Origin of the sequence: Pseudorhizobium tarimense (genome assembly GCF_022968135.1) — a bacterium.
GTDB lineage: Bacteria > Pseudomonadota > Alphaproteobacteria > Rhizobiales > Rhizobiaceae > Neorhizobium > Neorhizobium tarimense.
Genome location: NZ_JALJRA010000015.1, coordinates 53,608 through 110,832, shown reverse-complemented (window position 1 = coordinate 110,832; position 57,225 = coordinate 53,608). Strand labels below are relative to the sequence as shown.

Annotated in this window: 55 protein-coding genes, 1 tRNA gene and 1 pseudogene (2 of these 57 cut by a window edge); 42 read left to right on the top strand and 15 right to left on the bottom strand. The window is 61.5% G+C overall.

Translation table 11 applies throughout. The features are described from left to right. Positions 1-117, bottom strand: the 5' end (the start) of a protein-coding gene (locus tag MUU54_RS18285) for a hypothetical protein (protein ID WP_247245450.1). The gene continues 168 nt to the left of window position 1, outside the view; 117 of the gene's 285 nt are visible here — the first part of the coding sequence; the start codon lies at positions 115-117; its stop codon lies beyond the left edge, outside the window. 153 nt (positions 118-270) lie between these two features. Here MUU54_RS18285 and MUU54_RS18280 point away from each other — a divergent pair. Together MUU54_RS18280 and MUU54_RS18275 are read left to right on the top strand one after the other, a co-directional pair. Beyond that, a tRNA-Asn gene (locus MUU54_RS18280) sits at positions 271-345 on the top strand. Positions 346-922: 577 nt separating this feature from the next. Further along, a complete protein-coding gene (locus MUU54_RS18275) occupies positions 923-2,032 on the top strand; it encodes a sensor histidine kinase (protein ID WP_247245449.1) in 1,110 nt (369 codons plus the stop codon). A gap of 247 nt (positions 2,033-2,279) precedes the next feature. Here the strand turns inward: MUU54_RS18275 and MUU54_RS18270 are convergent. Continuing rightward, positions 2,280-2,435 (bottom strand): annotated as a pseudogene (locus MUU54_RS18270) (integrase); the annotation flags it as partial. A 176-nt stretch (positions 2,436-2,611) separates the two neighbouring features. Between MUU54_RS18270 and MUU54_RS18265 the strand changes: the two are divergent. The 9 genes from MUU54_RS18265 to MUU54_RS18225 all read left to right on the top strand — a co-directional run bounded on the left by MUU54_RS18265 (position 2,612) and on the right by MUU54_RS18225 (position 8,805). Continuing rightward, positions 2,612-3,085, top strand: a complete 474-nt coding sequence (locus MUU54_RS18265) for a hypothetical protein (protein WP_247245448.1) — start codon at positions 2,612-2,614, stop codon at positions 3,083-3,085. 160 nt (positions 3,086-3,245) lie between these two features. After that, entirely contained in the window at positions 3,246-3,506 is a 261-nt protein-coding gene (locus tag MUU54_RS18260; protein WP_247245447.1) for a hypothetical protein, read from the top strand. A gap of 123 nt (positions 3,507-3,629) precedes the next feature. Next, positions 3,630-4,022, top strand: coding sequence for a DUF1236 domain-containing protein (locus tag MUU54_RS18255; RefSeq protein WP_247245446.1), 393 nt, complete (start codon positions 3,630-3,632; stop codon positions 4,020-4,022). A gap of 132 nt (positions 4,023-4,154) precedes the next feature. After that, entirely contained in the window at positions 4,155-4,424 is a 270-nt protein-coding gene (locus tag MUU54_RS18250; protein WP_247245445.1) for a hypothetical protein, read from the top strand. Positions 4,425-5,032: 608 nt separating this feature from the next. Beyond that, positions 5,033-6,070 (top strand): cysteine synthase A, encoded by a 1,038-nt coding sequence (locus MUU54_RS18245; protein ID WP_247245444.1) that lies wholly within the window; start codon positions 5,033-5,035, stop codon positions 6,068-6,070. Positions 6,071-6,072: 2 nt separating this feature from the next. Further along, a complete protein-coding gene (locus tag MUU54_RS18240; protein ID WP_247245443.1) occupies positions 6,073-6,810 on the top strand; it encodes an alanyl-tRNA editing protein in 738 nt (245 codons plus the stop codon). A gap of 21 nt (positions 6,811-6,831) precedes the next feature. Next, positions 6,832-7,692 (top strand): 3-mercaptopyruvate sulfurtransferase, encoded by an 861-nt coding sequence (sseA, locus tag MUU54_RS18235; protein ID WP_247245442.1) that lies wholly within the window; start codon positions 6,832-6,834, stop codon positions 7,690-7,692. Positions 7,693-7,696: 4 nt separating this feature from the next. After that, positions 7,697-8,254, top strand: coding sequence for a GNAT family N-acetyltransferase (locus tag MUU54_RS18230; protein WP_312038845.1), 558 nt, complete (start codon positions 7,697-7,699; stop codon positions 8,252-8,254). Positions 8,255-8,325: 71 nt separating this feature from the next. Next, complete coding sequence (locus tag MUU54_RS18225) at positions 8,326-8,805, top strand: DUF1203 domain-containing protein (protein WP_247245440.1); 480 nt, start codon at positions 8,326-8,328, stop codon at positions 8,803-8,805. Between the two features lie 47 nt (positions 8,806-8,852). On the opposite strand, the gene MUU54_RS18220 is transcribed toward MUU54_RS18225, so the two are convergent. Beyond that, positions 8,853-9,527 (bottom strand): PadR family transcriptional regulator, encoded by a 675-nt coding sequence (locus tag MUU54_RS18220; protein WP_247245439.1) that lies wholly within the window; start codon positions 9,525-9,527, stop codon positions 8,853-8,855. A gap of 148 nt (positions 9,528-9,675) precedes the next feature. Next, positions 9,676-10,794 (bottom strand): alanine dehydrogenase, encoded by a 1,119-nt coding sequence (ald, locus tag MUU54_RS18215; protein WP_247245438.1) that lies wholly within the window; start codon positions 10,792-10,794, stop codon positions 9,676-9,678. Between the two features lie 155 nt (positions 10,795-10,949). Between ald and MUU54_RS18210 the strand changes: the two genes are divergently transcribed. From MUU54_RS18210 to MUU54_RS18200, 3 genes are all read left to right on the top strand, one after another. Continuing rightward, a complete protein-coding gene (locus MUU54_RS18210; protein WP_247245437.1) occupies positions 10,950-11,411 on the top strand; it encodes an Lrp/AsnC family transcriptional regulator in 462 nt (153 codons plus the stop codon). Between the two features lie 112 nt (positions 11,412-11,523). Then, positions 11,524-11,862: a PilZ domain-containing protein gene (locus MUU54_RS18205; protein WP_247245436.1), complete on the top strand. Its 339-nt coding sequence runs from the start codon at positions 11,524-11,526 to the stop codon at positions 11,860-11,862. Between the two features lie 96 nt (positions 11,863-11,958). Next, entirely contained in the window at positions 11,959-13,944 is a 1,986-nt protein-coding gene (locus MUU54_RS18200; RefSeq protein ID WP_247245435.1) for a bifunctional 2',3'-cyclic-nucleotide 2'-phosphodiesterase/3'-nucleotidase, read from the top strand. 34 nt (positions 13,945-13,978) lie between these two features. Here the strand turns inward: MUU54_RS18200 and MUU54_RS18195 are convergent, their stop codons facing one another. Together MUU54_RS18195 and MUU54_RS18190 are read right to left on the bottom strand one after the other, a co-directional pair. Continuing rightward, positions 13,979-14,536: a DUF2087 domain-containing protein gene (locus tag MUU54_RS18195; RefSeq protein WP_247245434.1), complete on the bottom strand. Its 558-nt coding sequence runs from the start codon at positions 14,534-14,536 to the stop codon at positions 13,979-13,981. A 188-nt stretch (positions 14,537-14,724) separates the two neighbouring features. Further along, on the bottom strand, positions 14,725-15,687 hold the full coding sequence (locus tag MUU54_RS18190; protein WP_247245433.1) for a LysR family transcriptional regulator: 963 nt from the start codon (positions 15,685-15,687) through the stop codon (positions 14,725-14,727). Positions 15,688-15,829: 142 nt separating this feature from the next. Here MUU54_RS18190 and MUU54_RS18185 point away from each other — a divergent pair, with 142 nt between their 5' ends. Beyond that, the gene (locus MUU54_RS18185) at positions 15,830-16,441 is read left to right on the top strand and encodes an FMN-dependent NADH-azoreductase (protein WP_247245432.1); all 612 of its coding nucleotides are present in this window, start codon (positions 15,830-15,832) and stop codon (positions 16,439-16,441) included. A gap of 65 nt (positions 16,442-16,506) precedes the next feature. Here MUU54_RS18185 and amt read toward each other — a convergent pair whose 3' ends face one another. The 3 genes from amt to ilvA form a co-directional block, all read right to left on the bottom strand. After that, positions 16,507-19,635 (bottom strand): ammonium transporter, encoded by a 3,129-nt coding sequence (amt, locus tag MUU54_RS18180; protein ID WP_247245431.1) that lies wholly within the window; start codon positions 19,633-19,635, stop codon positions 16,507-16,509. 198 nt (positions 19,636-19,833) lie between these two features. Further along, a complete protein-coding gene (locus MUU54_RS18175) occupies positions 19,834-20,157 on the bottom strand; it encodes an HlyU family transcriptional regulator (RefSeq protein WP_247245430.1) in 324 nt (107 codons plus the stop codon). Between the two features lie 84 nt (positions 20,158-20,241). Beyond that, positions 20,242-21,507 (bottom strand): threonine ammonia-lyase, encoded by a 1,266-nt coding sequence (ilvA, locus tag MUU54_RS18170; protein ID WP_247245429.1) that lies wholly within the window; start codon positions 21,505-21,507, stop codon positions 20,242-20,244. Positions 21,508-21,594: 87 nt separating this feature from the next. Between ilvA and MUU54_RS18165 the strand changes: the two genes are divergently transcribed. The 11 genes from MUU54_RS18165 (at position 21,595) to MUU54_RS18115 (ending at position 33,572) form a co-directional block, all read left to right on the top strand. Continuing rightward, a complete protein-coding gene (locus tag MUU54_RS18165) occupies positions 21,595-23,049 on the top strand; it encodes a TrkH family potassium uptake protein (RefSeq protein ID WP_247245428.1) in 1,455 nt (484 codons plus the stop codon). Positions 23,050-23,228: 179 nt separating this feature from the next. Then, entirely contained in the window at positions 23,229-24,578 is a 1,350-nt protein-coding gene (locus MUU54_RS18160; RefSeq protein WP_247245427.1) for an amidase, read from the top strand. An 88-nt stretch (positions 24,579-24,666) separates the two neighbouring features. After that, the gene (locus MUU54_RS18155) at positions 24,667-24,936 is read left to right on the top strand and encodes a D-glutamate cyclase family protein (protein ID WP_247245426.1); all 270 of its coding nucleotides are present in this window, start codon (positions 24,667-24,669) and stop codon (positions 24,934-24,936) included. Between the two features lie 434 nt (positions 24,937-25,370). Then, positions 25,371-26,390: a LacI family DNA-binding transcriptional regulator gene (locus MUU54_RS18150; RefSeq protein WP_247245476.1), complete on the top strand. Its 1,020-nt coding sequence runs from the start codon at positions 25,371-25,373 to the stop codon at positions 26,388-26,390. Further along, the gene (locus tag MUU54_RS18145) at positions 26,387-27,409 is read left to right on the top strand and encodes an ABC transporter substrate-binding protein (RefSeq protein WP_247245425.1); all 1,023 of its coding nucleotides are present in this window, start codon (positions 26,387-26,389) and stop codon (positions 27,407-27,409) included. Before MUU54_RS18150 ends, MUU54_RS18145 begins: the two co-directional genes overlap by 4 nt. Positions 27,410-27,523: 114 nt before the next feature. Continuing rightward, on the top strand, positions 27,524-28,351 hold the full coding sequence (locus MUU54_RS18140) for an ABC transporter permease (protein ID WP_247245424.1): 828 nt from the start codon (positions 27,524-27,526) through the stop codon (positions 28,349-28,351). Next, the gene (locus MUU54_RS18135) at positions 28,348-29,127 is read left to right on the top strand and encodes an ABC transporter permease (RefSeq protein WP_247245423.1); all 780 of its coding nucleotides are present in this window, start codon (positions 28,348-28,350) and stop codon (positions 29,125-29,127) included. The genes MUU54_RS18140 and MUU54_RS18135 overlap by 4 nt, the downstream gene beginning before the upstream one ends. Further along, on the top strand, positions 29,120-30,148 hold the full coding sequence (locus tag MUU54_RS18130) for an ABC transporter ATP-binding protein (protein WP_247245422.1): 1,029 nt from the start codon (positions 29,120-29,122) through the stop codon (positions 30,146-30,148). The genes MUU54_RS18135 and MUU54_RS18130 overlap by 8 nt, the downstream gene beginning before the upstream one ends. A gap of 4 nt (positions 30,149-30,152) precedes the next feature. After that, positions 30,153-31,076 carry a nucleoside hydrolase gene (locus MUU54_RS18125; RefSeq protein ID WP_247245421.1) on the top strand — a complete coding sequence of 308 codons (924 nt, stop codon included), beginning with the start codon at positions 30,153-30,155 and terminating at the stop codon, positions 31,074-31,076. Then, complete coding sequence (locus MUU54_RS18120) at positions 31,073-32,851, top strand: adenine deaminase (RefSeq protein WP_247245420.1); 1,779 nt, start codon at positions 31,073-31,075, stop codon at positions 32,849-32,851. Before MUU54_RS18125 ends, MUU54_RS18120 begins: the two co-directional genes overlap by 4 nt. A 19-nt stretch (positions 32,852-32,870) precedes the next feature. Next, positions 32,871-33,572: a phosphoribosyltransferase gene (locus MUU54_RS18115; protein WP_247245419.1), complete on the top strand. Its 702-nt coding sequence runs from the start codon at positions 32,871-32,873 to the stop codon at positions 33,570-33,572. Between the two features lie 239 nt (positions 33,573-33,811). Here MUU54_RS18115 and hutC read toward each other — a convergent pair whose 3' ends face one another. Next, complete coding sequence (gene hutC, locus MUU54_RS18110) at positions 33,812-34,531, bottom strand: histidine utilization transcriptional repressor HutC (RefSeq protein WP_247245475.1); 720 nt, start codon at positions 34,529-34,531, stop codon at positions 33,812-33,814. 94 nt (positions 34,532-34,625) lie between these two features. Then, a complete protein-coding gene (locus tag MUU54_RS18105) occupies positions 34,626-35,972 on the bottom strand; it encodes a formimidoylglutamate deiminase (RefSeq protein WP_247245418.1) in 1,347 nt (448 codons plus the stop codon). Between the two features lie 151 nt (positions 35,973-36,123). Between MUU54_RS18105 and hutI the strand changes: the two genes are divergently transcribed. The 12 genes from hutI to MUU54_RS18045 all read left to right on the top strand — a co-directional run bounded on the left by hutI (position 36,124) and on the right by MUU54_RS18045 (position 47,044). Continuing rightward, a complete protein-coding gene (gene hutI / locus MUU54_RS18100) occupies positions 36,124-37,347 on the top strand; it encodes an imidazolonepropionase (RefSeq protein ID WP_247245417.1) in 1,224 nt (407 codons plus the stop codon). Beyond that, positions 37,344-38,885 carry a histidine ammonia-lyase gene (gene hutH, locus MUU54_RS18095; RefSeq protein WP_247245416.1) on the top strand — a complete coding sequence of 514 codons (1,542 nt, stop codon included), beginning with the start codon at positions 37,344-37,346 and terminating at the stop codon, positions 38,883-38,885. Before hutI ends, hutH begins: the two co-directional genes overlap by 4 nt. Further along, positions 38,882-39,694 carry an N-formylglutamate deformylase gene (gene hutG, locus MUU54_RS18090; RefSeq protein ID WP_247245415.1) on the top strand — a complete coding sequence of 271 codons (813 nt, stop codon included), beginning with the start codon at positions 38,882-38,884 and terminating at the stop codon, positions 39,692-39,694. Before hutH ends, hutG begins: the two co-directional genes overlap by 4 nt. Beyond that, positions 39,694-41,379, top strand: coding sequence for a urocanate hydratase (gene hutU, locus MUU54_RS18085; protein WP_247245414.1), 1,686 nt, complete (start codon positions 39,694-39,696; stop codon positions 41,377-41,379). Before hutG ends, hutU begins: the two co-directional genes overlap by 1 nt. 3 nt (positions 41,380-41,382) lie before the next feature. Further along, positions 41,383-41,997 (top strand): HutD/Ves family protein, encoded by a 615-nt coding sequence (locus MUU54_RS18080; protein ID WP_247245413.1) that lies wholly within the window; start codon positions 41,383-41,385, stop codon positions 41,995-41,997. 52 nt (positions 41,998-42,049) lie between these two features. Then, entirely contained in the window at positions 42,050-42,994 is a 945-nt protein-coding gene (locus MUU54_RS18075) for an ABC transporter substrate-binding protein (protein WP_247245412.1), read from the top strand. A gap of 53 nt (positions 42,995-43,047) precedes the next feature. After that, complete coding sequence (locus MUU54_RS18070) at positions 43,048-43,821, top strand: ABC transporter permease (protein ID WP_247245411.1); 774 nt, start codon at positions 43,048-43,050, stop codon at positions 43,819-43,821. Beyond that, complete coding sequence (locus MUU54_RS18065) at positions 43,818-44,600, top strand: ABC transporter ATP-binding protein (RefSeq protein WP_247245410.1); 783 nt, start codon at positions 43,818-43,820, stop codon at positions 44,598-44,600. Before MUU54_RS18070 ends, MUU54_RS18065 begins: the two co-directional genes overlap by 4 nt. A 533-nt stretch (positions 44,601-45,133) precedes the next feature. Continuing rightward, a complete protein-coding gene (locus MUU54_RS18060; protein ID WP_247245409.1) occupies positions 45,134-45,406 on the top strand; it encodes a hypothetical protein in 273 nt (90 codons plus the stop codon). A 117-nt stretch (positions 45,407-45,523) separates the two neighbouring features. Beyond that, positions 45,524-46,021 (top strand): sensor histidine kinase, encoded by a 498-nt coding sequence (locus MUU54_RS18055; protein WP_247245474.1) that lies wholly within the window; start codon positions 45,524-45,526, stop codon positions 46,019-46,021. Between the two features lie 124 nt (positions 46,022-46,145). After that, positions 46,146-46,385, top strand: a complete 240-nt coding sequence (locus tag MUU54_RS18050) for a hypothetical protein (RefSeq protein WP_247245408.1) — start codon at positions 46,146-46,148, stop codon at positions 46,383-46,385. Positions 46,386-46,507: 122 nt separating this feature from the next. Next, positions 46,508-47,044: a DUF4142 domain-containing protein gene (locus MUU54_RS18045; RefSeq protein ID WP_247245407.1), complete on the top strand. Its 537-nt coding sequence runs from the start codon at positions 46,508-46,510 to the stop codon at positions 47,042-47,044. Here MUU54_RS18045 and MUU54_RS18040 read toward each other — a convergent pair. Together MUU54_RS18040 and wrbA are read right to left on the bottom strand one after the other, a co-directional pair. Then, a complete protein-coding gene (locus MUU54_RS18040) occupies positions 47,008-47,532 on the bottom strand; it encodes a hypothetical protein (protein ID WP_247245406.1) in 525 nt (174 codons plus the stop codon). The two genes, MUU54_RS18045 and MUU54_RS18040, sit on opposite strands and share 37 nt — an antisense overlap. A gap of 508 nt (positions 47,533-48,040) precedes the next feature. After that, positions 48,041-48,640, bottom strand: coding sequence for an NAD(P)H:quinone oxidoreductase type IV (gene wrbA, locus MUU54_RS18035; RefSeq protein WP_247245405.1), 600 nt, complete (start codon positions 48,638-48,640; stop codon positions 48,041-48,043). Positions 48,641-48,879: 239 nt separating this feature from the next. On the opposite strand from wrbA, the gene MUU54_RS18030 reads away from it, so the two are divergent. The 4 genes from MUU54_RS18030 to MUU54_RS18015 all read left to right on the top strand — a co-directional run bounded on the left by MUU54_RS18030 (position 48,880) and on the right by MUU54_RS18015 (position 55,635). Continuing rightward, on the top strand, positions 48,880-49,665 hold the full coding sequence (locus MUU54_RS18030) for a competence/damage-inducible protein A (protein ID WP_247245404.1): 786 nt from the start codon (positions 48,880-48,882) through the stop codon (positions 49,663-49,665). Positions 49,666-49,764: 99 nt separating this feature from the next. Then, complete coding sequence (locus MUU54_RS18025) at positions 49,765-50,601, top strand: putative universal stress family protein (protein ID WP_247245403.1); 837 nt, start codon at positions 49,765-49,767, stop codon at positions 50,599-50,601. A gap of 85 nt (positions 50,602-50,686) precedes the next feature. Further along, positions 50,687-51,184, top strand: a complete 498-nt coding sequence (gene gpt, locus MUU54_RS18020) for a xanthine phosphoribosyltransferase (RefSeq protein ID WP_247245402.1) — start codon at positions 50,687-50,689, stop codon at positions 51,182-51,184. 635 nt (positions 51,185-51,819) lie between these two features. Then, positions 51,820-55,635, top strand: a complete 3,816-nt coding sequence (locus MUU54_RS18015; protein ID WP_247245401.1) for a vitamin B12-dependent ribonucleotide reductase — start codon at positions 51,820-51,822, stop codon at positions 55,633-55,635. Positions 55,636-56,198: 563 nt separating this feature from the next. Here MUU54_RS18015 and MUU54_RS18010 read toward each other — a convergent pair. Together MUU54_RS18010 and MUU54_RS18005 are read right to left on the bottom strand one after the other, a co-directional pair. Then, positions 56,199-57,056, bottom strand: a complete 858-nt coding sequence (locus tag MUU54_RS18010; RefSeq protein WP_247245400.1) for a hypothetical protein — start codon at positions 57,054-57,056, stop codon at positions 56,199-56,201. After that, positions 57,053-57,225: the end of an alpha/beta hydrolase gene (locus tag MUU54_RS18005; protein ID WP_247245399.1), read on the bottom strand. The gene runs 460 nt beyond the window's last position; the window shows 173 of its 633 coding nt (coding positions 461-633); the start codon falls outside the window, past its right edge; its stop codon occupies positions 57,053-57,055. Before MUU54_RS18005 ends, MUU54_RS18010 begins: the two co-directional genes overlap by 4 nt.

The following is a 57,225-nucleotide window of genomic DNA, read 5'->3' as shown; positions in this document are numbered from 1 at the left end:
ACCGCCGATCCCGATCCGGCCGGCGCGCGAACGCGGCATCGGGATCTGCCACGAACCGAGCGCCAACCGGCCGCTGTCGGGGTCCATACCGAAGCGTACCTTCTTTCGTTCCTTCATTAATGCCTGAAGCCTCATAACCTCTGCCATAACGGCTGCAGATGGGGCGAGAACTGTGGCAAAACAAGCAAGCCGCATTTTTTTCGAAAAAGCCCTTGGCAAACGGGCAAAGCATTTGTATTACCCCGCTCACCGCCGCCACATAGCGGTTGTTCCCTGGTAGCTCAGCGGTAGAGCATTCGACTGTTAATCGACAGGTCGCCGGTTCGAATCCGGCCCGGGGAGCCAAATTCTTCCAAAGCCGCGATTTTCTCGCGGCTTTTTTATTCGCAAAATCAGTCACGCTTGCTGGTGCTCTTATCTTGTCGACACTAAGGCGGTTGATGAAGCCCTGCAGATCCCCCAGCACCTCGGGATGTCACGCAATCAGCTTTGCCAATCATGCGCCATCGCTTTGATTAGTACCTGAGTAGGCTTGATCGAAACAGGCCTGCGCCACCGTCGTTGAATGTGTTCACTGGCGGACGCACGCCCGATCACTGTAAGGTCATCTGGAATGGGGCCGAAAGCCGCCATTTCAACAACGATCTGCATGTGACTGACATAGGGTGGTAAGCCGTCTGTCCGCTGCTGGGCAACCACCGTATAATGCGGACATTAGCACGCTTGCCGCGGCAATTGAAAATCATCCGGCGAATGACGTTCGGGCCACTCCTTCACAGGCGCATAGAATGAAGTCTACTGGTGGTTCATGTGCCGGTTTAAAGACGAGGTTGATGCACTACCACATATGTCCTAACAATGGTTGGCACCCGCCCATGGATGGCTGTAGCGGTCGATACCTGTCAAAAGTGAAAGCACCGCCTTGAACGTTGAACCGAGTATCATTCCCGAAGACGAGCCGCAGCGCGTTGCTGCGGTAAAGCGTTACGACATACTCGACACGCCGGCGGACGGATCGTTCGACCGGATCACTGCCATCGCCGCCCGCCGTTTCAAGGTGCCGATCTCCATCATCAGCATTGTGGATCACGACCGCATCTGGTTCAAGTCGCACCACGGCGTACCGGTGGAGCAGATCGGACGCGATCCGGGGCTGTGCGCCTCCGCCATTCTGTCTGCGGACCCCTACATCCTTACCGACGCCAAGGTCGATCCCCGCTCCCTCGCGAACCCACTGGTTGCGGGGGAGTTCGGGCTCCGGTTCTATGCAGGTGTTCCGCTACGGACCAGCGATGGCTACAATCTTGGTACGCTGTGCATCATCGACAAGGAAGTTCGTCCAATAACTGAGGGCCAGATTGATGAGCTCAGAGACCTTGCCTCGGTGGTGATGGACCAAATGGAACTGCGCTTATCCGCACGGCAGGCGGTCGCCAAAGCGGAAATCATGGCTCGTGAGATCGACCACCGCGTCAAGAACAGCCTTCAGTTCGTTTCGGCTATGCTGAACATGCAGGGTCGTCTGCCCGATCTTCCGCCTGCCGCCTCGGAGCAGTTGCAGATGGCGGCAAATCGTGTGGGGGCGGTTGCCCGGGTTCACCAGAACTTCTACACCGAAGCTGCCGACGAGATATCCTGCGTGGGTTTCCTGCGTCGGTTGTGCGGCGATCTCTCCCACATCCTCGACAAGCTCGTGAAGGTGGATGGCGATGAAGGGAACGTTCCCACGGAAAGCATCCAGCCAATTGGTCTAATTGTGAATGAGCTTGTCACCAACGCTGCTAAGCACGGCGCGACAGAGATCAACGTTGCCTACGAGTTCAGGGGTGGCGCTCACCAACTCAGCGTCAGGGACGACGGCAACGGCTTGCCCGTTGGTTTCGATCTGGACCGCAACTCAGGCGGTCTTGGAATGAAGGTGGTCAAGGCTCTCGCGAACCAACTCAGCGGACATGTTTCTGCCGCTCCCAACCCTGGTGATAGGGGTTGCTGCTTCACAGTGGTGTTCTGCGACCAGCGATTCTTAAACTGACGTCCTGTGCTTGCTCCTATAGCCGACTGCTTGCCTGCGAGAGCTTGATCGTACCTGCATCCGACTCCGATTAAGTCCATGATCGGTGCCACTTGATGGCGGTTTTGGAGTCACGGAGGAAACTGAGCTAACGTTCGAGATGAGGTCGGGAGCATACCTTCATGGGCGCTTCCAGGAATGTCCGCAAAGAAGGCGCGAAGCGGAAGCCATCTGATCGCCTGAAATCCGCTGACAAACGCTGTCATACTAGAGTGGTCGTGATCGCCGGCTTCCGCCGTAGACCAATGGCTGCCAGCCACTCGTCAACCAGCCGAGCATATTGGCGAGTGCCGAGGTGGTCGGCGTGATCGATCCGACCAGGAAAGGCAAAGTCATCGAGCGGCCCTCCCCTCCGCTCAAGCCATGCACCCCTAGTTTGCCAGCTCAGGCGATGCGATAACCGCCGTCAACCGGCAGCGTCACGCCGGTCACGAATCTAGACATCCATGTCTTGAACCGAAAGCACCTGTTCGCCGAGGGCGCTGGAACCAGACCCCATTTCGCGTGGTTGGGGCAGCAACCGACATGGAGGTGTCCCCAATGAAGATCATGCTCACGACCGCAGCCATTCTCGCCCTCAGCGCAACTACGCCGTTTGCCCAAAACCAGCCGGCGCAGCAAAGCCAGGGGCAGGCCCAGTCGCAACAAGATGGGGGAAACTTCCCATCTGTGCAGCCGCCACCGCCGCCGAGCCTCGACAATCAGCAGCAGCAGGTGAGCGGCTCGCAACGCCCAGGTGGCGACCGTATGATGGGCCACCACCGCGGTTGGCATGGCGGCCGTACGGCAAGCATCTCGGTCGAGGCCGCAGGAGCGAAGGTCAAAGTCCGCTGCGGCGCCGACCAGTCGAGCGACGAGTGTGTCGAGATGGTCGGGCGACTGCTCGACCAGGTACAGCAATCGGCGAACGAGGGCGACCGCAGCGACCGCGACCGGTACAGCCGCCGCGATTCCAGGTGGGATGACCGTGACCGCGATCGGTACGGTGACCGCGACCGGCGCTGGAGGGAGTAGGTTTACGGGTCGCCGGGGGGATCATGCGATCTGCAACTGTCCTGGCGACCGTTCTTCCGCTTAGCCCGCGAGCAGCATAGTCTCGTCCTCGCACACATGGCTTGTCCTGAAACCTTGATCTTCTTCCAGGTTTGGGATGGGCTCGCACGGGAGCTGCGAAATGAAGACCTTCGCATCTTTTTCAATTGCCTTGATGCTGTCAGCCTGCACCACTGCTTCCGGCGGGCCGGAGCCGGTACCCGGCAGCCTCACCTATGGGGGGCAGCCGGCGACGCGACTGACGAAGGCGCCCGTCGGCAGCACCGTCACCCACCGCTTCCGCGACCAGTTCTCACAGCTCTATGGCGAGCGCTACATCATCCAGCCAGACCGGTCGCTCAAGCTCGTCAGCCGTGAGCGGATTGAATATCCGGACGACTGAAGGTGGCACCTGCGGCATCTCGCTGAACCGGTTCTTCTCGGTGCAGCGCTCGACGGCTGCACGGAACGAAGTTCAAGCACCCGCGTTCATTGGCGCATTGGCTCACACGAAGAGGAGATCGCCATGAAGAAACTGGTTCTGATTGCTGCCGCCGCAGGCCTTGCCGCGACCGGCGCCATCGCGCAGGAAGGCACTGTCAGCGGCGCTGCAGGCGGCGCTGTTACGGGCGCCATCGTCGGCGGCCCGATCGGCGCTGCAGTCGGCGGCATTGTTGGTGCCGCCGCAGGCACGGCGATCGATCCGCCGCCGGAACGCGTCGTGACCTATGTCCGCCAGCAGCCTGTGCCCGCACAGCCGGTGATGGTCCAGCAGGAAGTCGTCGTTGGCCAGCCGCTGCCGCAGACGGTCGTGCTGACGCCGGTCCCCGAGACCCCGGCCTACGCCTATGCCTATGTCAACGAGCGCCGCGTGATCGTCGATCCGCAGACCTACACGGTCGTGCAGGTTCTCGACTAACACCAGCGCCTAAGCCCCCAGCTGAAGCCCCTGCCCTCGTGCAGGGGCTTTTTGTTTGGGGTCTGCGTCGGGGACCGGAACCTTTCGGGACGCCCCGGCGTCAGGCGGAAGACAACATCAAGGAGGACATCCATGCATACCTATCAGCGCTATTCACCTCACGCCACCCGGCCGGGCGCCATCGTCGTCAGGCTCTACCGCTCCGGCGGCGAGATCCGCGGCTATATCCGCGAGGTTGCGGAGCCGCAGACGGACGACACTATCTTTCCAGGCGAGGAGATGGAGCCGGAGGTTGCCTTCCGTATGGCCGACAACAAGAACCGCGACACGAACCAGCCTGTCTTCGTAGAGCTCACCGAGGGCGTGACGTGGGATCCGGCCTGGGGCGAGATCGCCAAATGAACTGCTACATCTTTAGCAACATCTGACGGAACGACTTTGTCTGTCGGGGTTACGTAGCCCCCCCAATACAAATGCCGGATGATCTGGCACCCAGGGAGGAAATACAACAATGATTACGAAGCTTCTTACCGTCTCTGCTTTCACCCTTGCTCTTGCCACGGGCGCGATGGCTCAGACAAGACGCCAGCGACTCCTCCGGAGCGGCGGGCGACACGGGCACGAGCACTTCAAACGACTCCGGTTCCACCGCAGGTAGTGCTGACGCAAGCACGTCGGAAGGTGCTTCGAGCGCTAACGATTCCAACACAGCCGGCAACTCACTTGACGACGACGATTGCACCGATGCAAGCTCCGAACAGACTGCTTCGACCAGCAGCAATACTACACCTGAGATCGCATGCGCTGACCAAGGCAGGGCAACTTCCACATCAGGCCGATCCTAATGACCGGCGCCGGTCCTAGTGACCGGCCTTTGTCGACACATTGTTTCAAGTCGCGACAGAAAAATCTCCAGCAAGGCGTCAGAGGAGAAACGACATTTCTTGTCTGCCGCAGCTTGCCGGCGGAAAAGAGCGGATTTACATCTGGCCCAACAGAAGGCTTCTTTCATGACCCTGCATCACTCCGTCCTCGACGCCATCGGCAACACCCCGCTCATCCGCCTTAAGGCCGCGTCGGAGGCGACAGGTTGCGAAATCCTTGGCAAGGCGGAATTTCTCAACCCAGGCCAGTCGGTTAAGGATCGGGCAGCGCTCTTCATCATCCGCGATGCGGAACGCAAGGGCCAGTTGAAGCCGGGCGGCATCATCGTCGAGGGGACGGCCGGAAACACCGGCATTGGGCTCACGCTGGTTGCCAAGGCTCTCGGCTATCGCACCGTCATCGTCATCCCGGAGACCCAGAGCCAGGAAAAGAAGGATGCGCTGAAGCTGCTCGGTGCCGAGCTTGTCGAAGTACCGGCTGTCCCCTACCGCAACCCGAACAACTACGTGAAGGTCTCCGGGCGGCTGGCGGAGGAACTGGCGAAGACGGAGCCTGCCGGCGCGATCTGGGCGAACCAGTTCGACAATGTCGCCAACCGCGACGCCCATGTGGACACGACGGCGGTCGAGATCCTTGAGCAGACCGGTGGCAAGGTCGACGGCTTCATCTGCGCCGTCGGCTCCGGCGGCACACTGGCGGGCGTCGCCAAGGGGCTGCGGGCAAAGAAGCCCGGCATGAAGATTGGCCTTGCCGATCCAGAGGGCGCTGCACTTTATGAATATTACGCCCATGGCGAATTGAAGTCCGAAGGCTCCTCCATCACCGAAGGCATCGGCCAGGGCCGCATCACCGCCAATCTCGAAGGCTTCACCCCCGACCACGCCTACCGGATCAGCGACGCAGAAGCACTGCCGATCATCTTCGACCTGGTCGAGCACGAGGGCCTGTGCCTCGGCGGCTCTTCCGGCATCAACATTGCCGGGGCCATCCGTCTGGCCAAAGATCTCGGCCCGGGGCACACCATCGTCACCATCCTCTGCGACTACGGCAACCGTTATCAGTCGAAGCTGTTCAACCCTGAGTTCCTGCGCTCGAAGGACCTGCCCGTGCCGCAATGGCTGACGACGATGACGGACATCAGAATTCCCTTCGAGACTGCCTGACCATGCCCACCCATGCCCTTTTCCGCGAGGACTTCTACTTGCAGAGCACGGATGCGACGGTCACCTCGGTCCACGAGGACGGCGGCATTGAACTGGATCGGACCTGCTTCTACGCAACCTCCGGAGGCCAGCCAGGCGACATGGGTCACCTGGAGCGTACCGATGGCAGCGTGATCCGCCTCGGCCAAACGAGGAATGGCGCGACCAAGGACATCATCTTGCACATGCCGCTCGGCGGCGAACCGCAGCCGGTAGTTGGCGAGACGATTCGGCTGCAAATCGACTGGGAGCGCCGGCACCGGCTGATGCGCATGCACACCGCCTGTCATCTGCTGTCGGTGGTCTGCACCTTTCCGATCACCGGCGCAGCCGTCGGCGAAGATGAATCGCGCGTCGATTTTGACATGAGCGAGACGATCGACAAGCATGAGGTGACGGCGATGCTGATGGCGCTGGTGGAAGCCGACCACCCGGTCTACCTCCAGTGGATCACCGACGAGGAGCTGGCGGCCAATCCCGGCATCGTCAAATCGAAGAACGTACGTCCGCCGGTCGGCCTCGGACGGGTCAGCCTCGTCTGCATCGGCGAGAACTCCAGCGTTGACAGTCAGCCCTGCGGCGGCACACATGTGGCACGCACTGGTGAGATCGGTGTGATCCACATCGCCAAGATCGAGAAGAAGGGCAAGGAGAACCGGCGGTTCCGCATCCGGTTCGGCGATGCCCCCGCCGATATCTGAACCCTGACCAGGAGGCATTCCATGAGCCAGTCCAGCCGTTTCGTCGTTTCCTCTGAATGGCTCGAGCGGGAACTGGGCGCGCCGGACCTTCGCATCGTCGACGCCTCCTTCTACCTTCCTGCGCAAAAACGGGACGCCGACGCCGAATACGCCGCCGGCCACATTCCGGGCGCCGTCCGTTTCGACCACGATGTGGTTGCGGATCATTCGACCGAGCTTCCTCACATGGTGCCCTCGCCCGAGGTGTTCGCCGAAGCCGTCGGCCGGATGGGAATCAGAGAAAAGGACCGCATCGTCATCTATGACGGGCCCGGCATATTTTCTGCACCGCGCGGCTGGTGGTTGTTCCGCACGATGGGCGCACAGAACGTCTTCGTGCTCGATGGCGGGCTGGACGGCTGGAAGGCAGAGGGTCGTCCGCTCGAGACCGAGATCCCCTCACCTGCACCGGCAGAATTCACGCCCTCATTCAAACCGGAGAAGGTCGTCGATATCGAGGCGATGAAGGCGATCGTCGATGGGCGAACCAGTCAGGTTGCGGACGCCCGCAGCGCGGCCCGCTTCACCGCTGCCGAGCCGGAGCCGCGCCAGGGCCTGCGGTGCGGACACATGCCGGGCGCGCGGAACCTGCCCTCGTCGATCTTCTCGGCCGATGGCAAACTGAAGCCGGTACCGGAGTTGCGCACCCTTCTTCAGGATGCCGGACTGGATCTCGATCGCCCGGTGGTCACAAGCTGCGGCTCCGGCGTCACGGCGGCGATCATCGCGCTTGCGCTGGAGTCGGTGGGACACGAGGACAACGCTCTCTATGACGGATCCTGGACGGAGTGGGGCGCACGCAGCGACACGCCCGTGGTCACCGGTCCCGCGACGGACGATTGAGTCGATGCCGAAGAAGCCGCAAGCTCTGAGAGCGCATGTCACGCAGCTTGAGATGACCGCGCCTCCGAAAGTGTCCCTGCCCGTTCCTGTGAACCTGCAGACGGCGGTGATCCGCGCGCCGGAAATCCCCCTGCACTTCTATCGTTACCTCTACCGGCAGGTCGGCAAGCGCTGGCACTGGTACAACCGCCTGAGGCTGAGCGATGCGCAGCTGTCGCAGTTCATCCACCATCCGCGCGTATCGGTCACCGTACTTTATGTGAACGGCGCTCCGGCAGGGTTCTTCGAGCTGTCGAAGGAAAGCGATACGCTGACCGAGCTCTCCTATTTCGGACTCTTCGAGCACGCGATCGGTCTGGGCATCGGCAAGTGGTTCCTGCTCCAGGCGCTCTATGCCGCCTGGCAGGACATGCCGGAAAAGGTCACGGTCACGACGAACACGCTCGATCATCCCCGTGCGCTCCAGCTTTACCAGATGATGGGCTTCTCTCCGGTCTCCACCAGCGAGGCGATCGTCCAGCCGATGACTGACCAGGAGCTTTTTCGCGCCCTCGACGGTTGACGCAGGTTTCGGGTGGCGTGCATTGCTGACAGAGTGATTCATTCGGCAGACACAACGATGGAGTCTGCCAGATGAACACGCCAATCTTCAGCGCCATTCCGACTGACCACGCCAAGACTCTGTGGTCCGGCTCGCCGGATGCCTATGACCGTCTCCCGGAGCGGATGATCTCGCCTGGCGGCGGAATGCCCTGCCGCCACTGCCTTCGACACATCGAGAAGGGCGAGGAACTGCTCGTCCTGGCCTATCGCCCCTTCCCGGCATTGCAGCCTTACGCCGAGACCGGGCCGATCTTCCTGCATGCCAAGCCCTGCAGCCGCTACAATGATCGGGCGGAGATACCTCCGATCCTGTCGAGCCCCGACTACATCGTCCGCGGCTATGGCATCGATGATCGGATCGTCTATGGCAGCGGCGCGGTAACGCCGACCGAGAGACTGGTCGAGCGAGCCGAGGAACTGCTGGCGCAAGCGAGCATCAGCTATCTGCATGTGCGGTCGGCGCGAAACAATTGCTACCAGTGCCGCATCGAGCGGTCGGAACAGGGCTGACAAACACTGGTGCGCCGGATTGCGCATCAGCGTTCGCACATCGTTGATCAGCCTTCGGAAGCTGTGCTCCGGGGGCTGACCGCGTCAAGGTCGTCGGCAACCTTCAGAAGCAGCTTGACGATCTCGCCGCTCTTCGTCTCGTCAGTCTCCAGCTTGCTGGCGATAGTTTCGCGCAGGTTCAACAGGGCAGCGTCGACACTGCGGGGAAGGTGGGGGCCTGCCTCGCGGACGCGCTCATGGCGCTCCTGCTTCTGCTTGATCCGGTCGGCAATCTGCGCCAGACGATTGAGGATACCCGTAGCAAAGCTGCGGTTTTCCTCCAGGTGGCTGCGGCCCTCGTCTGTGATGATATAGCGCTTCTTGTTGCCGTCCTGCTCCGAGACGACGTAACCCGCCTCCTCCAGATAGGTCAGCGTCGGGTAGACCACGCCGGGGCTCGGCGCATAGAAGCCATAGGTCATGTCCTCGATGTGCTTGATGATTTCGTAGCCATGACGCGGCTCCTTCTCGATCAGCGCGAGCACCAGCAGCCTCAGATCGCCTTGCATCAAGAAACGGCCGATGCGGCCGTCGCCTTCATCGCCAAATCCCCGGCCACCGCCAGAACCGCCGCGGCCTCCGCGCCCGAATGAGCCACCGCGCATTGCGAAGAGCTCGTTAAACCCGCCGCGTCCTCTGCCTTCCCGGCAAGAGGACCAATTACCGTATCCATGTCCAGACATTCTTGTCTCCTTCGAATCTAAAACGATATATCGAAGATAGCACGAATCCTGGCCGCTTCAAGATATATCTAAACCATATCTTTCCTTCGCGTGATAAAAAGAAGCCGGGCCAGCCGGCCCGGCTCACGCTGTCAACGATTTAACGGCTTCAGGCGACGTTCAGCGCGCTCTCCGGCGCCACGGCGTCATGGCCAAGCGCCTCGGCAACCGCGTGGTTCGTCAGTCGGCCCTTATGCACGTTCAGCCCGTTGCGCAGGTGCTTGTCCTCGGCGATAGCACGCAGACCCCGATCGGCGAGCGCCAGACCATAATGCAGCGTCGCGTTGTTCAGCGCCTGGGCCGAGGTCACCGGGACGGCGCCCGGCATGTTGGCGACGCAGTAGTGCACGATGCCGTCCACTTCATAGGTCGGTTCGGAATGTGTGGTCGCATGGGAAGTCTCGAAGCAGCCGCCCTGGTCAATGGCGACGTCCACCATCACGGCACCCTGCTTCATGCCCGACAGCATCTCGCGGGTCACAAGCTTTGGTGCCGCCGCGCCAGGGATCAGAACGGCGCCAATTACGAGATCCGCGGCGAAGACTTCTTCTTCCACGGCATCGATGGTCGAGTAACGGGTATGGACGCGGCCGTTGAAGAGATCGTCCAGCTGGCGCAGACGCGGCAGCGAGCGGTCGATGATGGTCACGTCGGCGCCGAGTCCGACAGCCATCTTGGCGGCATGGAGGCCGACGACGCCGCCGCCGATCACCGCCACCTTTGCCGGCAGAACACCCGGAACGCCCCCGAGCAGGATCCCGCGACCGCCGTTGGCTTTCTGCAGCGCCGTCGCGCCTGCCTGGATGGCGAGGCGTCCGGCCACCTCCGACATCGGCGCCAGCAGCGGAAGCCCGCCCCGCTCGTCGGTTACCGTCTCATAGGCAACGGCCGTGACACCGGAGCCCAGCAAGCCCTTTGTCTGTTCCGGATCGGGCGCCAGGTGAAGATAGGTATAAAGGATCTGGCCCTCGCGCAGCTGCACCCATTCCTGGGGCTGAGGCTCCTTGACCTTTACCAGCATGTCGGCCTTTTCGAAAATCTCCTTGGCTGTCGCGACCACACGCGCACCTGCCGCGCGATAGGTGTCGTCGTCCGCACCGATTCCGGCTCCGGCCTTCGTCTCGATCAGCACCTCGTGGCCATGTGCCACATATTCGCGCACCGCAGCCGGCGTCAGCCCCACACGGTATTCATGGTTTTTGATTTCCTTCGGACATCCGACACGCATTGAAGCGTTCCTCTCATGTGATGGCATTGCGCCTGTTGTTCCCGATGACAGAAAACCAGAGAGGAACGGCAATGTCCTTGCAAAGATGGGTTGGCGGACAAGAGGTTTTCGTCGATGCTTGCGCCGCAGAGCTAGAAAACGGGAGGACCTTGCACATGAACCAGCCGGACGGGATCGATCTGGCGATGCTGCGCGTCCTCCAGCAGGAGGGGCGCATCTCCAACGCCGAGCTGGCCCAGCGGGTCGGGCTGTCGCAATCCGCCTGCTCGCGCCGGCTTGCGGCACTGGAGGCCGACGGCACGATCAGCGGTTATCACGCGCGCCTGTCGAACAAGGCGCTCGACTACAAGATGATGGTCATCGTCCACATTTCGCTGTCCGGCCAGTTCGCCAAGACACTCACTGAGTTCGAGGCGGCGGTAAAGCGCTGCCCGAACGTGCTCGTCTGCTACCTGATGTCGGGCGAATACGATTACATCCTGCGGGTGGCGGCGAAGGATCTTGAGGACTACGAGCGCATACACCGGGACTGGCTCTCGGCCCTGCCTCACGTGGTCAAGATCAATTCAAGCTTTGCTCTGCGCGAAATCATCGACCGGCCGAATGTCGGCCTCTGAAACGCTTTGCGTCCCAGAGCGAGAAAAGCGTTGAATTTTAGTGAAGCCTGCAACGGCCCCTCAACGGAACTACGATATCCTCCAATTCGTGAGACCATTGCGAGGAAGGTCAATGCCATCGAGCAACCTCAACATGAAGGTTCGCGCGGCGCCGCGCAGAAAGACGCGGGTTGCGGGCAAGGTCAGCTATTACGGACAGGCGGTCGAAGGACGGATCGTCGACTTGTCGACCACCGGCTTAGCCCTTGATCTCGTCGGACCCTTTAGAGCCGCAGTCGGTAGCCCGGTGAAAATCGAAAGCGAGGATCTCGGCGTGCTGGACGGTACCGTCAAATGGTCTCACGGCGGGCGCCTCGGCATTGGGCTCCGGCCCAACAGCAACGCCGCCGCACAAGTCGCCGCCTATTTCCGCTTCTTCCACAGGGACGTGAAGCCGGTTCTGACGCGATAGAGGCCAGCGGACAGCTTCTTGTTCAGCGGTCATTTTCCCGATGTACTTCCGTGCGATTGCGCCTAATCTCGGCAAATCGACCATACGGTGTTCTCCATGTCGTCCCACCTCCTCCATCCGATCACTCGCCGCTCGCTGATGGGTGGTGTTGCCGCCACGTCGGCGCTCGTGATGCTGCATCCTTTTGCGGCACGCGCGCAGGCGAACCAGGCGCATCTGCGGATCATGGAAACCACCGATATTCACGTCCACGTCTTCCCTTACGACTATTACGGCGACAAGCCGAACGACACGATGGGCCTTGCGCGCACCGCCTCGATCGTCGACTCGATCCGCGCGGAAGCCGGCAACTCCATGCTGATCGACAACGGCGACTTCCTGCAGGGCAACCCGATGGGCGACTACATCGCCTATGAACGCGGCATGAAGGAAGGCGACCAGCATCCGGTCGTCAAGGCGATGAACGTGCTGGGCTACGATGCCGGAACGCTCGGCAACCACGAGTTTAACTACGGCCTCGACTTCATGTTCAAGGTGCTTTCGGGCGCCGGCTTCCCTTACGTCTGCGCCAACCTCACCAAGGGTCAACTCGCCTCCGACCCGAAGCAGGACGAGCTCTTCTTCAAGCCTTACGTGATCCTCGAAAAGCAGATCCGCGACGGCTCCGGTGCCAAGAGCCCTGTCAAGGTCGGTTTTATCGGCTTCGTGCCGCCGCAGATCATGCTGTGGGACGCCAAGCATCTTGAGAGCAAGGCGCAGACCCGCGACATCGTTGACGCCGCCAAAGCTTGGGTGCCAGCGATGAAGGAAGAAGGTGCCGACATCATCGTAGCACTGTCGCATTCCGGCATCGATGGATCAGGCATGACCGAGCGAATGGAGAACGCTTCGCTCTATCTCGCCGGCGTTGACGGCATCGACGCCGTCTTCACCGGCCACCAGCACCTTGTCTTCCCCGGCCCCAAGGATTTCGAAGGCATTGCCGGCGCGGATGCGGTGAAGGGAACGCTGATGGGCAAGCCCGCCGTCATGGCCGGCTTCTGGGGATCGCACATGGGCCTCATCGACCTGCTGCTCGAAAAGGATGGCAACAGCTGGAAGATCGTCGACTTCACCACGGAGGCGCGGCCGATCTATCATCGTGACGCAGACCGCAAAGTGGTTGCGGACGTTGAGGACAAGCCGGAAGTGCTGGCCGCTGCAAAGGAAGACCACGAGGCGACACTCGCCTATGTCCGCCGCCCGGTCGGCAAGAGCTCGGCACCGCTCTATTCCTATTTCGCTCTCGTCGCTGACGACCCGTCGGTGCAGATCGTCTCCAACGCGCAGACCTGGTACATCAAGAACATGCTGAAGGACGGCGAGTACAAGGGCTACCCGGTCCTTTCGGCCGCAGCTCCTTTCAAGGCCGGCGGACGCGGCGGTCCGGACTACTACACCGATGTTCCTGCGGGTGACATCGCGATCAAGAACGTCGCCGATCTCTACCTCTATCCGAACACCGTGCAGGCCGTGCTGATCACCGGCGAGCAGGTGAAGAACTGGCTGGAAATGTCAGCCGGCATGTTCAATCAGGTCGAACCCGGTGCCAAGGATGCGCCGCTGATCAATGCCGGCTTCCCGTCCTACAACTTCGACGTCATCGATGGCGTCACTTACCAGATCGACCTGTCGCAACCCGCGCGCTTCGACAAGGACGGACAGCTCGTCAATGCCGACGCCAACCGCATCGTCGACCTGCAGTTCCAGGGCAAGCCGATCGACGCGACGCAGAAGTTTGTCGTCGTCACCAACAACTATCGCGCCGGCGGTGGCGGAAAGTTCCCGGAGATCGCCAGCGACAAGGTGATCTTCGTGGCGCCTGACACCAACCGCGACGTGGTAGTCCGCTACATCGTCGATCAGGGCACGATCAACCCGTCGGCGGACGCCAACTGGTCGTTCAAGCCGATGGACGACACCACAGCGATCTTCGAGACTGGTCCGAAGGGTCGCCAGTTCGCCTCCGAGGTCAAAGGCGCCAAGATAGAAGACGCCGGCGACGGCGCAGAGGGTTTCGCCAAGTACCGGCTGGTGCTCTAGTCGCCGACCGTCAAGAACATGCCGAAGGCCGCCATCAGGCGGCCTTTTGCTTTGGCGACGTCAGCGCCTCGGTCAGCAGCTTCAACTCCGGCGGCGGCGCCTTCTCGACCCTCTGGTAGTCGCTGCCATCCCTGTTGCGGCGCATGAGACCGACATCGACGAGGTCGCGGCGCAAAAGCGCAGCATCCCCGAACAGGTGCAGTGCGTTCAGGCGCTCGCTGATCTCGCGCTCGGTAAACCTCAGCCGCGGCGGGATCTTCGTCCACAGGAACCACAGGCAGAGCTCCTGCTGCGATCGCTTGCCCGGCCACCGAATGATCTGTCCGTCGGTGTCAAAAACACGCAGCGTCTTTGACACCCGTGCAGCGTCAGCCTGTTGCTCCAGCTTCACCTCACGCCGCGTAACAGAGATTTCAGCCGCGTCGGCGGACGAGCGAAAGTGCTGGTAGTTGCGGAAGCCTGCGGCGCGGCTGAGAAGGTTCAGCATCTCGACATGGGTCGGCGCGTGGTCGAGCCGGCCCATCTGTTCACGCAGCGATTTGGCAAAGGCTGAAACGTCGGCCACGGCCATCGGATAGATGGTTCTAGTCATCTCTTATCCTCGACGTGCCGGTCCGTCTGGAGTATCGCTGGTCGCCGTCTTGTCGAAGTGGCACGGGATAAGGGCGGATGATCGTAAAATCGCAGGTTTAGCTTCCCTTGCGGGACGGCGACGCCTCGGTGAACTGCTGACCGTGACGCTTTCTAGCGCCAGCGGCGGAGGCCGTCAATCGAGGCGCCTCACTCTGCCGCCGCCACCCATGGCCTGCGGTTATCCAGAATGCTGGCGAACTGGTCCACCTTCGGGCAGTTGGACAACCGTTTTCTGAAAGCCTCGATCAGCCAGGTGCCCGCGGGACCTGCGGGGTTGGACATCTTGCGCAGGGCGTAGATCGGGTACTCGCCCTGCTCGTACGCGTCGAGCTTCAACGCAACGAGGCGCCCACTCTGCAGGTCCTCGCGCACAAGGGCGGCCGGAAGCCCGCCCCAGCCAAGTCCGCCACGGATCAGCTGGTGCTTGGTTGCAATGTCGCTTACCCGCCATGTCTTGTATGACAGCACGTTGAAGTCCCGCCCGTTGGTCAGCCCAGAGGCATCCGTCACGACGAGCTGCGTCTCCTCGCGCACATCCGGCAGCGTCAGCGGCCGATCAATCCGTGCAAGCGGATGATCTGCCGCGGCGACCGGAACCATGAACGAATGGCCGATCTTTTCGGCGTGGATCGTGTCGTCCGGCTTAAGTAGCGCGCCGCCAAGACCGATGCCTGCGCGGCCACTGGCGACCATGTCCATCACCATGCCGAGTTCGCCGACGTTGAGGTTCAGGGCAACCGTCGAAAACCGCTTCCCGAACTCCCGCAGTTCCTCAACCACGACATCCGCCGGCACCATGACGCTGATTGCCAGCGACAGCTCAGGCTCCAGCCCCTGTTTCATGCTCTTCGCCCGCGAGCGCATGACCTGCAGGTCGGCCACGATCCGCCGCGCATCGGGAAGCATGGCCCTTCCCGCCTCCGTCAGCTTCGGCTGTCGCACGCCGGTACGCTCGAAGAGCGGAACCTCCAGCTGGGCTTCGAGATTAGCGATGGTGTAGCTGATTACCGACTGCGCCCGCTTGAGCGAACGGGCCGCTGCCGAAAAACTGCCGGACTCGGCGACGGCGAGGAAGACCTGCAACTGGTCGAGCGTCGGGTTTGCGTCCATCAGAGTATCCATAATGTCGATAGATCCTGTCGATATTATCAGTCTTAAATTGATGGATGTCGAGTTCTATCTCTTGGCTCAAGCGAGCCGACTCGCCTGACGACCTCCCAAGTCGACCACCGAACAAGCCAGGAAAACTGCCATGTCCATTCTTCTCGTTACCTCCAGTCCACGCGAAGATTCCCTCTCGACCAAGGTCGCCACCTCCTTCGTCGAAAAGCTGAAGAGCCGTAGGCCTGATGCTGCGGTCGTGCATCGCGACCTCGGCAACAAGCCGATCGCTCATCTCGACACCGTGACGACGTCGGCGATCCGCAAGGCCGCCGCTGATCGCAATGCCGAGGAAGCTGCGGCGGCAGCCGAGTCGGACGAGCTGGTGGGTGAGCTTCTCGCCGCCGACACGGTGGTGCTCGCCACCGGACTGATCAACTTCAACATTTACTCAACGCTGAAGTCGTGGATCGACAATGTCGCCCGCGCCGGCATGACATTCCGCTACACCGCCGAAGGCCCCGAAGGTCTGGCGACCGGCAAGAAGGTCTATATCGTCCTCTCCGCCGCCGGGATCTATTCGGAAGGTCCGGCCATGGGCATGAACCACGCCATTCCTTACCTGAAGACGGTCCTCGCCTTCATGGGCATGACGGATGTCGAAGTCGTCTATGTGGAAGGCACGGCCTTCGGTCCGGAAGCCTTCGACAAGGCACTGGCACAGGCGGATGCCCGCATCTCGGAGCTGGCAAAAGCCGCCTGACCGAAAGGGTTACCGGTCGCAGAAGAGCCGCGGGTCATTCCCGCGGCTTTTTCTTTGGCCAGTCTTCAGGCGCGTCGCCGCGGCGAGCTCGCTGCCCCATCGGCTATTCTTATCGGACGCGGTGAGCGGTGCATGTGCACAAGCTGAACCGCGATGGCATTGTCCACCCCGCGCTGAAGTTCGGTGAGCGGTTTCGGCCGCCCCAGCAGGTATCCTTGCAACTCGTCACATCCCGCCTGAGCCAGGAACAGCGCCTCCTCGATCGTCTCGACCCCTTCTGCGACGATTTTCATCCCAAGCCCGGCGCCGAGCTCGATGATGCTGCGCACGATGACCGGTGCGTTGTCGGTGGTCGCAAGGTTGCTGACGAAGCTTCTGTCGATCTTGATCGTGTCGAACGGGTAGCGGCTAAGATAGCTGAGGGAAGAATAACCCGTGCCGAAGTCATCCAGCGCGATCCCGAAGCCCATGTGCTTGATCTCGTCGAGGATGGAGACAGCCCGCTGATCGTTCTCGATCAGAACGCTTTCGGTGATCTCCAGCTCCAGCCGCGCTGGATTTGCGCCGGTACGGACCAGCACATCATGCAGGTTCGGCAGGAAGTCCGCGTGGCGGAACTGTAGCGGGCTGACATTGACGCTGATGCTGCAGCCAGGGACGCTGTCGAGCAGACGGCAGGCCTCCGCCAGCACCCATTCTCCCAAACGGATGATCTGCCCCGACGCCTCCGCAACGGGAATGAAATCGCCTGGACTTACCATCCCCTTCTTCGGGTGGTTCCAGCGCACGAGCGCTTCGTAGCTCGTGATCGCTGCCGTCGCCGGCTCAACACGCGGCTGGAGATAAAGCTGGAACTCTCCCCGCTCCAGTCCCGCCGCCAGGTCGAGCTCAAGGGCACGCCGCTTTTCGATCAACTCGTTCATCCCGGCCTGAAAGACGACGTACGTGTTGCGGCCGGACTCTTTGGCATGCTGGAGCGCAATGTCCGCGCAGCCGATCAGCATCTCCGGTTCCGGTGCGTGGTCGGGGCAGAGGGCACCGCCGAGGCTGACGCTTGCCGTGACGCGATCGTGGCTGCCGAGAGGCATCAGCTGGCGCATGAGCCCGAGGATCGAGGTCGCGAAAACCCGCAGCTCCTCTTCCGTCCGCACACCGCGCAGCACGAGTGCAAACTCGTCCCCGCCCAGCCTTGCGACGAGATCTTCGGCTTCCGCAGCCTTTGCCAAGCGTCGGGCGACTTCCGCAATGACGGCATCGCCTCCCTGGTGACCATAGACGTCGTTGATCTCCTTGAACCGGTCAATATCGACGAGCAGGAGGGCGAATGGCTCCCCCTGCATCGCTAGTTCGGCCATCTGCGAAATCTGCTCGGCAAACAGGGCCCGGTTCGGTAGTCCCGTGTGTGGATCGTGCAGCGCAAGATGACGGATACGCTGTTCCGCCATCTTGCGCTCGCGAAGATCGACGATGCAGCCGATGCGGGCTTTCTCACCACGATAGACGATGTCACGGCCCCGGGCTTCCACCGGGATCTCCTCCCCGTTCGCCATCCTCAAGACGATCTCGTGGCTGACGTTGTCGTTCATCTGAGTCATGTCGCGGATCTTGGAGAGTGGGCCATCCTTCAAGAACTCGAAAACCGGGCGGCCGATCAGTTCATTGAGCGGGGCACCGACAAGCTGGGCGAGCTGCTGGTTGCCATCGACCAGAATGCCGTGACGATGAATGAGAATCGCCTCGAAGGTTGCATTCGCGAGCGCTGCCACTCGCTCTGCCTCCTCGTCGTCGCGGCGCAGATGCAGCACTTCCTGGCGGCTGCGCTCCTCGGCCTCCATTGTCTCGATCAGCCGGTTGAAGAGCCCCGACAGCCGCTCCGCCTCGTCGCCGGCGACCACCGGCAGCCGCTTGCCGAGATCGGCCGTGCCGTTGACGAGTTCGGCCAGTGCGTCCTCCACATGCCCCACCCCCAGCCGCGTCGCATGCTCCGCCACGTTGAGGCCGTCCTCCTCCTCCCGCCCCGAAACGCGGATCGCAATGGTGCGGTCGATGAGCCAGAAGAAGGCGTATCCGAGGCCGAACGCCCAGTAGAAGTTGATGCCGATGCCAACCAGCTGGATATGCAGCTGGGCGAGACGGCCGCCTGCGGGAAGATCCGCCACCGGAGCGAAGAGCGCCACCGCAAGCGTTCCCGCGGCGCCTGCAAAGGCGTGCACGCCGATCGCGCCGACCGCATCGTCGATGCGCAGCTTCTGCTCCAGGAAAGCATTGCCGAAGATGGCAACGGCGCCCCCGAGGGCGCCAACCATCATGGCGCTTGCAGGATCGAGCAGATGACAGCTCGCCGTCACCGCCACCAACCCGCCGAGAAGGCCGGCACTCGACTTCTCCGGCAGGATGACGCCATCCTGGTAAAAGCCGATCACATAACCCACACAGGCGCCCATGCCGCCGGCGAGCACCGTGTTCAGGATGATTGCCGGCACTGCGTCGCTCGCGGCCAGCGTTGATCCCCCATTGAAGCCGATCCAGCCGACGAAGAGCAAGAGGGCGCCGGTGGTGGAGAGCACGGGGTTGTGTCCGGCAATTCGGACAGCTGTACCATCCTCACGAAAGCGTCCGACGCGTGGACCTACAACGATGCAGGCCGCAAGCGCAATCCAGCCGCCTGTTGCATGAACGACGGTGGAGCCGGCGAAATCCACGAAGCCCATCTCCGCGAGGAAAGCCGAAGGATTTGGAAACAATGCTCCTCCCCAGGTCCAGTGCGCAAAAACGGGATAGATGAAGCCGGACAGAACCAGCGATCCGAAGACATAAGCGGGCAGCTTCATCCTTTCGGCAACCGCACCGGAAACGATGGTTGCGGCTGTTCCACAAAACATGACTTGAAAGACGAAAAAGGCAGCTTGGTGGGCGGTGAGATCTCGTAGAAAGTAGAAACGGCTGTCCCAGCCAAAACCGCCATTTGCGCTTCCGAAGGCAATCATGAAGCCGATCGCTGCGAAGGCGATAACGCCGAAAACGAAGTCCAGCAGGTTCTTCTGCGCGACATTGATGGAATTCTTGGAGCGGACCATGCCCGCTTCGAGCAGTAGAAACCCGACCTGCATCAGCATCACCAGGCCTGCCGCAAAGAGCATCCAGGTGATGTCGAGCTGTATTGGGTGCAAGTCGCCTTCGCTTGCGGAGGCCATAGGGGGCATCAACAGCGAGGCGATAAGCGACCCAGAGAAAGATCGGATCAAAAACCGTCTAGCTGTCGCCATCAAGCAGTACCGATAATGAAACCTACATTCAAACTCGCAAGTCTATCTATCGCTAATGCTTTAATTTTTGGTTTGGTTCTCCTCTGAGATTTCAAGGGCGTCCGTTACGCCTGATGCGTCGCCGCTTCAAGTTGAGCGGGATTTCTCTCCATCGGCGAAAAGCGACGGCCCGTTCTGGTCGATGATCTGACGCGCTTTTCGAAAAGTACAGTCGAGTGCTTCATCCATTGAGGTGAAGACATCGGCGCGGATGAAATGGCGCACCAGCCGCTCCCCGTTCACATCCTTCTCGATCCGCCCGGCAAGCCGCAGCTGATTGCCCTCGCGGATCGGCTCCGCAAAGATAAGGCAGTCACCACAGGGTTGCGGCTCCGCCGCAGGCGATGCCGGCGCCTCGGACTTCGAACCGCCGGAGAAGATCGAGAGGATACCTGAAAGAAAAGAAGCCATGTGCCTGCCTATCATATTCGCGGGATTGGAAAAAGTCTGGACGTCGACCTGTCGGCGCGCCACGAGGGGCAATCTCAAGCGCCCTCAGATGATCAGATTGGCCAGGATCTCGTTCTCGGTGATGTCCTGGTAGCCGAGATCTGCTGCCTCGAAGCGCTCAAGCAGCCCCTTGAAATTGACCGGGTTCTTGGTCTCGATGCCGATCAGAATTGAGCCGAAGTTGCGGGCGGATTTCTTCAGGTACTCGAAACGCGAAATGTCATCCTCAGGCCCGAGAAGATTAAGGAAGTCGCGCAACGCGCCAGGGCGCTGCGCCAGCCGCAGGATGAAGTACTTCTTCAGTCCCGAGTGACGCATCGCCCGTTCCTTGACGTCCGGGAGGCGCTCGAAGTCGAAATTGCCACCGGAAACGACGGCCACCACCGTCTTGCCTTGCAGCCGCTCCGGCCCCAGCATGTCGAGCGCCGTGATCGACAGCGCGCCAGCAGGCTCCAGCACCAGGCCTTCGAGGTTGAGCATTTCGCTGATCGTCACGCAGATCGCGTTTTCCGGCGCCAGCAGCACCTGTTCGGGCGCAAACCTGCGCAACCCCTCGAAGTTCAGGTCGCCGATCCGCGCGACGGCCGCCCCGTCGACGAAATTGTCCACCTTCGGCAGCCGGATGGCAGCACCCGCCTCCAGGCTGCGGCGCAGGCTGGGCGCGCCTTCCGGCTCGACCATCACGAAAGCTTCCGCCGGCAGGTCACCTTTCAGGTAGCCGGTGATTCCCGAAGCCAGACCACCGCCCCCCACCGGCAGCACCATCAGGTCCGGCCGAACGCCTTCAGGCAGTCGCTGAAGAATTTCGGCCGCAACGGTGGCCTGTCCTTCGACGATATCCGGGTGATCGAACGGCGGCACCATCATGCCTCCCGTTTCTTCGACATACGCGTTGGCCGCGGCGTAGCACTGGTCGAAGATATCGCCGATCAGCCGGATAGTGATGAATTCGCCGCCGAACATGCGCGTCTTGTCGATCTTCTGTTGCGGCGTCGTCACCGGCATGAAGACCACGCCCGGGACCTGAAAATGCCGGCAGACGAAGGCGAAGCCCTGGGCGTGGTTGCCTGCCGAAGCGCAAACGAAGGTTCGGTCGCGACCGCCCGCCGCCATCGCCTTGCGGAAGAAATTGAAGGCGCCGCGGATCTTGTAGGAGCGCACCGGCGAGAGATCCTCGCGCTTCAGCCAGATCTGCGCACCGAAGCGGCGGCTCAGGTGCTCGTTCAACTGCAGCGGCGTTTCGGGGAATATCTCCCGCAGCGCCGCACTGGCTTCATCCACCGCCGTCTTGTCCACGTCTGCTCCGTCCATTGAATTTCCCATGCCATCCCGCTATGCCATAGCCGACCGCAAGGGGGAAACCGTCTTTCGGCCCACACGAGAAACCGGGACATCATTTTGAACGCCAGTCTCCTTCGGCCGGCCATCTATATCGCGGCGCTCTGCGGGCTATATCTGGCGACAGCTATGTTTCTGCCAGCAATGATCGACCTGTATTACGGGCACGACGACTGGCAGGTGTTTGCGCTGTCCGCCTTCATGGTGGGCGGCATTTCGCTGATGACGGCGCTTGCCACGCGCGGCTCACCGCCCGTCTTCACCAAGCGATTGGGCTTCCTGCTTGTCAATCTGCTGTGGATGATCTTCTCGCTGGTCGGCGCGATCCCGCTTTATCTTGCAGATCACGAGCTGACCTTTGCGCAGTCGATTTTCGAATCGATCTCCGCGATCACAACCACCGGCTCCACGGTCCTCGTTGGCCTCGACGACCTGCCGCCCGGCATTCTCCTGTGGCGGTCGCTGCTGCAATGGCTCGGCGGTATCGGCATCGTCGCGTTGGGGCTTTTCGTCCTACCGTTCCTGCGCGTCGGCGGCATGTCGTTCTTCAAGCTGGAATCCTCCGACACCAGCGACAAGCCCTTTGCGCGCCTGGCAAGCTTTACCCGCGCCTTCATCGGCATCTATGTCGGCATCACACTGCTCTGCGCGATCTGCTATGCCTGGGGCGGCATGACCCGCTTCGATGCGCTCAACCACGCCTTCACCACGGTCGCGACCGGCGGCTTCTCCACCCACGACGCGTCCTTCGGCTATTTCGACAGCATCCCGCTTCTGTGGATCTCAACACTCTTCATGACGGTCTGCAGCCTGCCATTTTCGCTGCTGATCATCTTCGTGGTGCGGCGCCGGCTGGATTCGCTGCGCGACCCCCAGATCGTCGTGTTCGTAGGCTATCTCTTTGTCTTTGCGGTGGTGCTCGCCGTTTATCACCATCTGCAGAATGACGTGGGACTTGGCACGGCACTGGCGCATTCGTTTCATAACATGTCGTCGATCCTGTCGACCACCGGCTATGCCAGCACCGACTACACGACCTGGGGCCCGTTTGCGGTAGCACTCGCTTTCTTCGCCACCTTCATGGGCGGCTGCACCGGCTCGACCGCCGGCGGCATCAAGGCCTACCGCTTCGTCGTCCTGTTCAACATCGTCGGCACGGGCCTCAAGCGCCTCATCTATCCCAATGCCGTCTATTCCGTCCGCTACGGCAAATCGGTGATCGAACCGGAAGCACAGCGCGGCATCTTCCTGTTCGTGGCGCTCTACATCTTCCTCTGGGCGGTTGGCAGCCTCGCCATGACGCTGCTCGGCTACGATTTCCTTACCGCCGCCTCCTCCGTAATCACGGCCCTCTCCAATGTCGGCCCCGGCATCGGCACAATCGTCGGACCGGCCGGCAACTTCTCGACGATCAGCGATCCCGCACTTTACCTGCTGTCGGTGATGATGCTCGCCGGCCGCCTGGAGATCCTGACCGTACTGGTGCTGCTCACCCCGCTCTTCTGGCGGCAGTGACGCAATAATGCCGGGTAAGTCGCTGGTTCGGACGGCGGGATCGACCGGCACGGCTGCGTTGGAGGATTGGCATCCGACCTTCGACTAAACTTGCGTTCGAGCTGCATGATCCGGTCCTGGACCGCTCCATCCACCACGGCTACACAATCGACGTGCTTTCCGAGATAGCGTGAGACACCATGAAAACCGTTCTTGATAATGCCGCAGCTCTTTCGAAGGGCGAAACGAACTCGCAGACGCTGACCGAGCAGGCGCTCCAGCGGATGAATGATCCGGAGGGGCAAGGCGCGAAGGTCTTCATTCGCCGCAACGACGCGCGAGCGATGAACCTCGCCAAGGCATCCGACCTGGTGAGGACTGCCGGCCATCCGCGCTCGCCGCTCGAAGGCCTGCCGATTTCGGTCAAGGACCTCTTCGACCTTACAGGGGAAACGACGCTCGCAGCCAGCAAGGCTGCTGAAAGCGCCTCGCCGGCTGCTGCAGACGCACCTGTTGTCCGCCGCCTGATTGCTGCGGGCGCAGTGATCACCGGCACGACCAACATGAGCGAGTATGCCTTTTCAGGCCTCGGGCTTAACCCACATTACGGAACGCCCCTCAACCCTTACGACCGGGCAATCGGGCGCATCCCCGGTGGCTCCTCCTCGGGCGCGGCTGTATCCGTCGCGGACGGCATGGCGATCGCGGCGATCGGAACGGATACTGGTGGCTCCATCCGCATTCCGTCGGCCCTTTGCGGACTGACAGGTTTCAAGCCGACGGCAGAGCGCATTCCACGCCGAGGCTCACTGCCGCTCTCGACGACACTGGATTCTATCGGCCCGCTTGCGCAAAGCGTCACCTGCTGCGCCATCGTCGATGCTGTACTCGCGGGCGAGGATCCTGAGGCCATACCGTCCGCCTTGCCGATCTCCGGCCTGCGCCTGGCAGTTCCCCAGACGGTGGTTCTCTCGGACATGGATGCGGCTGTCGCATCCGCCTTCGAGCGTGCCTTGTCGCGCCTGTCCAAGGCCGGAGCGGTCATCACGGATCTTCCCATGGAAGAATTCGGTGAGCTCGGCACCATCAATGCGCGTGGCAGCATCATCGCTGCGGAAGCCTATCACTGGCACCAGGATCTGATTGAACACTCCGGGGCTTCCTATGATCAGCGCGTCCGCACCCGCATCCTCAAAGGCGCCGAGATGTCGGCGATCGACCTCCTCCGGCTCCTCGATGCGCGGCTCGATTGGCGCGAGCGGGTTGCTGCGAAGATGCATGGCTTCGATGCCATGATCATGCCGACGGTACCTGTCGTCGCCCCTGCGCTTGCACCGCTCGAAATCGACGACGAACTGTTCTTCAAGACCAACGCCCTCATCCTGCGCAACCCGAGCATCATCAATTTCCTCGACGGCTGCGCGCTCTCCCTGCCCTGCCACGAGCCGTGCTCCGCGCCAGTGGGACTGACGGTGGCCGGGCTTTCGACGTCAGACCGCCATGTGCTTGCGGCGGGGCTGGCGATCGAACAGGTCCTGACCTTGCAATAGGAGAGAGATCTCATGGCCGACGCTCTCTCGCCGGCACATGCCGTTCGTCTTAACGCGCGCAACGGGAGGCTGACTGGCGCAAGTCCCAATGTACCGGACCACCGTCGAGACGACACCAGCCGAACAATTCTCGGAGCCGGTCGTTGTGTCGATGCGCCCCGTGTTGCCGGCTGATGCAATCCGTGAAGTGGAGAACGGCTCCCACTGGTCCAGGGCGCTCCGTTTGATGTATGGCACGCGCTCCTTTAAGTTATTGCCCGCCGCGTTGGTTGCAGCCAAAGCTCGCCTTAGCAAGAGCCATGTAAAGCCGCGGGAGGGCCTAAGGGATCGACGACGGTTTTGGCGCGCTATGAGATGAGGCAGTTGCGCCTGGCGCGGCTGGACGCTCCAGAAACGACACTATGGCCCGAAATGTTTGGTTTAGTCTTCATTGAGGCTGATCGGTTTTTGCATTGACGTCCAATCTTTCCAGCACCGGGCGTTCCTGCAAGCGGGAGAACGGCGGCGCCATCCCTTCCACTGGAACTTCGGCAACTTCGAACCGGCTGGAGAAACGGAGGACTACCTCACCGTTCTCACCGCGCTTCTCGATTCGACGACGAAGACGCCAGACGCTGGACGGATCCCCTGGAATGGGACGAGGACGAGCGATTGCTGCTGCTGTGAATAATGCGGCTACAGTTGTCCTGAGCAACGAAAAAGGCTGGACTCGCCGAGGTTCGACAATTACCGTGATTAAACGATTAATCTTGTCGAGGCATCGTGGCTTCTCGATCCGGCCCCACGCTTAACATGATCGCCTCGGCGCTCGATGTTTCGGTCGCTACGGTATCGAATGCCTTATCGGGCAAGGGCCGTCTGTCGGCGGAGCTGACAAAGCGCATCCGAGATAAAGCTGACGAACTCGGCTACACGCCAAGCCAGGCCGCCCGTGCTCTTCGCACTGGCCGCAGCCGCGTGCTCGGCCTCGTTTTGCCAGATATTGCCAATCCGCTGTTTCCACAGATCGCTCAGGCTATCGAGTATGCAGCTAGCACGGCAGGCTACGGGATATTGATCGCCGACTCCCGTGGCAGCGTCGCGATGCAAACCGACGCGATCAACCGGCTCATCGAGCGCGACGTCGACGGCATCTTGATCGTCCCTCGCCTCGGCACGCGGATCGTGGACGTCGGGCGCCCGCTGGCGGTGATCGACAGTCCCTCCACCCCCAACAGCACCGTCTCGGCCGATCATTGGCAGGGTGGGCAACTGGTGATGGAGCATCTGGTCTCGCTTGGTCACCGACACATCGTGCTCATCGGCAACAACCCTTCATCCAATGTCCAGAATGATCGGATTGGCGGGATGAGGTCACGACTTCCTCCCGGTGGCCGTGCGCAAGTTCTATGGATCGAGCAGCACGAAGATATTTGCGGCAAAGGTGCACCGTTGCAACTCGTCGAACGCGTCAATGCAGGCGCCACGGCCTTCGCAGCAGTCTCCGATCTCCATGCACTGCGGGCCCTGACGGAGCTGCAAAACGCAGGCATCCCTGTTCCCGCTCGAGTGAGCGTCACAGGTTTTGACGACCTTGCCTGGTCGGCGATGATCACCCCGGCCCTGACGAGCGTCCGGATGGACGTGGCCTCCATCGCCCGCCTCGCGATCGAAGCCCTGCTGCAGGCAATCGAGTCCGACCCTCCCGGGACCACAGGTGCTGTCACTGCCGAGACAAGCAGTGTTCCGATGACGCTGGTCGTGCGTCAGACCACGGCTCCTCCCTTCGTCCCGATCAACAACCAGAACGCCCCAGAAGGAGAACCCGCATGAAGAAGCTACTCTATCTTTCTGCCGCCGCAGTGGTTTTGGCCGCCGGCTCTGCCCAAGCACAAGACAAGACCCTGACGATCTCCGTCTATGCTTTCGCGCAGGATGAGTTCAAGGAGATCCTCTACGATCCATTCGAGGCCAAGTGCGGGTGCAAGCTCGTGGTTGAGACCGGCAATAGCGTTGAGCGCCTCGCCAAGATGGAGGCAAACAAGGAAAACCCCGTCGTCGACATGGCCGTGGTTTCCATGACCGACGCCCTCTCTGCCGCCCGAACCGGCCTGACGGACAAGATTGACACGTCGAAGCTCACAAACTTCGACAAGCTCTACGACATCGCCAAGGATCCGAACGGCGACGGCATGAGTGTCGGCTATACCTTTTACGCCACCTCCATCGCATATCGGACTGACAAGATGAAGATCGAGTCTTGGGCCGACCTGCTGAAGGATGACGTTGTCTCGCACGTGGCCTTCCCGAACGTGACCACCAACCAGGGCCCTCCCGCGCTTTACATGCTCGGAAAGGCCCTTGGTTCAGACAAACCGGATCTGAAGGCTGCCATCGAAGCCGTGGGCGAGAAGAAGGACGAAATCGTCACTTTCTACGTCAAGTCCTCTCAGCTCGTTCAGTTGATGCAGCAGGAAGAGATCTGGGCCGCTCCGATCGGTCGTTTCTCCTGGGCGCCGTTCACCAAGCTCGACCTGCCGATCGCCTGGGCGACGCCGAAGGAAGGACAGACTGGCGGCATGAACGTGATGGTGGTTACCAAAGGCTCCAAAAACCAGGACCTCGCGCATGAGTTCATGGATTTCTGGCTGTCGACCGAGATCCAAACGAAGCTTGCCGACGCGCTGGTGGACAGTCCGGCCAATTCCGAGGTGAAGGTTTCCGACGAGGTCGCGAACAACATCACCTATGGCCAGGAAACCGCCCAAAGCTTGAAGCTCATCCCCTCCGACGTTGCGCTCGACAACCGGGACGCCTGGCTCTCAGAGTGGAACGCCGAGGTCGGTCAGTAAAGAAAACGGGACGCCCCTGAGCGTCCTCCACAATGCCTCCCAAGGCTAGGGTGCAGCCGCGGATTCCGTCCCGGCTGTGCCTGCCTTGAACCGGATTACAAGGGTCGACGAGACATGTTTCAGAACCGTGCGGAGGCGCTCGCACTTGCGTTGCCGGCCGCCATATTTGCCGCCCTTGTCTTCATCGTGCCGGTGCTTCTGCTTCTGTCGGAGGGCTTCAAAGTCGCCGAACAGTGGACGCTCTCCGCCTTCGTCGATTTCTTCTCTCAACCGCTCAACCGCACCGTCTTCCTGCGCACCCTAAAGCTCGGTGCCATGGTGACGCTGGTGGCGGCCGTCATCGGCTACGCGACCGCCTACGCCATCGTGTCCCTTCCAGCCGGTGCGAAAGGTCGGATGATCGGCCTTGTGGTCCTGCCGCTGATGATCTCTCCCGTAGCGCGCACCTATGCCTGGATCGTCATCCTTGGCCGCACCGGCATCGTCAACCAGGCGCTGATGGCCATCGGCCTGACAGACGAGCCGATCCGCATCCTCTTCACGGAAACTGCCGTCTTCATTGGCCTTCTCCAGCTCTTCCTGCCGCTGATGGTGATCTCGCTGATCAGTGCGCTCGAGAACTTGCCCCGAGACGCGGTCCCGGCGGCACGCGTGCTCGGCGCTAACTGGTTCCAGGTCTTCTGGAAGGTGATCCTGCCCCTCACCCGAGAAGGTCTCGTCGTCGGCGGCACGCTTGTCTTCACCGGCTCCATGACGGCCTATATCACGCCGGCGATCCTCGGTGGCTCCAAGGTTCTCATGCTGGAAACGCTTCTGTACCAACAGGTCACCGTCGCCAACAACTTCGTTTCCGCCAGCGTCATTGCCTTCATCCTAATCATCATGAGCGTGGCCGCCAACATCCTTCTCAAGCGCATCGCGACTGCAAGGAACAGAACATGACGCAGAGGCTCTTTGCTCCACTGACACTGCTGCTCGTAATGATCTTTCTGATCGGGCCGTTCTTCATCATCGTTGCCGCTTCCTTCTCCGCCGGCGAGACGCTCGCCTTCCCGCCCGAAGGGTTTTCGCTGAAGTGGATTAGCAAGGTCTTCATCGTTGAAAGCTTCCGGCAGAGCTTCGCCGTCTCCATGTTCCTCGCGATCGGAGGCACGCTTTCAGCGCTTCTGCTCGGCATCCCGGCCTCCTATGCCATGTCACGCTACAAGCTGCCACTGTCGGAAACGGTGCGCTTCATGGTGTCGGCTCCGATCATCGTGCCAGGGATCATCGTCGGCCTTGCGCTGCTGCGCTACTTCGTGATCCCGATCGGTCTGTCCATCACGCTCGCGCTTTTCGTGGCGCACACAGCGCTCGTGCTGCCTTATGCGGTGCGGGTCGTATCCGCCAGTCTCGCCAATCTGCGCTCCGACATGGAAGAGGCCGCGGTTCTGCTCGGATCGTCGCGGCTTGGAGCCTTTTTCCGTGTCGTGCTTCCGAATATTCGCGGCGGCATTCTTGCCGCCTTCATCCTCGGCTTCGTAACGAGCTTTAATCAGGTGCCGGTTTCGCTGTTCCTTTCCGGCCCCGGCGTACGCACGCTCCCGATCGACATGCTGGGCTACATGGAGATCGTCTTTGATCCGTCGGTGGCCGCCCTCTCCTCACTCCTCGCCTTCCTTTCCATCGGCATCGTCTTTGCCGCCGAACGATTCTTGGGCTTTTCCCGCTATGTCTGACGCTTCCTACCTTTTTCTCGACAAGCTTTCACTCGCCTACGGCAAGACGATTGCCGTCAAGGACCTCGATCTCAACATTTGCAAAGGCGAGCTTCTTGCCCTGCTTGGCCCCTCCGGTTGTGGCAAGACCACGACGATGCGGGCGATCGCCGGCCTGATGACCCCCTCGTCGGGCCGCATCATACTTGACGGTGCAGACATCACACGCGTCCCCGCCAACCGCCGCAACATCGGACTCGTCTTCCAGTCCTATGCCCTCTTCCCGCATCTCACGGTCTTCGAAAACGTGGCCTTCGGCCTGAAGCTGCACGGCCTTCGTGGCGAAGAACTGACGCGCCGCGTCGAAGATGGCCTCGAGACCGTGGGTCTCGCCGCCTTCGCCAACCGTAAGACGCCGGAACTGTCGGGTGGCCAGCAGCAGCGCGTTGCGCTTGCCCGCTCCATGGTCATGCAGCCGAAGGTTCTGATGCTCGATGAGCCTCTCTCTAACCTCGATGCCAGACTGCGCCTGGAGATGCGTACCGAGCTGCAGCGCGTCCAGAAGGAAAGCGGCGTGACGATGATCTTCGTCACTCATGACCAGGTAGAGGCTCTCGCACTTGCTGATCGGATCGTCGTAATGCGCGATGGCGCAATTGAGCAGATCGGAACGCCTGAGGAGATCTACAACAGCCCGGTATCGAGCTTCGTCGCCGACTTCGTTGGGTTTGAGAATGTCTTTGCCATAAGCGATGGCAGGCTTTCGACCAAGGATGGCGCCGATATTGCGCTTGCTGGTACACTCCCGAAGGCCAAAGGTCTGGCTTGGCGCCCGCGCGCCATCGAGCTGGGGACTGGCCCGTTCACTGGTGTTGTACGCGGCGTTTCCTTTGCCGGCGGCACCCGCGAATATGTGCTGGAGAGCCGGTTTGGCAGCATCAAGGCTGAGGCAGACGCCAAGCTTCCCGGCTACCCGCTCAACAGCGAGCTCGCATTCGACATGCCGGTCGCAGCCGCGGCGCCTCTTCAGCGCTTCGGGTAAGGCCATGTCCGTCTGGATCGACACCGACATGGGCTTCGATGATATCGCAGCCATCCTGATCCTGCAGAACACCGGCCTTGCGATAGACGGGATGTCCCTGGTCTTCGGCAATGCGCCGCTGGAACAGGTTCGCGTCAACGCCGCTGGTGCTGCCAAGGCCTTTGGCTGGACGGCCCCCATGCATGCAGGCCGTGCCTTGCCGGTCATGGGGCATCTGGAGACTGCGCAGTCGATTTTGGGAGCGACCGGCATCCCAACGGCCGGCGTAAGTCTTCCTAACGCGGACGATGCCGCGACCGGCAATGCGTTCGAGGGTCTCTGCCAGTGGCTGGTGACTGCGCCCTCCCCGCGACGTATCCTGGCGCTTGGCCCGCTTACAAACCTTGCCGCTCTTGTTCTTGCCCGCCCGGATCTTGTCGCCCGGATCGATGATTTGACCTGGATGGGCGGCGGACTGTCCCGCGGCAATCACACAGCCTCAGCCGAATTCAATGCCTTTGCCGATCCGGAAGCCGTCGCCATCGTTCTTGCGCACCAGCTGCCACTGCGTATGGTCGATCTCGACTTCTGCCGCCAGGTGACTGCCGGGCCGGAGGCAATCGAGCCGATCCGCGCCGCCGGTGGCCGCAACGCGCCGCTGCTCGCCGACCTCCTTTCGGGGTTCATCAGCATTGCGACGAGCCGTGGCCGCCCCGCCATGGCGCTTTACGATGCGGTCGCCGCCGCGGCATTTCTGCGGGAGGATCTCGTCGAGTTTCAGCAGGCGAACATCCAGGTCGAGTGCGCCGGCCACGTGACACGCGGCAGAACGGTGGTCGAAACCCGCCAGAGCCATGCAACCTTTAATGCAAGCTTTGCCGCCACGGGCGATTTCGCGTTGATCACGGCGCTGATCCTTGACTTATTGCGCCAGGAGGCAGCTCGATGAAACTGACGGTGCCGGATGCCGTGGACTTGAACCATGTTGATCTCCGTACGCGCGCAGTGGAGGCGGCCCGCGGCGCAGCCCCGTTCGACCGACTGATCGCGAACGGCACGGTCGTTGACATGGTCACGGGGGAATTGCGCGCCGCCGATATCGGGCTTGTCGGTCCGCTGATTGCCAGCGTACATGAACATGGAATCCGTGCGGACGCCGCTGACATCATCGACGCGGCGGGTGCCTATATCACGCCCGGGCTCATCGACACGCACATGCACGTCGAAAGTTCGATGGTAACGCCCGCCACTTACGCAAAAGCCGTGTTACCCCGCGGTGTGACCACCATCGTTTGGGATCCGCATGAACTCGGCAATGTTCACGGGCTGGACGGCGTGCGATACGCCGCGGAGGCCGCTCGCGCACTCCCCCTGCGGATCATCCTGCTTGCCCCTTCCTGCGTACCTTCCGCACCCGGGGTGGAAATGAGCGGCGCGGATTTCGACGCCAACGCAATTTCCGAAATCCTGCAATGGCCGGAGGTGGGCGGCGTTGCGGAGATCATGAACATGCGCGGTGTTATCGCCCGCGATCCACGAATGTCAGCCATCGTGCAGGCGGGACTTTCGTCCGGCAAGCTGATCTGCGGCCATGCCCGAAGCCTTGCCGGTAGTGACCTTGCAGCCTTCGTCTCCGCTGGAATAAGCTCGGACCACGAACTGGTTTCCGGCGATGACCTGATGGCAAAACTGCGCGCCGGCTTGACGATCGAGCTGCGTGGCTCGCATGACCACCTGCTGCCGGAATTCGTTCGCACGCTCGACGCGCTTGGCCACCTGCCCCAAACCGTGACGCTCTGCACCGACGATGTGTTCCCCGACGACCTCTTCCGCTGCGGCGGACTTGACGATGTGGTCCGCCGACTGGTCCGCTACGGCCTTAAGCCGCAATGGGCACTTCAGGCAGCAACCTTTAACGCAGCAAGGCGCTTGGGCCGCAATGACCTTGGCCTCGTGGCGCCAGGCCGGCGAGCGGATCTGGTGCTCTTCCGAGACCTCGAAAATCTGGAAGCGTCTCATGTCCTGGCCAATGGTGAAATCGTCGCAAGCGATGGCGCAATGGTTGTCCCGTTGGTGTCTGCAGAGACTGCAGGCCTCACCGATTCGACGAAGGTTGACCCGCTGCAGGCCTCTGATTTTCTTGTGCCGGCACGCGGTGAGCGAGTGAGGGTTGCAACGATCGACCAGCCGCGCTTCACCCGCTGGGGAGAGGCCGATGCCGAGGTGCGGAACGGCTTCTTGGTTCCGCCGGAAGGGTCCACCATGATCGCCGTCGTACACCGGCATGGCCGCACCGACAGCAGGCCGCGCGTCGGTTTTCTCAGAGGGTGGGGTGAATGGCGCGGCGCCTTCGCCACCACCGTCTCCCATGACAGCCACAACCTCACCGTCTTCGGCGGCAATGTCGAAGACATGGTGATGGCCGCCAACGCCGTTATACGTGCGGGCGGTGGCATGGCGGTCGCCTTGCAAGGTGGGATCGAGGCGTTGTTGCCGCTGCCCCTATCAGGTCTTGTTTCCGACGAGACGTTGGAGGAGGTGGCGATCGGGTTCACCGCCCTTCGTCAGGCGATGGATACCATTGTCGACTGGGAACCGCCCTACCTCGCCTTCAAGGCCTGTTTTGGCGCAACGCTGGCCTGCAATGCCGGACCTCACCAGACGGATCGGGGCATTGCCGACGTTGCCTCGGGAACCCTGCTGCAAACACCCATCCTCACCTGACCGGAAAGGACGTCACGCTATGCAGCCGCACGATTTCTGGCAGGAGATTTACCCGCCCGGGAGCTTCCCGCGCGGCAGCGTGTATACCGGCTTTTATCCTGCAGTCCTGCCGGACGGCACGCAGATTAAGCTCCCGATCCGGCCGCTGGACGACGGGATCCATGCACTCGCTTCGCTGATCATCAACCAGGCGAGCTTTGCCGTTCAAGACGCGCTGGCAAAAGCCCTTGCAGACAAGCTGCGCCGGCTGGATCCACAAATCATCGTCGGCCTCCCGACGCTAGGACTGACACTGGCAAGCGCGGTTGCGCGCGAGCTTGGCCACGCCCGCTTCGTGCCGCTTGGGACGTCTCGCAAATTCTGGTACGATGAGAGCCTTTCGGTACCTCTGTCATCGATCACCACGCCTGACCAAATCAAACGCCTGTACGTCGACCCGCGCATGCTGCCGCTTCTGGAAGGCCGCCGCATCGTCCTCATTGATGACGTAGTTTCCAGCGGGGCCTCCATGAGGGCGGGATTGCGCCTGTTGTCATCCTGCGGAGTTTCACCCGTGGCGCTGGGCGTGGCAATGGTGCAGACGGAGCGTTGGCGCAATTTGCTTCGGGAAGAATTCGCGGAGGCGGAACAGATGCTCTGCAGCGTCTTCTCAACGCCAAGACTCGCAAGAGGTGGCTTAGAGGAGCCCGGATCTTATCGGGACGCGCAGGCTCAATTGTAATATCAGGATGCTAGGGGGCGTTTCGATACCGAAGGGATCCAGCTTCTGTTTCTGTCCAGAAGTGCATCATCCTGAAGCGACACCTGAACCGGAACTGGTTCCCTGGCGAGATCAGGGAGCTTGGCCACTGATGTTAAGCTCAAACCCTGGTGGGAATGCAGGATGGAGCTGGTGACCAAAGTTGGCGCTGTCGGGTAAGTTGCATCGGAAGCATCGTATGGGTTGTTCCACATTAGCCCTTAGCGTGACGCCGGAGTGAAGCGGGCCACGAGGGAATGTGTTTCGCCGGGATAGGTCAGGCGAACATAGGTGATCGTTCCTGCATCGCTCCAGGTCCGCCGCTCGATCAGAAGGCATGGACATCCCTTGGCGACACCGAGCATCGCCGCCATCTCGGCCGTTGCCGCAGTCGCGTGGATGCGGTGCTCTGCAGCGCTCCAAGGGATCTCGCCCAAAAGCCAACGTCCCGGCGGCGTTTTAGAGAAGTCCTCGGCCGCGGCACCGGGAACCGCAGCCAGGTTGATGATGCGGTCCTCAACGCAAAAAGGCCGCTCACCGGCGAAATGGATGCAAGCGACCGCCAGTACATCTTCTGCCTGGCTCGTTTCCAGAGCGCGGAGGTCCGCCTGCGTTGCGCTCCTCACCTGCCGGCGTTCGAGCCTGAAGGCGTAGCGCAGGTTCAGCGACCTCACCTCCTGCTCAATATCGGCAATCTCCAGAACCGCTGACTGGGCCTGCGGGCGCGTGACGAAACTGCCTGACTTCTTCCGGCGTTCGATCAGGCCCGACTTTGCCAGCTGCGTCATCACCTTGTTCACGGTCATGCGTGAACATCCGTACTGGGCTGCTAGATCGACCTCGAAGGGGAGCCGGTGGCCGGGTGGCCACTGCCCGGAGACGATATTGCCCTCGATGTCGTTTAATATGCGCTGGTGCAGCGTCTGGGTCCTGCCGCCGATGTCCGCCACGATCTGCCTTTTTCCTATCCGTCGTCTGGATGATGTAACCCGGCGACGCAGCGATCCGGAAGAAAATTCTCCTGACGTTCCAACCTCATGCGCGGGCAAGCTCTTTTATCACCTGATTGAACCGACGGGAGATCGCATCCCGCTCGATATGCCGTCCGCCCTCCACGCGCTTGCGGCCTGCCACCCAGACAGTGTCGACCGCGACACCCCCGGCAAAGATCCAGTGGTCAAGCAGACCGTCCTGCTGGAGGTGGGAAGACCCATGCAAGTCGAGCGCAATCATGTCGGCGCTGGCGCCGATTTCGATCCCGCTATGTGACTGAAGCGCCTGCCCTGCACCGCAGCTGGCCTCCACGAAAAGCCTTCGCCCGGTCGAGTCTCCGGGATCGGCAATCACGTTGCGCGCGCGGCGCGACAGGCGCTGTGAATATTCGAGCGTCCGCAGTTCTTCCGGCAGAGAAATGAGGATGTTGGAGTCGGAGCCGACGCCGAAGCGTCCCTTCTCCTCCAGGAATGTCGGCGCATTGAAGACTCCGTCGCCCAGATTCGCCTCGGTGATCGGGCAAAGGCCGGCAACTGCGCCGCTTTGCGCCATGCGCTGCGTCTCGGCTTCCGTCATATGGGTCGCGTGGATCAGGCACCAGCGATGATCAACCTCGACATTGTCGAAAAGCCACTCCACCGGCCGGGCACCTGACCAGGCGATACAGTCTTCGACTTCCTTGGTCTGTTCGGCAATATGAATATGGATCGGACGCGATCCTGCAAGCGCGACCAGCTCGCGCAGTTCCACCTCGTTCACGGCACGCAGGCTGTGGGGGGCCACGCCCAGTTTGGCGCCCGGAAGCGAGGCGGTGATTGCTTCACACCTTTGCATCACTCGCCCGAAGCTCTCGAGCGAGTGGATGAAGCGACGCTGGCCGTCGAGGGGCGACTGACCGCCGAAGCCGGAATGGGCGTAGAACACCGGAAGCAGCGTCAGCCCAATGCCCGCCTCCTGCGAAGCTGAGGCAATTCGAACGGCCATCTCCGCAACGTCATCGTAGTGTCCGCCGTCGGCATCATTGTGAAGGTAGTGGAACTCGCCCACGCGGGCGAAGCCGGCTTCCAGCATTTCCATATAGAGCTGCGCGGCAACCGCCTCGACGTGATCTGGCGTCATGCTCAGCGCGAACTTGTACATGGTCGTGCGCCAGCTCCAGAAGCTGTCGTTGCCAGGACCGCGGATTTCGGCCAGACCGGCCATTGCGCGCTGGAAGGCGTGGCTGTGGAGGTTGCCGATTGCCGGCACGACCGCATCCTGCCGCTCGTCCGCCGGCTGTGCCTCGGCCTCACGTTCGATCCCGCAAATCTTGCCCTCCGCCAGCTCGATCCGCACGTCTCGGGCCCACCCCTCGGGAAGAAGCGCCTGCTTTGCATGGATCGCCGTCACGATTACCCCTCCGCCTGTTACCGTCGCCGGTCCCGCCCATGTTGACCGAATCCGACGCTTGCCAAAGATGATCCTATGTATATACATTAAACAGAGCGAAGGGAAGGTCACGCAAGAATGACCGTCAACTCAAGTCGAACTCGGAGGCCGCGTGAAAAACCACCGAACGCTTTGGACCCATGCCCGCCTGGCAACTCTTGCACCGCAGCAGCCGGGCTGCGGCGTCATGGAAGATGCCGCGATCCTGTGCGAGGACGGTCGCATCAGCTGGATCGGCCGCGCCGATGATCTGCCGGAGGCAGCAGACCACGCCGAACACCGAGACCTTGAAGGCCGCTTGGTAACGGCGGCCTTCATCGACTGCCACACGCACCTGGTCTTCGGCGGTGACCGGGCGATGGAATTTGAGATGCGGCTGAACGGCGCGACCTACGAGGAGATCGCGCGGGCGGGCGGTGGGATCGTTTCCTCCGTGGCCGCGACCAATGCTCTCTCCGTGCCTGAACTGGTGGAGACGAGCCTTCCCCGTGTGGATACGCTTCTCCGGGAGGGTGTCGGGACATTGGAAATCAAATCCGGCTACGGGCTCAACATCGACGGCGAGCTCAACATGCTGCGGGCGGCACGGGCACTGGAAAAACAGCGCCCCGTGCGGGTTGCCACGTCCTATCTGGCAGCCCACGCCACGCCTGCCGCCTATAAGGGGCGGAACCGGGACTACATTCGCGAGGTGGTTCTGCCGGGCATGGAACGGGGCCATGCGGAAGGGTTGATCGATGCCGTGGATGGGTTCTGCGAAGGCATCGCCTTCTCCGTCGATGAGATACGTCTGGTCTTCGACAAGGCCAGAACGCTTGATCTCCCGGTCAAGCTTCATGCGGAGCAGCTGTCAAACCTCGGAGGCGCCGCGATGGCGGCTTCCTATGGCGCACTTTCCGCGGATCATCTCGAATATCTCGACGGAGACGGCATCGCTCAGATGGCGAAGGCCGGGACGGCAGCTGTGCTTCTGCCTGGAGCCTTCTACGCAATCAACGAAACACAGAAGCCGCCTGTTGCGGCGCTGCGTGAGGCCGGAGTGCCGATTGCCGTTGCCACGGACTGCAATCCCGGGACGTCCCCCCTCACCTCGCTCCTCCTTGCCATGAACATGGCGGCGACGCTTTTCCGGCTCACCGTCGATGAGTGTCTTGCGGGGGTGACGCGCGAAGCGGCGCGTGCGCTGGGCCTGCTTTCGCAGACCGGCACGATCGAGGTTGGCAAGTCGGCGGATTTCGCGATCTGGGACGTCGAGCGACCGGCAGAACTGGTCTACCGAATCGGGTTCAACCCGCTTCACGCCCGGGTGTTCAAGGGCATTGAGGTGAGCGCATGACGATTAGGCTTCATCCTGGGCACGTCACCGTCAGTGAGCTTGCAGACCTTTACTGGTGCAATGGTGCGGCAGCGCTGGATCGGTCCTTCGACGCAGGTATCGAGAAGAGCGCGCGCCGCATTGCGGAGATCGCCGCGGGTAACGCGCCGGTCTATGGGATCAACACCGGCTTCGGAAAGCTCGCCTCGATCAAGATCGACAGCGCCGACGTGGCGAAGCTGCAAAGAAACCTCATCCTGTCGCACTGCTGCGGACTAGGAAGCCCGCTGCCAGAGAACGTCGTGCGCCTAATCATGGCGCTGAAGCTGATCTCGCTTGGCCGCGGCGCCTCCGGTGTGCGGCTGGAACTTGTACGCCTGCTTGAGAACATGCTCGAGAAAGGCGTCATCCCGGTCATTCCGGAGAAAGGCTCGGTCGGAGCATCCGGCGATCTGGCACCGCTCGCCCATATGGCTGCTGTGATGATGGGCGAAGGTGAAGCGATGCACGAGGGGCGCGTTCTACCCGGCGCTGCGGCACTGGCGCAGGCAGGCCTCGAGCCCATCGAACTTGCTGCGAAGGAAGGGCTTGCGCTTATCAACGGAACGCAAGTTTCGACCGCACTGGCGCTCGCCGGTCTCTTTCGCGCCCACCGTGCGGCACAGACGGCGCTTGTTACGGGCGCCATGTCCACCGACGCGGCCATGGGATCGTCCGCCCCATTCCATTCTGAGATCCATGCGCTGCGCGGGCATCAGGGACAGATCGATGCCGGGGCCGCTCTGCGGCAGCTGCTGGAGGGTTCAAAGATCCGGGTAAGCCACATCGACGGCGACGAGCGTGTCCAAGACCCCTACTGCATCCGTTGCCAGCCTCAGGTCGACGGCGCCTGCCTCGATCTACTGCGCCAGGTCGGGCGGACACTGCAGATCGAGGCGAATGCTGTGACCGACAACCCGCTCGTCCTGTCCGACAATCAGGTGCTGTCTGGCGGCAATTTTCATGCGGAACCAGTGGCCTTTGCCGCAGACCAGATCGCACTGGCGATCTGCGAGATCGGGGCCATCGCCCAGCGGCGCATCGCATTGCTGGTCGATCCGGCGCTCTCCTATGGCTTGCCTGCATTTTTATCGAAGAAGCCGGGCCTCAATTCCGGACTGATGATCGCGGAAGTCACCTCTGCGGCGCTGATGAGCGAGAACAAGCAAATGTCCCACCCTGCCTCGGTCGACTCGACCCCTACCTCGGCCAATCAGGAAGACCATGTTTCCATGGCCTGCCACGGCGCCAGGCGCCTGCTCCCCATGACAGAGAACCTCTTCGGCATCCTCGGCATCGAAGCGTTGGCTGCGGTACAAGGAATTGAGCTGCGCGGGCCGCTTACGACTGGTCCGGAGCTGGAGAAGGCGGCCGCTGTACTGCGCGCTTGCGTTCCGGCTCTGGACGACGACCGGTACATGGCAACCGATCTTGCCAAGGCGAGTGAACTGGTGGCGTCCGGTGCGCTGGTCGCCGCCGTGGCGGATGGGATCCTGCCCACGCTGGAGGCCGGACGATGACAGTCTTTGAGATCCAGAAAGGCAACTCGCCCGTCATTCTTGCCTTCCCGCACACCGGAACGGACCTCCCAGCCGAGGTATGGGACAGGCTGAACGACAATGGTCGCCTGCTGGCGGACACCGACTGGCATATCCACGACCTATACGCAGGCCTTCTCAAGGACGCGACGACGGTGCGGGCCGCCTTTCACCGCTATGTCATCGACGCCAATCGCGATCCCCACGGAAACAGTCTCTATCCCGGGCAGAACACGACGGGCCTCATCCCCCAGACCGATTTCGACGGCAAATCAATCTGGAAAGAGGGTGCAGAACCGACAGAAACCGATGTAATGGCCCGCCTAGAGAGCTTTCACAGCCAGTATCATGCGGCATTGTCTGCACAGATTGAGCGCGTAAAGGCTGTCCATGGACTCGCTGTCCTCTACGACTGTCATTCCATCAGGTCTCACATCCCGTTCCTCTTCGAAGGGACCCTTCCGGATTTCAACATCGGCTCTAATTCCGGCGCTTCCTGTGCGCTTGAGTTCGAACGAGTGACCGCCGAGGTCGCGGGCTATGCGGCCGGCTATACGAGCGTCGTCAACGGGCGCTTCAAGGGCGGATGGACAACCCGCCACTACGGAAAGCCAGCTGACGGCATTCACGCCATCCAGATGGAGCTTGCCCAATCCACGCATCTGGCGACCGAGGCCGTGCCGTTCGCATACGACAGCGAGAAGGCGGACAAGCTCAGGCCTCATCTGAAGACGATCCTGGAGCGCCTGGAAAAGGTGGCTTACGAACTGAAGGCAATGGGGAACGAGTGATGACAAATCCGCGCCACAACATCCGAGAGGTCCGCGCCCCGCGCGGCCCGGAACTCAACGCCAAGAGCTGGATGACCGAAGCGCCGCTGCGCATGCTGATGAACAATCTCGATCCGGATGTCGCCGAGAACCCGCATGAGCTCGTTGTCTACGGCGGCATCGGCCGCGCGGCCCGCACCTGGGACGATTTCGAACGCATCGTCGCCACTTTGAAAACGCTGACGGAGGAAGAGACGCTGCTCGTCCAGTCGGGCAAGCCGGTCGGCGTCTTCCGCACCCATAAGGATGCGCCGCGGGTGCTGATCGCCAATTCCAACCTCGTGCCGCACTGGGCTACCTGGGACCATTTCAACGAGTTGGATAAGAAGGGTCTGGCCATGTACGGCCAGATGACCGCCGGCTCCTGGATCTATATCGGCACGCAAGGCATTGTCCAGGGCACCTACGAGACCTTTGTCGAGGCTGGCCGCCAGCACTACAACGGCGACCTGAAGGGCAAGTGGATCCTGACCGGCGGACTCGGCGGCATGGGCGGTGCGCAGCCGCTCGCCGCCGTCATGGCCGGCGCCTGCTGCCTTGCCGTCGAATGCGACGAGAGCCGGATCGATTTTCGCCGGCGAACCCGCTACGTCGATGCAAAGGCGAAGACGCTTGATGAGGCGCTCGCCATGATAGCCGAATGGACGGCGAAAGGCGAAGCCAAATCGGTCGGCCTGCTCGGCAACGCCGCCGAGATCTTTCCGGAACTCGTGCGTCGCATGCTGTCTGGGGGCCCGCGTCCCGATATCGTCACCGACCAGACTTCGGCCCATGATCCGCGCAACGGCTACCTGCCGCTCGGCTGGACCGTGGAGGAAGCGAGGGCGAAGCGGGAGAGCGATCCTAAAGCGGTGGAGGACGCTGCCCGCGCCTCCATGAGGGTTCACGTGGAAGCCATGGTGGCCTTCTGGAGCGCCGGCGTGCCGACCCTAGACTATGGCAACAACATCCGCCAGGTCGGCAAGGACGAGGGTCTGGAGAATGCCTTCGCCTTTCCCGGCTTCGTGCCGGCGTACATCCGCCCACTGTTTTGCCGTGGCGTCGGCCCCTTCCGCTGGGCTGCACTTTCGGGCGATCCGCAGGACATTTACAAGACCGATGCCAAGGTAAAGGAGCTGCTGCCGGACAACAGGCACCTGCACAACTGGCTCGACATGGCCAAGGAACGCATCGCCTTCCAGGGCCTGCCGGCGCGCATCTGCTGGGTGGGCCTCGGCGATCGCCACAAGCTCGGGCTTGCCTTCAACGAGATGGTGCGCAACGGCGAGCTCTCCGCCCCAATCGTCATCGGCCGCGACCATCTGGATTCAGGCTCCGTCGCCTCCCCTAACCGTGAAACGGAAGCGATGAAGGACGGATCGGACGCCGTCTCTGACTGGCCACTCTTGAATGCCCTGCTCAATACCGCTTCTGGCGCCACCTGGGTTTCCCTCCATCATGGCGGCGGCGTTGGCATGGGCTATTCGCAACATTCCGGTATGGTGATCTGCTGCGACGGCTCGCAAGATGCCGCCCGTCGGCTGGAACGGGTGCTTTGGAACGATCCGGCGACCGGCGTCATGCGTCATGCGGATGCCGGGTATGAGATCGCGCTCGACTGCGCGCGACGGAACGGTCTGCGGCTGCCGGGCATCCTGGAGAACTAGGCAATGAAGGTTCTCCGCGCTCACACCCACAAGCGCATGCCGTGGAAGAACGGACGGGGGGAGACTGTGGAGATTGCTGTCTTCCCACAAGATGCCAATGTGGATACCTTCGACTGGCGCATCAGCATGGCGACAGTGACGGAAGATGGTCTATTCTCAATGTTTCCCGGCATCGACCGGACATTGAGCGTCATCGAGGGCGGCTTTTTGGAGCTGTCGATCGACGGGTCGGAAGTGAGGCTCCTTGACGCGTCGTCCCTGCCCTACCGATTCCCGGCGGACGTGGCGACATATGCTCGGCTGTCAAGCGGTACGATCGTCGACTTCAATGTCATGAGTAGGCGCAACACCGCCAATCACCATGTGGAGAAGTTGACGCTGCCGTTTTCTTTCAATGTCTCAGGTCGCACCCGATTCATCTTCTGCCTCGGCTCCGGAGCCCAGGTATCATGCGGCGAAAAGGAGGAGATACTGCAGGCGCGGGATGCCATAATGGTCGAAGCGGGAGAGGCAATTTCGGTAACCGGCGAAGGTGCTGTATTGGCGATCGCTATACTGCCGGCCGAAGACATCTTGTCTAGACAAGATAATCGCAGCATGGATACTATGCCCGCCTAAGAGGCATGGCCATGAGCTGCCTCATTATCAACCAAACTGGGGAACTGCCACGATGAAGAACTGCTGGTTTATCGCCGCCTCGCTTGCGGCTCTGCTGGGATCAACCGATGCGAAGGCGGAGACTTCCGTCACCATCGGCATGTCCGGCTGGACAGGTTTTGCTCCTCTGACGCTGGCGAAGGAAGCCGGCATCTTCGAGAAGAACGGGCTCGATGTCGAGATCAAGAAGATTCCACAGGCGAGCCGCCATCTCGCACTTGCCTCCGGTGACATCCAGTGCGCCGCCACGACCGTTGAAACCTGGATCGTCTGGAACGCCAATGGCGTACCGGCAACGCAGATCTTCCAGCTAGACAAGTCCCATGGCGCCGACGGCATGGCTGTGCGCACCGAGGTCAAGGGCTTTGCTGACCTGAAGGGCAAGACGGTCGCTGCCTCCGCACCCGGCACCTCGCCCTACTTCCTGCTCGCCTACATGCTGAAGGAGAACGGACTGACGATGAAGGATGTCAATGTCGTCAATCTGGAGCCCGGCCCTGCAGCGCAAGCCTTCGTTGCGGGTCAGAACGATGCCGCGATGACCTACGAGCCATATCTCTCTACAGTCCGCGCCGCCCCGGACCAGGGCAAGATCCTTGCGACGACACTGGATTATCCGGCCGTCATGGACACCTTCGGCTGCACGCCCGAGTTCCTCAAGGAAAATCCAGATGCGGCAAAAGCTCTGGCCACGAGCTATTTCGAAGCGCTCGAGATGATCAAGGCGGACAAGGAAAAGAGCTACGGCATCATGGGTGCCGACGTGAAGCAGTCGGCTGAGGCCTTCGGCCAATCGGCGCAGTACCTGGAATGGCAGGACCGGGCCGCCAACAAGACCTTCTTCAATGGCGAGTTCATGACGTTCTCGCAGAAGGCTGCGGATCTCTTGATGGAGATCGGCGTCATAAAGTCGAAGCCGGACCTTTCCACCATCGTCGATACGTCTTTCATCCAGTAAGGTCTTAAGACCGGCGGAGGATAGCTCCGCCGGTTGTCGACTGCCGAGGCAACATGCGCCCACTTCAACCGATCAGCCCGCAGGCTCGCGTCCTGCTCGGCATACTTTTCTTCGTTCTGTTCTTCGCCGGCTGGGGGCTTGCCACGCTCGGCGGCTTCGTCTCTCCGACCTTCCTCGCCGACCCGATCACTATGGTTAAAGACGGGATCTACCTGCTGACCGAACAGGGGTTCCTGGGAGACATCGGCATGACCGTCTGGCGCGTGGTGGGAGGGTTTGTTCTTTCGGCAATCGTGGCTGTCCCCGTCGGCATTGCCATGGGTGCCTACAAGCCGGTGGAGGCACTGCTTGAGCCCTTCGTCTCCTTCTCGCGCTATCTTCCTGCCTCGGCTTTCGTGCCGCTTCTCATCCTTTGGGCGGGCATTGGCGAAATGCAGAAGCTGCTGGTGATCTTCATCGGCTCGGTCTTCCAAATCATCCTGATGGTCGCCGTGTCCGTGGCGGCCACCCGTCGCGATTTGGTCGAGGCCGCCTACACCCTCGGCGCACGTGACGGCGGCATCGTCCGGCGCGTCCTCATTCCGGCCAGCGCTCCCGACATCGCGGAGACGCTGCGCCTCGTGCTCGGCTGGGCGTGGACCTATGTTATCGTTGCAGAACTAATTGGCGCTTCTTCTGGCATCGGCTACATGATCATCAACAGCCAGGCGCTGATGGCCACCGGCCAAATCATCTTCGGCATCATCGTAATCGGCATCATCGGGCTGATATCAGACTTCGCATTCAAGACCACCAACCGTCACCTTTTCGCCTGGAGGTTTGCATGAGCGAGCTCATCGTCCAGGGCGTAAGCCGAACCTTTCCTGGCGTTCGTGGCGGAAAGCCCGTGCAGGCGCTTCAGCCAACGGATCTGGAGATCGCCGAGAACGACTTCGTGACCGTTCTCGGTCCATCGGGCTGCGGCAAGTCCACGTTGCTTCGCATCATCGCCGGCCTCGATCAGCCCACTGCCGGCAAGGTCATCCTCGATGGGAAGGAGATCAAGGGTCCGGGTGCCGATAGAGGTATGGTCTTCCAGTCCTATACCCTCTTCCCGTGGCTCACCGTGCGCGAGAATGTCGCCTTCGGGCTGCGCGAACGTGGCATTCAAGCTGCATCATCCAAAGAAATCGTGGACAACTATATCGACAAGGTCGGCTTGCGCGGTTTTGAGGATCACTGGCCAAAGCAGCTCTCGGGAGGCATGCAGCAGCGCACCGCCATTGCCCGCGCTTTGGCGAACGACCCGAAGATCCTGCTCCTCGACGAACCGTTTGGTGCGCTCGACAATCAGACGCGTGGTTTGATGCAGGAGCTCCTCCTCGGCATATGGGAACGCGAGCAGAAGACGGTGATCTTCGTGACCCACGACATCGAGGAAGCCGTATTCATGGCCTCCCGCGTGGTAACGATGACTGCGCGCCCCGGCAGGATCAAGTCGATCACTCCGGTAGATATCCCGCATCCTCGTCACTACACAGTAAAAGCAAGTCCGGAATTCTCGCGCCTCAGGCTTCAGCTGACGGAAGAAATCCGCAGCGAAGCCATCCTGGCGGCCAGCAGCTGAGCTGCGATTTCATCATCGGTGAGGTCAGCAGGCAATTATCAGTTGAGAAGACGCGTCCGCTTTGTTAGCAGGGAAGCATGCGGACGTGGTGAAACTGGTAGACACAAGGGACTTAAGCAAAATTTGAGTGCACCGACGGAAACGCCGGATGTAGAACTGCTCAAAGTCGGGGGAACCTGTCAAATGGCGATCCCGAGCCAAGCCTCGCCAGAGGAAGGTGTAGAGACTAGACGGGCAGCACCTAAAGCGAAGGCCAGGGTGAAGGTATAGTCCAGACCACGAACGCCGGAAGGCGGCGGTGAAAACCGTAGCTGGTAAGAAAATCCCTCGGCTTCGGCCATGCGGGTTCGAGCCCCGCCGTCCGCACCACGACCTGGTTGCAGCTTGCGCGGCCCCGCCACCTATCCATCTATCCTCGCCACTGGTTAGTCGCGAACCGTATCGCCTGCTCAGCCCGTCCGGCACGTAAAAAGAGTTCGCATTGCGAATGTATTGACTAGAAGCTCCCCGCGGCTCCCGTCCGTTAGCGTTCGTTGACGAAGAAGAAGCTTACGGTCTATGTCTTGTGGGACACGGGGGCGCACGACATGATTGAAGCTCATCTCGAACAACCGCTAGACGCCATCGACTCCAACCAGCTTGCCATGCTGCAGAGAGTATTCGACAGCGTCTGCGCCAGTTCCGGCGTCGCCAAGAATACGCCGCAGGCCGAGGGGCTGGCGGCAACCCTCATGCATCTCTTTCAGCAGGGAACGACGGAGGAGCAGAGGCTTGCCGCGATGCTCTCGGAAATCGACTTCATCTGAGCTCGCCGCTCGAGATCTGCCGCCCGCGTGATTTGCGTCACGAGCCGATAGCGCATAAACCAGAAGCGCTGCACTCGCCTCCGGTAAACGCGGACGGCTCGCACAAGAGGAAACGCGATCGCGAAGCAGTCCCTCAAGGGGGAGGACCTTGCTGCCGCTCGCGCCGCATTTCTCGGCCGGCTGAAGGCGGTCGCCGACGCACAATTGCTGCTCGGCGACGACCACACGACGGCGGCGAAGCTCGACGATCTGGTCCTCAGCACCTTGAGACCGTTTGTGTCGGAACAGCAGCCGACGCTGATCAGCGGCCCGCCGCTCCTGCTGCCGCCGAAGCAGGCGCTGACGCTGACGATTGCGGCCCACGAGCTGGCGACGAATTCGATGAAGTATGGCGCCCTGTCCGTACCGAGCGGCCGCGTCAGCATCACCTGGGACTGTGTCCGCAAGGGAGGCGAGGAAAAGCTCAGCCTCGCATGGAGGGAAAGCGGCGGGCCGCCGGTGGAGACGCCGAACACGACCGGCTTCGGGACGCGCATGATCAAGCAGGCGCTTGCGGCGGACTTCGAGGGCAGCGTCGAGCTGAACTATGACAGGGAGGGCGTGACCTACAGCTGAAAGGCCGCATCCCCGAACTGGTCGCATCCTGAACAGGCTCGAGGAACTTATTTCGAGCCAGCAACAAGCTTCGGGCAATCTTATTGCCGTCATGTGCAGCATCCAATTTTTCGGAGAATGCATAGTGACACGAACGGCTGCGGCTTACGCGCACGAACACAATCCCGTCTTCGCCGACGACATCCAGAGAACCGCCTGGGCGATTGCTGCGCGACATCTGACCGCCGGCCAAAAGGACGTGACGAAGATGATCGCCGACGGGATCCGTCAGGAGCGCAGCCGTTGTACCGACCTCGTGCACGCGGCCCTCGGCCCGGACGCCGAGATCGCCGTCTTCGTCGCCAACCCTTCCCACGACTGGTGACCTGCACCCCGCACCATTCTCTCGAACGCTCCTGAACAAGACTTCTGATTTCTTTCGCAACAGCAGCAGGAACCAACCGGGCAATCGATTGTTCTGTGCTGCGTTCAACACGGGAGAAACCGATGAAGAAGTTCCCTCTGGCCGCCGCCACCTTGATGATGTTCGCGGGCTCGGCGCTCGCACAGTCGGCGGCCGAATCCTCCGGCGTCAACTCAGTTGCCGGCATTCCGCCGAAGACGGAAGATTTCGTTCTGGAGGCTGCATCAAGCGACATGTTCGAGATCGAATCGAGCAAGCTTGCGCTGGAGCGCGCCAGCGACGATCAGACCAAGATCTTCGCCCAGCAGATGATCGATGACCACCAGAAGACCTCCAACGAGCTTAAGCAGCTGGTCGAGAGCGGCAAGGTGGAGGCTGAAATCCCGGCGAAGATGATGGATGCCCATCAGGAAATGCTCGACGACCTGAAGGAAGCGCAGGGCGAGGAATTCACGAAAGCCTATCACTCGGCCCAGGAAGACGTGCACGAAGACGCCGTCGACCTCTTTCAGCGCTACGGCTCCGAGGGCGACAACGCCGAACTGAAGGCATGGGCTGCCAAGACCGCACCCGCTCTTGAGCATCACCTGCAGATGGCCGAACAGCTGAATGAGGATTGATCGTCAAGCAGTCTCAGACATTCCTGAGACCCCGCCCGTGAACAGGCTGTTTGGAAACTGAAAAGAGGCTCCGGTTTAACCGGGACCTCTTTTGGTTTCAGGCGGCGGCGGTGCGGATGTTGATGGCCCGGAGGATGTTGTAGGCGAGAACGGAAAGGGCCGTTTCGGTTGTCCCAGTTGTTGAAGGCGCCCCTGCTGCCCATGCCGGCACGGTATTCGCTCTTGCTGATCCCGTCCGTGCCGTCGGTGTCCCAATCTCCATAGGACTGGGTACCGACGATCGGGTCGGCGCCTGTATTGGCGTTGGCGCCGTCCTGGTTCTGTGTCTGTGCAAGTGCCCGGGCGGCAAGCAGCGAAAGCGACAGCGCCGAGGCCGAAAGCGCCGCAGTGATTCTAGAATATATAAGGTTTCTCCTTTGTCGTATCTCTCCGTCGATCATGGGCAGGCCGAAGCGATGTCCGGTCTTGCAACAAAGGAAATTGTCCAATGTTTCCGCCTCCTCATGCGACCTATTCACGATGACTTCATGCGGCATGGCAATATTCCAAGGGGCGTGCCAATGGCCGTTGGACGGGAGAAAATGTTCCAACCGTACCGCAACGCCGCCATCTGCCCTCGCGAAGTGCGAAAGTGACGTGCATGATCACCCTGCCCGATCGAGAAAGCCGGGCTTTTTCCCCTTTATTGCCCTGTCTCTCGGCAGGGCATTTTTTTATCCGGTTTCGGATCAGTCCTGGCCCGCTTCGGCACGCCGGATCCGCATGTTAGCCGGCGATCAACCACCTCGGGAGAACGGCGTCGACGTGGTCCCCCGGCATCCTATCTTGCCTTTGTCGCGTTTCCCATCGGCGCGGCCGGGAGTCTCGGTGAAATGCCCCTGCCCCCAACCGGGGCTCCCGTCACGTCAGCATCCCCGCACGCGGCCTTGATGCGACCGAAACGAAGAAACGCGGCCTGGAGACCGCGCTTTTGTCATTGGGGAGTTGGACTACCCTTTAGGCTGCGAGCTTTGCCGCGAGCTTGGCGACGTGATTGCCTTGGTAGCGCGCGCCCTCCAGCTCTACGGCGGAAGGCTGGCGGGAGCCGTCGCCGTCGGTGATCGTGCTGGCGCCATAGGGCGAGCCGCCCTTGACCTCGTCCACCCCGGTCTGCCCCTGGAATGCGTAGGGGAGCCCGGCGACGACCATGCCCTGGTGCAGGAAGGTCGAGATGAAGCTCAGGATCGTGGCCTCCTGGCCGCCGTGCTGCGTGGCGGTGGAGGTGAAGGCGGAGCCGAGCTTGCCGACGAGCTTGCCTTCGGCCCAGAGGCCGCCGGTCTGATCCCAGAAATTACGCATCTGGGATGCCACGCTACCGAAGCGGGTGCCGGCGCCGACGATGATGGCGTCATAGTCGGCGAGTTCGGAAGGGCTGGCAATGGGTGCTTCCTGGTCGAGCTTGTAGTGGGAGGCCTTGGCCACGTCCTCCGGGACAAGTTCCGGTACCCGCTTGATGGTGACATCGGCACCGGCCGAACGGGCGCCTTCGGCGACGGCCTTTGCCATCGTCTCGATGTGGCCATAGGCGGAATAATAGAGGACCAGAACCTTCGCCATGCTGTCGTCTCCGTTGTGTTTGGGTCGCACCGTCTTGCGGCAGAGCCACCCGTTTAGCCTTCATAACCGGCCCTGGCAGCCCCCGCATCGGTCGACGCAGTGTTCGCTTCGCGAAGACGAACCCCCGTATCCGTCATCAGTTCCGCAACGAATTGATTCTCTTTCCTCTCCGGTACCCTCTTCTGCTTCGCGAGGTTTGGGCCTACCACTGCATCATCCGCAGAACATCAGGATCGATCATGTCCCAGCCTTCCGACTCATCTTCCATCGTCACCGCAGCCATGCTCGCCATCGGCGACGAGCTTCTCTCTGGCCGCACCAAGGACAAGAATATCGGCCATCTCGCTGACGTGCTGACGCTTTCCGGCATCGACCTGAAGGAAGTGCGGATCGTCGCAGACGAGGAGGATGCCATTGTCGAGGCGCTGAACGCCTTGCGGACGCGCTACGACTACGTCTTCACCTCCGGCGGCATCGGTCCGACCCATGACGACATCACTGCCGATGCCGTCTCCAAGGCCTTCCGGCTACCCTGCGTCCATGACCCGGATGCTATGCGGCTCCTCGGCGGGATGTATCAGCGGCGCGAGATGGAATTCACCGAAGCGCGGCAGCGGATGGCGCGCATGCCTGAGGGTGCGAGACATATCGCCAATCCGGTTTCCACGGCACCCGGCTTCATCGTCGAGAATGTCTACGTGATGGCCGGCGTGCCGCAGGTGTTCCAGGCGATGCTTGACAATGTTGTGGCGGAACTCAGAACCGGCGCCAAGATGCTGTCGCGGACGCTCCCCTGCCCGTTCGGCGAAGGTGATATCGGCACTGCACTCACCGCCATCCAGAAGGCCCACCCGCAAACGAGCATCGGCTCCTATCCCAAATATGACGGGCAACGCTTCTCGACCGAAATCGTCGTGCGCGCCCGCCATGCCGAGGATCTCGTGCCGGCCGCTGAAGCCGTCATGCTCATGGTGCGCGAACTGGAAGAGAAGCGCATACCGTCCAACGTCTCACCGGACGCATGAGCAGCCAGTTCCAACGGAGAGTTGACCGGCATCAAAGAAGGCGCGAGGCTGTACGGCCAGATTGGCTTCAAGACAGGGCATCAGCTTGAGGGTGAGACCATGACGTACAAGACCATTGTTGCCGTACTCGATTCGCCGGCGCATGCGGCGCAGATCGCCGACTTCGCCCTGGCCGTGGCGGCGAAATACGATGCCCACGTTCTCGGCATCCACGCTGAAACGCTCGCCGCCGTGCCGCTGATCGCACCGATGGAAATCCCGGATCCGGCGGCAATCGAGGCGCTACAGGCGGCGTCGCGCCGCGAGACGTCCGAGGTGGAGAAGATCTTCAGAGAGCGTGTCGACCGGGAAGGCCGCTCCGCCGACTGGCGCAGCTTCCTCTCCTCGGCGGGCTATGCAGGCTCCTCGGTGATGGAAACCATCCGGGCGGCCGACCTCATCGTCGCAAGCCAGGAGGATCCCGCCAATGACAGCCGCTCTGAACTGGAAAACCTGCTGTTCGACAGCGGCCGCCCCGTGCTGCTCGTGCCCTATGTCATGAAGCAGCCGAAGGAGATCCGGCGCGTGATGATCGCCTGGAACGGCTCGCGCGAGGCGGCACGCGCGACCTTCGACGCGCTCCCCTTCCTCAAAGGCGCCGAAAGCGTCGAGATCTTCTGTGTCGATCCGCCGGAGCGGTCAAACGAAGCACCGGACATGGCCGGCGTCGAGCTCGCCGAAGCGCTTGCCCGGCACGATGTCAACGTGACGCTCACCGCCCGCGGGGGCGGCAGCGTACCGGCCGCAACGGCTATCGAAAACCGGCTCGCCGACAACAGCGTCGACCTTCTCATAATGGGCGCCTACAGCACGTCGCGCTGGTGGGAGATGATCTTCGGAGGCGTTACCCGCAGCCTGCTTGAATCGATGACGGCGCTGTCGCTGATGTCGCGCTGAACGGCGGCTTTCCGCGCTTGCCTTCGTCCGTGTAGTCCGGCTAAGAGCGAGGGCACTTCATGTACTCTCGCTAACGGCTCTCTTCATGTCTCTTCCAGAAAAAGCTTTCCCCGTCTCCTGGGACCAGTTCCACCGGGACGCTCGCGCGCTCGCCTGGCGCCTTGCAGGCCTTGGACAGGAATTTCGCGCAATCGTCTGCATCACCCGCGGCGGGCTCGTGCCGGCGGCGATCATCTCGCGCGAACTCAACATCCGCCTGATCGAAACGGTCTGCATCGCATCCTATCACGACTATTCCAATCAGGGCGAAATGAACCTGCTGAAGGGCATCACGGCAGAACTCTCCGTCAATGGCGGCGAAGGCGTGCTCGTCATCGACGACCTGACCGATACCGGCAAGACCGCATCGGAAGTGCGAGAAATGATGCCGAAGGCTCATTTCGCCTGCGTCTACGCCAAGCCGTCCGGCGTGCCGATGATCGACACCTTCATCACCGAGGTAAGCCAGGACACCTGGATCTACTTCCCCTGGGACATGGGCTTCACCTATCAGGAGCCGATCGCCAAGGGCCACAAAGGGTAAGACTTGCCTTGGCGGCATGGATCTTTTTTCCCTGTCGCCGACGGCTTCTTCATCCTCAGCATTTTCCCATTAGAACCAATCTGCAACACCTGCCCGTTGAAGCACGCAGGTGGTGCGCAACACCTGTGCATGACGGCCGCGGCTTGTGACAAAAATCTACCAACGCAGGGCGCCAACTACCTGACTTTTCAGGCTGTTTTTTCTCTCCCCGTTTTCCACAGGCTGCCGACACAATATCTTGTGGTTAAGAAAGTATGGCGATCTATGCCTTGACGAATCTGGCGGCTCAGATGACATTGACTGACGTGTTGCGGCGGCGTCTGGACCGGAAGTAACGAGGCCGGTTCTTTCAGCAGGTTCTAACGGAAATCGACACTGGCAGGGCGGCTATGAGGGGCGTTCTGGCAGGCGGGTTCGTTGTGCCTCCATCAGCTCCAAGCAGCGTGTGTTGGTACTGGTAAAAGGAGGCTATTAACGCTATATTTAGTGTTGCAGCCGACCATCGACACAAGATACAGGTTAAGCATCCTGGATGATTCACCTGGACCACATGACAACCCGGTTGCCCATGATGGCGAGCCGCCGGGCCGGACATTCGCGCCCTGAACGGGGCCCACAGACGAGGGACAAAGGCAATGCGCATCGAACGTCGTTTCACCAAGCCCGGCCAGGGTGCCTATGCGGACATCGAATTCCGCAAGGCGGTCAGCGAGATCCGCAATCCCGACGGCTCGATCGTCTTCAGGCTCGCCGACATCGACGTGCCGGCGCAGTTCTCCCAGGTCGCGACCGATGTTCTGGCGCAGAAGTATTTCCGCAAGGCCGGCGTGCCGAAGGTGCTGAAGAAGATTGAGGAAAACGAGGTTCCGTCCTTCCTGTGGCGCTCGGTTGCCGACGAGAAGGCGATGAAGGATCTGCCAGAAGACGAGCGCTACGGTTCTGAGACCGATGCGCGCCAGGTCTTCACCCGCCTTGCCGGCACCTGGACCTACTGGGGCTGGAAGGGCGGCTATTTCTCCTCGGAAGAGGATGCCTCCGCCTTTATGGACGAGCTTGCTTACATGCTCGCCACCCAGCGCGTCGCGCCGAACTCCCCTCAGTGGTTTAACACCGGCCTGCACTGGGCCTACGGCATCGACGGTCCAGGCCAGGGCCATTTCTATGTCGACCCCTTCACCGGCAAGCTGGTGAAGTCCAAGTCGGCCTATGAGCATCCGCAGCCGCATGCCTGCTTCATTCAGTCCGTCGGTGACGACCTCGTCAACGAAGGCGGCATCATGGACTTGTGGGTTCGCGAAGCACGCCTCTTCAAGTACGGCTCCGGCACCGGCTCCAACTTCTCGATGCTGCGCGGCGAAGGCGAAAAGCTTTCCGGCGGTGGCCGTTCCTCCGGCCTGATGAGCTTCCTCAAGATCGGCGACCGTGCAGCGGGCGCGATCAAGTCCGGCGGCACGACCCGTCGTGCGGCCAAGATGGTGGTCGTCGACATCGACCATCCGGATATCGAGGAATACATCAACTGGAAGGTCAAGGAAGAGCAGAAGGTCGCAGCCCTCGTCACCGGCTCCAAGATCGTAGCCAAGCACCTGAAGGCGATCATGAAGGCCTGCGTCAACTGCGAAGGCGAAGGCGACGACTGCTACGACCCGAACAAGAACCCTGCCCTCAAGCGCGAGATCCGCGCGGCCAAGAAGGACATGGTTCCGGAAAACTACGTCGGCCGCGTCATCCAGTTTGCTAAGCAGGGCTACAAGGACCTAGAGTTCAAGACCTATGACACCGACTGGGATTCGGAAGCCTATCTGACGGTTTCGGGCCAGAACTCCAACAACTCCGTTTCGCTGAAGGACGACTTCCTGCGCGCCGTCGAAAACGATGGCGAGTGGAACCTGACCGCCCGCAAGGACGGCAAGGTGATGAAGACGCTGAAGGCCCGCGACCTGTGGGAGAAGATCTCCTACGCCGCCTGGGCGTCCGCCGATCCGGGCCTGCACTTCAACACCACCATGAACGACTGGCACACCTCGCCGGCCGGCGGCCCGATCCGCGGCTCCAATCCGTGCTCGGAATACATGTTCCTCGACGACACGGCCTGCAACCTTGCATCGCTGAACCTCCTGCAGTTCAAGGACAAGGAAACTAAGCGCATCAACATCGCCGATTACGAACACGCGGTGCGCCTGTGGACCGTCGTGCTCGAAGTCTCGGTGATGATGGCGCAGTTCCCGTCCAAGGAAATCGCCGAACTCTCCTACCAGTACCGCACGCTCGGCCTCGGCTACGCCAATATCGGCGGCCTGCTGATGTCTTCGGGCATTGCCTACGATAGCAAGGAAGGCCGTGCAATCGCCGGTTCGCTGACCGCGATCATGACCGGTATCGCGTATGCCACCTCAGCGGAAATGGCTGGCGAACTCGGCCCCTTCCCGAACTTTACGCCGAACCGCCAGAGCATGCTGCGCGTCATGCGCAACCATCGTCGTGCGGCCTATGGTGAAGCCACTGGCTACGAGCAGCTGTCGGTCAACCCGGTTCCGCTCTCCCACGACGAGAACCCGGACCAGGATCTTGCCGCCCATGCCAAGGAGGCCTGGGACAAGGCGCTCGAACTCGGCGAGAAGCACGGCTACCGCAATGCCCAGACGACCGTAATCGCGCCGACCGGCACGATCGGCCTCGTCATGGACTGCGACACGACCGGTATTGAGCCCGACTTCGCACTGGTGAAATTCAAGAAGCTTGCCGGCGGCGGTTACTTCAAGATCATCAACCGCGCCGTGCCGGAAGCGCTGCGTTCGCTCGGCTACACGGAAAGCCAGATCGCCGAGATCGAGGCCTATGCCGTCGGCCACGGCAACATCAACCAGGCGCCCGGCATCAACCCCGGCTCGCTGCGCGCCAAGGGCTTCACCGACGACAAGATCGAAGCTATCAACGGCGCCACCAAGGCTGCCTTCGACATCAAGTTCGTGTTCAACCAGTGGACGCTCGGCGCCGGATTCCTGAAGGACACGCTGAAGGTCTCCGACGAGCAGCTCGCCGACATGAGCTTCAACCTCTTAGAGCATATTGGCTTCTCGAAGAAGGAGATCGAGGCTGCCAACATCCACGTCTGCGGTGCGATGACCCTTGAAGGCGCGCCCTTCCTCAAGGAAGAACACCTGCCTGTCTTCGATTGCGCCAACCCCTGCGGAAAGATCGGCAAGCGCTATCTCTCGGTTGAAAGCCACATCCGCATGATGGCGGCTGCCCAGCCGTTCATCTCGGGCGCGATCTCCAAGACGATCAACATGCCGAATGACGCAACCGTGGAGGATTGCGGTGCAGCCTACATGCTCTCCTGGAAGCTCGCGCTCAAGGCAAATGCGCTTTACCGCGACGGCTCCAAGCTGTCCCAGCCGCTCAACGCCTCGCTGATCGAGGACGAAGACGACGAGGATGCGCTGGAGGACCTGATCCAGCAGCCGGTGGCCGCCCAGGCCGTCACCGTCACGGAGAAGATCATCGAGCGTGTGATCGAGCGCGTTACCCGCGAGCGTGAGAAGCTGCCGAACCGCCGCCAGGGCTATACCCAGAAGGCCAATGTCGGCGGTCACAAGGTCTACCTGCGCACCGGCGAATTCGGCGACGGCCGCCTCGGTGAGATCTTCATCGACATGCATAAAGAAGGCGCCGCCTTCCGCGCGATGATGAACAACTTCGCCATCGCCATCTCGCTCGGCCTTCAATACGGCGTGCCGCTGGAAGAGTATGTGGAGGCCTTCACCTTCACCAAGTTCGAGCCGGCCGGCATCGTGACGGGCAACGACGCGATCAAGAACGCGACGTCGATCCTCGACTACGTGTTCCGCGAACTTGCCGTCTCCTATCTCGGCCGCCACGACCTGGCGCATGTCGACACCTCGGACTTCTCCAACACGGCGCTCGGCAAGGGCATTCAGGAAGGCAAGACCAACCTCGTCTCCACCGGCTGGACCCGCGGCTACAAGCCGACGCTGATCCAGGGCGGCCAGGGCGAGCGCAGCGGTTCGGAAGCCAAAGGTTCGGCCACCGCCGCTCCCGCCAAGGCTTCCTCTGGCGGCAATGTGACGGCATTTGCCGGCTCGGCTGCCCGCAAGCTCGAAACCTCCGTTGCCGTCTCCACCTCCGAAATCGTCGCCTTCAAGCGCGACTACGAGGAGCGGGCGAAGGAACTGGCCGAGGAGATCGCCGAGGAAGTGCTGGCCGACGAAGACCAACAGGCCTCCACCGCCCTCTTCTCCGACAAGGCCGCCGCCGACGCCGCAGCCGCCAAGGCGGACGCTAAGAAGGTGGAAAACGAACGCCGCATGCGCTCGATTGCCCAAGGCTATACCGGCAACATGTGCTCCGAGTGCCAGAACTTCACGATGGTGCGCAACGGGACTTGTGAGAAGTGCGATACGTGTGGTGCCACGAGCGGGTGCTCATAACTACTGGTAACCACTAGTTGCGTGGGCGCGCCAGAAAGTCGTTGTGCGCACGTATCGGTACAGAATGGCAGATAGAAATGTCACTGACCCATTAAGCGCAGTGCCCCCCTAGACCGGAGCGACAGGCTACCAGCCGCAACGGCCACTCCCGCAAGCCCAATGCTGGCGGGAGAAGGCCTTCAGGAACAAAACAGGAACCAACCGGAAGAAGTGCAGCACGGTGGCAGACGCAGTACTGGGATGGGCACGACTACCAAGCCCGGTTCTTCTGGATTCATGCTTCTGGCCTCCGCAATCCAGACACCCCCCATGTCGTCGAAGTCCCGTACCAAGCTGACGGCCCCAACGGGTGCTGGCATCGGGTGTGCTGCGGTAGCACTGCGTCAACTTGTCAAATGGCAAAACTCTGACGTCATCCCCAAGTACAGTCTGTCGCGAGCACATCCCTCCTCCCAAGTGCAAGCGGCCGATTGGCGGCATCCCCTCCTCCCGAAGCCGTCAATCCCTTTTTCGAGCCCGGTGCACCTCCCGCACCGGGCTTTTTGCTGGCAACGGAGGCGCATTCAACGAGAGCGCTTTTCGTGAGGGCGTGCCTTCTGCCGCGCGGCCCGAAGCTCTTCCAGGCTCGCACGCCACCAACCGCGGTGCCGCTCCTCTTCGCCGGGCCCGCTACGGGCAGGCCAGGTGTTGATGAGTTCCTCGAAGGTCGGCAGCCGCCAATTCGCCCAGACATGCTCCTCCTCGGCATGTGGATAGGCCCCGGCAACCTCTTCCCGGTCCATGAGTTCGCCTGTTACTTCCGTGAAGACGACAACCCCGTAGCTGGCCGTAGCCAGGGGTCTGTCCAATGGTGGGAGGTCATCGCCCGCAACTGGCAGACGCCTCTTCCGACGCTCCAGAGCACGACGCCTCGCCTTGGCCTCCTCCTCCGTTCCCTTGCGTGCCTCGGCCCGTTTTCTTCGTTCCTCAGGCTCGCACCATCTCGCAGCTTCTTCGATCGTCTGCCACCGGTGCTGCAGGTCGTCATAGGAAGCATACGGAACCTCCCAGACCTTCTCCTCACCGTTCCACCGCGTAAAGGGAATCTGCCGTAGCTCCTCAACGACCTTTCTCGAGAACGGCGTCTTGATGCGAAATCCCCGCTCGTGAACGGAGAGATATGGACTAAGGATGGGTTCGAACTCGAAGGCGTCGCGACCGCGTTCCTCCTCAAACGGTCGCCTCCGATCTGCTTCGGCTGCCAACCAAAGGTCGATCCGGCGTCGAGCCGTCGTTCCGGGAACTGTCCACGCCTGGAGCTGGTCGCTCCATCGGGCGCGCGGGAAGGTCTCACGGAATCGCGCGACCGTCATTCGGTCGAACGGAAAGGAAACCGTTTCCGGCGTCGACTTCTCTTTGTCTCTTGGGTCGCCGTTCCTCATGCCGCCGAAACCTTGGGAGCCGTTACAGGTTTCTGCGAGAGCGTCCTCAAGAGAAAGGCTAAGGCGCGGCTTGCGCCTGCGGGCGAGATGGTGTGACCGACGTGGGGCTGGATGTCCAGCTCGACCTGGTATCCGGCAGCCCTCAATTCGCCGGCAGCCATGGTGGATG

Bases quoted from the DNA above. Each gene is read 5' to 3' on its own strand.
- MUU54_RS18265 (WP_247245448.1), top strand. From the start codon at position 2,612: ATGAAGATCATGCTCACGACCGCAGCCATTCTCGCCCTCAGCGCAACT.
- MUU54_RS18260 (WP_247245447.1), top strand. From the start codon at position 3,246: ATGAAGACCTTCGCATCTTTTTCAATTGCCTTGATGCTGTCAGCCTGC.
- MUU54_RS18255 (WP_247245446.1), top strand. From the start codon at position 3,630: ATGAAGAAACTGGTTCTGATTGCTGCCGCCGCAGGCCTTGCCGCGACC.
- MUU54_RS18250 (WP_247245445.1), top strand. From the start codon at position 4,155: ATGCATACCTATCAGCGCTATTCACCTCACGCCACCCGGCCGGGCGCC.
- MUU54_RS18245 (WP_247245444.1), top strand. From the start codon at position 5,033: ATGACCCTGCATCACTCCGTCCTCGACGCCATCGGCAACACCCCGCTC.
- MUU54_RS18240 (WP_247245443.1), top strand. From the start codon at position 6,073: ATGCCCACCCATGCCCTTTTCCGCGAGGACTTCTACTTGCAGAGCACG.
- sseA (WP_247245442.1), top strand. From the start codon at position 6,832: ATGAGCCAGTCCAGCCGTTTCGTCGTTTCCTCTGAATGGCTCGAGCGG.
- MUU54_RS18230 (WP_312038845.1), top strand. From the start codon at position 7,697: ATGCCGAAGAAGCCGCAAGCTCTGAGAGCGCATGTCACGCAGCTTGAG.
- MUU54_RS18225 (WP_247245440.1), top strand. From the start codon at position 8,326: ATGAACACGCCAATCTTCAGCGCCATTCCGACTGACCACGCCAAGACT.
- MUU54_RS18220 (WP_247245439.1), bottom strand. From the start codon at position 9,527: ATGTCTGGACATGGATACGGTAATTGGTCCTCTTGCCGGGAAGGCAGA.
- ald (WP_247245438.1), bottom strand. From the start codon at position 10,794: ATGCGTGTCGGATGTCCGAAGGAAATCAAAAACCATGAATACCGTGTG.
- MUU54_RS18210 (WP_247245437.1), top strand. From the start codon at position 10,950: ATGAACCAGCCGGACGGGATCGATCTGGCGATGCTGCGCGTCCTCCAG.
- MUU54_RS18205 (WP_247245436.1), top strand. From the start codon at position 11,524: ATGCCATCGAGCAACCTCAACATGAAGGTTCGCGCGGCGCCGCGCAGA.
- MUU54_RS18200 (WP_247245435.1), top strand. From the start codon at position 11,959: ATGTCGTCCCACCTCCTCCATCCGATCACTCGCCGCTCGCTGATGGGT.
- MUU54_RS18195 (WP_247245434.1), bottom strand. From the start codon at position 14,536: ATGACTAGAACCATCTATCCGATGGCCGTGGCCGACGTTTCAGCCTTT.
- MUU54_RS18190 (WP_247245433.1), bottom strand. From the start codon at position 15,687: ATGGACGCAAACCCGACGCTCGACCAGTTGCAGGTCTTCCTCGCCGTC.
- MUU54_RS18185 (WP_247245432.1), top strand. From the start codon at position 15,830: ATGTCCATTCTTCTCGTTACCTCCAGTCCACGCGAAGATTCCCTCTCG.
- amt (WP_247245431.1), bottom strand. From the start codon at position 19,635: ATGGCCTCCGCAAGCGAAGGCGACTTGCACCCAATACAGCTCGACATC.
- MUU54_RS18175 (WP_247245430.1), bottom strand. From the start codon at position 20,157: ATGGCTTCTTTTCTTTCAGGTATCCTCTCGATCTTCTCCGGCGGTTCG.
- ilvA (WP_247245429.1), bottom strand. From the start codon at position 21,507: ATGGACGGAGCAGACGTGGACAAGACGGCGGTGGATGAAGCCAGTGCG.
- MUU54_RS18160 (WP_247245427.1), top strand. From the start codon at position 23,229: ATGAAAACCGTTCTTGATAATGCCGCAGCTCTTTCGAAGGGCGAAACG.
- MUU54_RS18155 (WP_247245426.1), top strand. From the start codon at position 24,667: ATGTACCGGACCACCGTCGAGACGACACCAGCCGAACAATTCTCGGAG.
- MUU54_RS18150 (WP_247245476.1), top strand. From the start codon at position 25,371: ATGATCGCCTCGGCGCTCGATGTTTCGGTCGCTACGGTATCGAATGCC.
- MUU54_RS18145 (WP_247245425.1), top strand. From the start codon at position 26,387: ATGAAGAAGCTACTCTATCTTTCTGCCGCCGCAGTGGTTTTGGCCGCC.
- MUU54_RS18140 (WP_247245424.1), top strand. From the start codon at position 27,524: ATGTTTCAGAACCGTGCGGAGGCGCTCGCACTTGCGTTGCCGGCCGCC.
- MUU54_RS18135 (WP_247245423.1), top strand. From the start codon at position 28,348: ATGACGCAGAGGCTCTTTGCTCCACTGACACTGCTGCTCGTAATGATC.
- MUU54_RS18130 (WP_247245422.1), top strand. From the start codon at position 29,120: ATGTCTGACGCTTCCTACCTTTTTCTCGACAAGCTTTCACTCGCCTAC.
- MUU54_RS18125 (WP_247245421.1), top strand. From the start codon at position 30,153: ATGTCCGTCTGGATCGACACCGACATGGGCTTCGATGATATCGCAGCC.
- MUU54_RS18120 (WP_247245420.1), top strand. From the start codon at position 31,073: ATGAAACTGACGGTGCCGGATGCCGTGGACTTGAACCATGTTGATCTC.
- MUU54_RS18115 (WP_247245419.1), top strand. From the start codon at position 32,871: ATGCAGCCGCACGATTTCTGGCAGGAGATTTACCCGCCCGGGAGCTTC.
- hutH (WP_247245416.1), top strand. From the start codon at position 37,344: ATGACGATTAGGCTTCATCCTGGGCACGTCACCGTCAGTGAGCTTGCA.
- hutG (WP_247245415.1), top strand. From the start codon at position 38,882: ATGACAGTCTTTGAGATCCAGAAAGGCAACTCGCCCGTCATTCTTGCC.
- hutU (WP_247245414.1), top strand. From the start codon at position 39,694: ATGACAAATCCGCGCCACAACATCCGAGAGGTCCGCGCCCCGCGCGGC.
- MUU54_RS18080 (WP_247245413.1), top strand. From the start codon at position 41,383: ATGAAGGTTCTCCGCGCTCACACCCACAAGCGCATGCCGTGGAAGAAC.
- MUU54_RS18075 (WP_247245412.1), top strand. From the start codon at position 42,050: ATGAAGAACTGCTGGTTTATCGCCGCCTCGCTTGCGGCTCTGCTGGGA.
- MUU54_RS18070 (WP_247245411.1), top strand. From the start codon at position 43,048: ATGCGCCCACTTCAACCGATCAGCCCGCAGGCTCGCGTCCTGCTCGGC.
- MUU54_RS18065 (WP_247245410.1), top strand. From the start codon at position 43,818: ATGAGCGAGCTCATCGTCCAGGGCGTAAGCCGAACCTTTCCTGGCGTT.
- MUU54_RS18045 (WP_247245407.1), top strand. From the start codon at position 46,508: ATGAAGAAGTTCCCTCTGGCCGCCGCCACCTTGATGATGTTCGCGGGC.
- wrbA (WP_247245405.1), bottom strand. From the start codon at position 48,640: ATGGCGAAGGTTCTGGTCCTCTATTATTCCGCCTATGGCCACATCGAG.
- MUU54_RS18030 (WP_247245404.1), top strand. From the start codon at position 48,880: ATGTCCCAGCCTTCCGACTCATCTTCCATCGTCACCGCAGCCATGCTC.
- MUU54_RS18025 (WP_247245403.1), top strand. From the start codon at position 49,765: ATGACGTACAAGACCATTGTTGCCGTACTCGATTCGCCGGCGCATGCG.
- gpt (WP_247245402.1), top strand. From the start codon at position 50,687: ATGTCTCTTCCAGAAAAAGCTTTCCCCGTCTCCTGGGACCAGTTCCAC.
- MUU54_RS18015 (WP_247245401.1), top strand. From the start codon at position 51,820: ATGCGCATCGAACGTCGTTTCACCAAGCCCGGCCAGGGTGCCTATGCG.
- MUU54_RS18010 (WP_247245400.1), bottom strand. From the start codon at position 57,056: ATGAGGAACGGCGACCCAAGAGACAAAGAGAAGTCGACGCCGGAAACG.